The organism is Streptomyces sp. NPDC026522 (genome assembly GCF_055567555.1).
The window spans coordinates 354960-407681 of sequence record NZ_JBVHQF010000006.1; the positions used below are offsets into that span (position 1 = coordinate 354960).

At 73.3% G+C, this 52722-nt stretch carries 58 protein-coding genes and 2 pseudogenes (2 of these 60 running past the window's edge); 41 read left to right on the forward strand and 19 right to left on the reverse strand.

Annotation, left to right across the window (positions count from 1 at the left end):
- On the forward strand, positions 1 to 705 hold the final stretch of the coding sequence (locus tag ACZ4M3_RS18225) for an nSTAND1 domain-containing NTPase (RefSeq protein ID WP_467733733.1). It extends 3198 nt beyond the left edge of the window; the window shows 705 of its 3903 coding nt (coding positions 3199-3903); its start codon lies off the left edge, out of view; it ends in the stop codon at positions 703 to 705.
- 176 nt (positions 706 to 881) lie between these two features.
- Complete coding sequence (locus ACZ4M3_RS18230; protein WP_467733735.1) at positions 882 to 1232, forward strand: hypothetical protein; 351 nt, start codon at positions 882 to 884, stop codon at positions 1230 to 1232.
- 111 nt (positions 1233 to 1343) lie between these two features.
- Here the strand turns inward: ACZ4M3_RS18230 and ACZ4M3_RS18235 are convergent, their stop codons facing one another.
- Entirely contained in the window at positions 1344 to 1547 is a 204-nt protein-coding gene (locus ACZ4M3_RS18235) for a hypothetical protein (RefSeq protein ID WP_467733737.1), read from the reverse strand.
- 275 nt (positions 1548 to 1822) lie between these two features.
- On the opposite strand from ACZ4M3_RS18235, the gene ACZ4M3_RS18240 reads away from it, so the two are divergent.
- The 4 genes from ACZ4M3_RS18240 (at position 1823) to ACZ4M3_RS18255 (ending at position 6977) form a co-directional block, all read left to right on the forward strand.
- Positions 1823 to 2305, forward strand: a complete 483-nt coding sequence (locus tag ACZ4M3_RS18240) for a MarR family winged helix-turn-helix transcriptional regulator (RefSeq protein WP_467733739.1) — start codon at positions 1823 to 1825, stop codon at positions 2303 to 2305.
- 94 nt (positions 2306 to 2399) lie between these two features.
- Positions 2400 to 4844, forward strand: a complete 2445-nt coding sequence (locus tag ACZ4M3_RS18245; RefSeq protein WP_467734018.1) for an MFS transporter — start codon at positions 2400 to 2402, stop codon at positions 4842 to 4844.
- 96 nt (positions 4845 to 4940) lie between these two features.
- On the forward strand, positions 4941 to 5762 hold the full coding sequence (locus tag ACZ4M3_RS18250; protein ID WP_467733741.1) for a YceI family protein: 822 nt from the start codon (positions 4941 to 4943) through the stop codon (positions 5760 to 5762).
- A gap of 135 nt (positions 5763 to 5897) precedes the next feature.
- The gene (locus ACZ4M3_RS18255) at positions 5898 to 6977 is read left to right on the forward strand and encodes a DUF5954 family protein (RefSeq protein ID WP_467733743.1); all 1080 of its coding nucleotides are present in this window, start codon (positions 5898 to 5900) and stop codon (positions 6975 to 6977) included.
- A gap of 15 nt (positions 6978 to 6992) precedes the next feature.
- Here ACZ4M3_RS18255 and ACZ4M3_RS18260 read toward each other — a convergent pair whose 3' ends face one another.
- Positions 6993 to 7796: a helix-turn-helix transcriptional regulator gene (locus tag ACZ4M3_RS18260; protein ID WP_467733745.1), complete on the reverse strand. Its 804-nt coding sequence runs from the start codon at positions 7794 to 7796 to the stop codon at positions 6993 to 6995.
- Positions 7797 to 7845: 49 nt separating this feature from the next.
- On the opposite strand from ACZ4M3_RS18260, the gene ACZ4M3_RS18265 reads away from it, so the two are divergent.
- The 4 genes from ACZ4M3_RS18265 (at position 7846) to ACZ4M3_RS18280 (ending at position 9711) form a co-directional block, all read left to right on the forward strand.
- Positions 7846 to 8298 (forward strand): DUF2000 family protein, encoded by a 453-nt coding sequence (locus ACZ4M3_RS18265; protein WP_467733747.1) that lies wholly within the window; start codon positions 7846 to 7848, stop codon positions 8296 to 8298.
- Between the two features lie 64 nt (positions 8299 to 8362).
- Complete coding sequence (locus ACZ4M3_RS18270) at positions 8363 to 8566, forward strand: helix-turn-helix domain-containing protein (RefSeq protein ID WP_453353837.1); 204 nt, start codon at positions 8363 to 8365, stop codon at positions 8564 to 8566.
- A gap of 7 nt (positions 8567 to 8573) precedes the next feature.
- Complete coding sequence (locus tag ACZ4M3_RS18275) at positions 8574 to 9050, forward strand: Clp protease N-terminal domain-containing protein (protein ID WP_467733749.1); 477 nt, start codon at positions 8574 to 8576, stop codon at positions 9048 to 9050.
- Between the two features lie 286 nt (positions 9051 to 9336).
- Positions 9337 to 9711 (forward strand): VOC family protein, encoded by a 375-nt coding sequence (locus ACZ4M3_RS18280; RefSeq protein WP_467733751.1) that lies wholly within the window; start codon positions 9337 to 9339, stop codon positions 9709 to 9711.
- Between the two features lie 95 nt (positions 9712 to 9806).
- Here the strand turns inward: ACZ4M3_RS18280 and ACZ4M3_RS18285 are convergent, their stop codons facing one another.
- Positions 9807 to 10310 carry a VOC family protein gene (locus ACZ4M3_RS18285; protein WP_467733753.1) on the reverse strand — a complete coding sequence of 168 codons (504 nt, stop codon included), beginning with the start codon at positions 10308 to 10310 and terminating at the stop codon, positions 9807 to 9809.
- A gap of 173 nt (positions 10311 to 10483) precedes the next feature.
- Between ACZ4M3_RS18285 and ACZ4M3_RS18290 the strand changes: the two genes are divergently transcribed.
- From ACZ4M3_RS18290 to ACZ4M3_RS18300, 3 genes are all read left to right on the forward strand, one after another.
- On the forward strand, positions 10484 to 11206 hold the full coding sequence (locus tag ACZ4M3_RS18290) for a hypothetical protein (RefSeq protein WP_467733754.1): 723 nt from the start codon (positions 10484 to 10486) through the stop codon (positions 11204 to 11206).
- A 279-nt stretch (positions 11207 to 11485) separates the two neighbouring features.
- Positions 11486 to 11968, forward strand: a complete 483-nt coding sequence (locus ACZ4M3_RS18295; RefSeq protein ID WP_467733756.1) for a lamin tail domain-containing protein — start codon at positions 11486 to 11488, stop codon at positions 11966 to 11968.
- Between the two features lie 106 nt (positions 11969 to 12074).
- Positions 12075 to 13013: a D-alanyl-D-alanine carboxypeptidase family protein gene (locus ACZ4M3_RS18300; RefSeq protein ID WP_467733758.1), complete on the forward strand. Its 939-nt coding sequence runs from the start codon at positions 12075 to 12077 to the stop codon at positions 13011 to 13013.
- A 76-nt stretch (positions 13014 to 13089) separates the two neighbouring features.
- Here ACZ4M3_RS18300 and ACZ4M3_RS18305 read toward each other — a convergent pair whose 3' ends face one another.
- Positions 13090 to 13362 carry a hypothetical protein gene (locus ACZ4M3_RS18305; protein ID WP_467733760.1) on the reverse strand — a complete coding sequence of 91 codons (273 nt, stop codon included), beginning with the start codon at positions 13360 to 13362 and terminating at the stop codon, positions 13090 to 13092.
- A gap of 330 nt (positions 13363 to 13692) precedes the next feature.
- Here ACZ4M3_RS18305 and ACZ4M3_RS18310 point away from each other — a divergent pair, with 330 nt between their 5' ends.
- From ACZ4M3_RS18310 to ACZ4M3_RS18350, 9 genes are all read left to right on the forward strand, one after another.
- The gene (locus ACZ4M3_RS18310; protein ID WP_467733762.1) at positions 13693 to 14271 is read left to right on the forward strand and encodes an NADPH-dependent FMN reductase; all 579 of its coding nucleotides are present in this window, start codon (positions 13693 to 13695) and stop codon (positions 14269 to 14271) included.
- Positions 14271 to 14882 carry a serine O-acetyltransferase EpsC gene (gene epsC / locus ACZ4M3_RS18315; protein ID WP_467733764.1) on the forward strand — a complete coding sequence of 204 codons (612 nt, stop codon included), beginning with the start codon at positions 14271 to 14273 and terminating at the stop codon, positions 14880 to 14882. Before ACZ4M3_RS18310 ends, epsC begins: the two co-directional genes overlap by 1 nt.
- A 113-nt stretch (positions 14883 to 14995) precedes the next feature.
- Positions 14996 to 16015, forward strand: coding sequence for a PLP-dependent cysteine synthase family protein (locus ACZ4M3_RS18320; protein WP_467733766.1), 1020 nt, complete (start codon positions 14996 to 14998; stop codon positions 16013 to 16015).
- Positions 16016 to 16073: 58 nt separating this feature from the next.
- Complete coding sequence (locus ACZ4M3_RS18325; RefSeq protein WP_467733768.1) at positions 16074 to 16208, forward strand: hypothetical protein; 135 nt, start codon at positions 16074 to 16076, stop codon at positions 16206 to 16208.
- A complete protein-coding gene (locus tag ACZ4M3_RS18330) occupies positions 16205 to 17554 on the forward strand; it encodes an MFS transporter (RefSeq protein ID WP_467733770.1) in 1350 nt (449 codons plus the stop codon). The genes ACZ4M3_RS18325 and ACZ4M3_RS18330 overlap by 4 nt, the downstream gene beginning before the upstream one ends.
- Positions 17551 to 18846, forward strand: a complete 1296-nt coding sequence (locus ACZ4M3_RS18335; protein ID WP_467733771.1) for an ATP-grasp domain-containing protein — start codon at positions 17551 to 17553, stop codon at positions 18844 to 18846. Before ACZ4M3_RS18330 ends, ACZ4M3_RS18335 begins: the two co-directional genes overlap by 4 nt.
- Entirely contained in the window at positions 18843 to 20159 is a 1317-nt protein-coding gene (locus tag ACZ4M3_RS18340; protein WP_467733773.1) for an ATP-grasp domain-containing protein, read from the forward strand. The genes ACZ4M3_RS18335 and ACZ4M3_RS18340 overlap by 4 nt, the downstream gene beginning before the upstream one ends.
- Positions 20156 to 21424, forward strand: coding sequence for an ATP-binding protein (locus ACZ4M3_RS18345; RefSeq protein WP_467733775.1), 1269 nt, complete (start codon positions 20156 to 20158; stop codon positions 21422 to 21424). The genes ACZ4M3_RS18340 and ACZ4M3_RS18345 overlap by 4 nt, the downstream gene beginning before the upstream one ends.
- A 114-nt stretch (positions 21425 to 21538) precedes the next feature.
- Positions 21539 to 22756, forward strand: a complete 1218-nt coding sequence (locus ACZ4M3_RS18350) for a phospholipase D-like domain-containing protein (protein WP_467733776.1) — start codon at positions 21539 to 21541, stop codon at positions 22754 to 22756.
- A 55-nt stretch (positions 22757 to 22811) separates the two neighbouring features.
- On the opposite strand, the gene ACZ4M3_RS18355 is transcribed toward ACZ4M3_RS18350, so the two are convergent.
- Complete coding sequence (locus ACZ4M3_RS18355) at positions 22812 to 23039, reverse strand: hypothetical protein (protein WP_467733778.1); 228 nt, start codon at positions 23037 to 23039, stop codon at positions 22812 to 22814.
- 194 nt (positions 23040 to 23233) lie between these two features.
- Here ACZ4M3_RS18355 and ACZ4M3_RS18360 point away from each other — a divergent pair, with 194 nt between their 5' ends.
- Positions 23234 to 23761: a hypothetical protein gene (locus ACZ4M3_RS18360; protein WP_467733780.1), complete on the forward strand. Its 528-nt coding sequence runs from the start codon at positions 23234 to 23236 to the stop codon at positions 23759 to 23761.
- Positions 23762 to 23808: 47 nt separating this feature from the next.
- Here ACZ4M3_RS18360 and ACZ4M3_RS18365 read toward each other — a convergent pair whose 3' ends face one another.
- On the reverse strand, positions 23809 to 25302 hold the full coding sequence (locus ACZ4M3_RS18365; RefSeq protein ID WP_467733782.1) for a glycoside hydrolase family 18 protein: 1494 nt from the start codon (positions 25300 to 25302) through the stop codon (positions 23809 to 23811).
- 235 nt (positions 25303 to 25537) lie between these two features.
- Here ACZ4M3_RS18365 and ACZ4M3_RS18370 point away from each other — a divergent pair, with 235 nt between their 5' ends.
- Both ACZ4M3_RS18370 and ACZ4M3_RS18375 read left to right on the forward strand, forming a co-directional pair.
- Positions 25538 to 25942 (forward strand): VOC family protein, encoded by a 405-nt coding sequence (locus tag ACZ4M3_RS18370; protein WP_467733784.1) that lies wholly within the window; start codon positions 25538 to 25540, stop codon positions 25940 to 25942.
- 95 nt (positions 25943 to 26037) lie between these two features.
- The gene (locus tag ACZ4M3_RS18375; RefSeq protein WP_467733786.1) at positions 26038 to 26556 is read left to right on the forward strand and encodes a hypothetical protein; all 519 of its coding nucleotides are present in this window, start codon (positions 26038 to 26040) and stop codon (positions 26554 to 26556) included.
- Positions 26557 to 26801: 245 nt separating this feature from the next.
- Here ACZ4M3_RS18375 and ACZ4M3_RS18380 read toward each other — a convergent pair whose 3' ends face one another.
- From ACZ4M3_RS18380 to ACZ4M3_RS18390, 3 genes are all read right to left on the reverse strand, one after another.
- Complete coding sequence (locus ACZ4M3_RS18380; RefSeq protein ID WP_467733788.1) at positions 26802 to 27821, reverse strand: cation diffusion facilitator family transporter; 1020 nt, start codon at positions 27819 to 27821, stop codon at positions 26802 to 26804.
- Complete coding sequence (locus ACZ4M3_RS18385) at positions 27818 to 28309, reverse strand: hemerythrin domain-containing protein (RefSeq protein WP_467733790.1); 492 nt, start codon at positions 28307 to 28309, stop codon at positions 27818 to 27820. The genes ACZ4M3_RS18380 and ACZ4M3_RS18385 overlap by 4 nt, the downstream gene beginning before the upstream one ends.
- A 242-nt stretch (positions 28310 to 28551) precedes the next feature.
- Positions 28552 to 28959, reverse strand: coding sequence for a Fur family transcriptional regulator (locus tag ACZ4M3_RS18390; RefSeq protein WP_467733792.1), 408 nt, complete (start codon positions 28957 to 28959; stop codon positions 28552 to 28554).
- Between the two features lie 395 nt (positions 28960 to 29354).
- Between ACZ4M3_RS18390 and katG the strand changes: the two genes are divergently transcribed.
- Together katG and cutA are read left to right on the forward strand one after the other, a co-directional pair.
- Positions 29355 to 31586, forward strand: coding sequence for a catalase/peroxidase HPI (katG, locus tag ACZ4M3_RS18395; RefSeq protein ID WP_467733794.1), 2232 nt, complete (start codon positions 29355 to 29357; stop codon positions 31584 to 31586).
- A 98-nt stretch (positions 31587 to 31684) separates the two neighbouring features.
- The gene (gene cutA / locus ACZ4M3_RS18400) at positions 31685 to 32011 is read left to right on the forward strand and encodes a divalent-cation tolerance protein CutA (RefSeq protein WP_467733796.1); all 327 of its coding nucleotides are present in this window, start codon (positions 31685 to 31687) and stop codon (positions 32009 to 32011) included.
- Positions 32012 to 32043: 32 nt separating this feature from the next.
- Here cutA and ACZ4M3_RS18405 read toward each other — a convergent pair whose 3' ends face one another.
- Positions 32044 to 32652, reverse strand: coding sequence for a LysE family translocator (locus ACZ4M3_RS18405; RefSeq protein WP_467733798.1), 609 nt, complete (start codon positions 32650 to 32652; stop codon positions 32044 to 32046).
- A gap of 167 nt (positions 32653 to 32819) precedes the next feature.
- On the opposite strand from ACZ4M3_RS18405, the gene ACZ4M3_RS18410 reads away from it, so the two are divergent.
- Both ACZ4M3_RS18410 and ACZ4M3_RS18415 read left to right on the forward strand, forming a co-directional pair.
- Positions 32820 to 34235 carry a hypothetical protein gene (locus tag ACZ4M3_RS18410; RefSeq protein WP_467733800.1) on the forward strand — a complete coding sequence of 472 codons (1416 nt, stop codon included), beginning with the start codon at positions 32820 to 32822 and terminating at the stop codon, positions 34233 to 34235.
- 398 nt (positions 34236 to 34633) lie between these two features.
- Positions 34634 to 35545 carry a hypothetical protein gene (locus tag ACZ4M3_RS18415; RefSeq protein ID WP_467733802.1) on the forward strand — a complete coding sequence of 304 codons (912 nt, stop codon included), beginning with the start codon at positions 34634 to 34636 and terminating at the stop codon, positions 35543 to 35545.
- 490 nt (positions 35546 to 36035) lie between these two features.
- Here the strand turns inward: ACZ4M3_RS18415 and ACZ4M3_RS18420 are convergent, their stop codons facing one another.
- The 3 genes from ACZ4M3_RS18420 to ACZ4M3_RS18430 all read right to left on the reverse strand — a co-directional run bounded on the left by ACZ4M3_RS18420 (position 36036) and on the right by ACZ4M3_RS18430 (position 39069).
- Positions 36036 to 37310, reverse strand: a complete 1275-nt coding sequence (locus ACZ4M3_RS18420; RefSeq protein WP_467733804.1) for an MDR family MFS transporter — start codon at positions 37308 to 37310, stop codon at positions 36036 to 36038.
- Positions 37307 to 38488: a PLP-dependent cysteine synthase family protein gene (locus ACZ4M3_RS18425; RefSeq protein WP_467733806.1), complete on the reverse strand. Its 1182-nt coding sequence runs from the start codon at positions 38486 to 38488 to the stop codon at positions 37307 to 37309. The genes ACZ4M3_RS18420 and ACZ4M3_RS18425 overlap by 4 nt, the downstream gene beginning before the upstream one ends.
- 161 nt (positions 38489 to 38649) lie before the next feature.
- Positions 38650 to 39069 (reverse strand): hypothetical protein, encoded by a 420-nt coding sequence (locus ACZ4M3_RS18430; protein WP_467733808.1) that lies wholly within the window; start codon positions 39067 to 39069, stop codon positions 38650 to 38652.
- 139 nt (positions 39070 to 39208) lie between these two features.
- On the opposite strand from ACZ4M3_RS18430, the gene ACZ4M3_RS18435 reads away from it, so the two are divergent.
- The 8 genes from ACZ4M3_RS18435 to ACZ4M3_RS18470 all read left to right on the forward strand — a co-directional run bounded on the left by ACZ4M3_RS18435 (position 39209) and on the right by ACZ4M3_RS18470 (position 44748).
- Positions 39209 to 39535 (forward strand): hypothetical protein, encoded by a 327-nt coding sequence (locus ACZ4M3_RS18435; protein ID WP_467733810.1) that lies wholly within the window; start codon positions 39209 to 39211, stop codon positions 39533 to 39535.
- A 113-nt stretch (positions 39536 to 39648) separates the two neighbouring features.
- Complete coding sequence (locus ACZ4M3_RS18440) at positions 39649 to 39930, forward strand: hypothetical protein (protein WP_467733812.1); 282 nt, start codon at positions 39649 to 39651, stop codon at positions 39928 to 39930.
- 209 nt (positions 39931 to 40139) lie between these two features.
- Positions 40140 to 41027, forward strand: a complete 888-nt coding sequence (locus ACZ4M3_RS18445) for an STAS domain-containing protein (protein ID WP_467733813.1) — start codon at positions 40140 to 40142, stop codon at positions 41025 to 41027.
- On the forward strand, positions 41024 to 41431 hold the full coding sequence (locus ACZ4M3_RS18450; RefSeq protein WP_467733815.1) for an STAS domain-containing protein: 408 nt from the start codon (positions 41024 to 41026) through the stop codon (positions 41429 to 41431). Before ACZ4M3_RS18445 ends, ACZ4M3_RS18450 begins: the two co-directional genes overlap by 4 nt.
- Positions 41415 to 41888: an anti-sigma regulatory factor gene (locus tag ACZ4M3_RS18455; protein ID WP_467733816.1), complete on the forward strand. Its 474-nt coding sequence runs from the start codon at positions 41415 to 41417 to the stop codon at positions 41886 to 41888. The genes ACZ4M3_RS18450 and ACZ4M3_RS18455 overlap by 17 nt, the downstream gene beginning before the upstream one ends.
- A 14-nt stretch (positions 41889 to 41902) precedes the next feature.
- A complete protein-coding gene (locus tag ACZ4M3_RS18460; protein ID WP_467733817.1) occupies positions 41903 to 42913 on the forward strand; it encodes a SpoIIE family protein phosphatase in 1011 nt (336 codons plus the stop codon).
- Entirely contained in the window at positions 42910 to 44223 is a 1314-nt protein-coding gene (locus ACZ4M3_RS18465) for a PP2C family protein-serine/threonine phosphatase (protein WP_467733819.1), read from the forward strand. The genes ACZ4M3_RS18460 and ACZ4M3_RS18465 overlap by 4 nt, the downstream gene beginning before the upstream one ends.
- A gap of 12 nt (positions 44224 to 44235) precedes the next feature.
- Complete coding sequence (locus ACZ4M3_RS18470) at positions 44236 to 44748, forward strand: MarR family winged helix-turn-helix transcriptional regulator (RefSeq protein ID WP_467733821.1); 513 nt, start codon at positions 44236 to 44238, stop codon at positions 44746 to 44748.
- Positions 44749 to 44878: 130 nt separating this feature from the next.
- Here the strand turns inward: ACZ4M3_RS18470 and ACZ4M3_RS18475 are convergent, their stop codons facing one another.
- Positions 44879 to 45235: a PRC-barrel domain-containing protein gene (locus ACZ4M3_RS18475; RefSeq protein WP_467733823.1), complete on the reverse strand. Its 357-nt coding sequence runs from the start codon at positions 45233 to 45235 to the stop codon at positions 44879 to 44881.
- 118 nt (positions 45236 to 45353) lie between these two features.
- The gene (locus tag ACZ4M3_RS18480; protein ID WP_467733825.1) at positions 45354 to 45716 is read right to left on the reverse strand and encodes a MerR family transcriptional regulator; all 363 of its coding nucleotides are present in this window, start codon (positions 45714 to 45716) and stop codon (positions 45354 to 45356) included.
- A 397-nt stretch (positions 45717 to 46113) separates the two neighbouring features.
- On the opposite strand from ACZ4M3_RS18480, the gene ACZ4M3_RS18485 reads away from it, so the two are divergent.
- Entirely contained in the window at positions 46114 to 46536 is a 423-nt protein-coding gene (locus ACZ4M3_RS18485) for a secondary thiamine-phosphate synthase enzyme YjbQ (RefSeq protein WP_467733827.1), read from the forward strand.
- A 27-nt stretch (positions 46537 to 46563) separates the two neighbouring features.
- On the opposite strand, the pseudogene ACZ4M3_RS18490 reads toward ACZ4M3_RS18485, so the two are convergent.
- A pseudogene (locus ACZ4M3_RS18490) lies at positions 46564 to 47411 on the reverse strand (aldo/keto reductase).
- 139 nt (positions 47412 to 47550) lie between these two features.
- Positions 47551 to 49410 carry a M1 family metallopeptidase gene (locus tag ACZ4M3_RS18495; protein WP_467733829.1) on the reverse strand — a complete coding sequence of 620 codons (1860 nt, stop codon included), beginning with the start codon at positions 49408 to 49410 and terminating at the stop codon, positions 47551 to 47553.
- Between the two features lie 382 nt (positions 49411 to 49792).
- Between ACZ4M3_RS18495 and ACZ4M3_RS18500 the strand changes: the two genes are divergently transcribed.
- The gene (locus ACZ4M3_RS18500) at positions 49793 to 50302 is read left to right on the forward strand and encodes a hypothetical protein (protein WP_467733831.1); all 510 of its coding nucleotides are present in this window, start codon (positions 49793 to 49795) and stop codon (positions 50300 to 50302) included.
- A 77-nt stretch (positions 50303 to 50379) separates the two neighbouring features.
- Here the strand turns inward: ACZ4M3_RS18500 and ACZ4M3_RS18505 are convergent, their stop codons facing one another.
- A complete protein-coding gene (locus ACZ4M3_RS18505) occupies positions 50380 to 50541 on the reverse strand; it encodes a hypothetical protein (RefSeq protein WP_467733833.1) in 162 nt (53 codons plus the stop codon).
- Between the two features lie 197 nt (positions 50542 to 50738).
- Entirely contained in the window at positions 50739 to 51443 is a 705-nt protein-coding gene (locus ACZ4M3_RS18510; protein ID WP_467733835.1) for a ribonuclease H family protein, read from the reverse strand.
- A 359-nt stretch (positions 51444 to 51802) separates the two neighbouring features.
- Here ACZ4M3_RS18510 and ACZ4M3_RS18515 point away from each other — a divergent pair.
- Positions 51803 to 52450: pseudogene (locus ACZ4M3_RS18515) on the forward strand (VanW family protein); the annotation flags it as partial.
- A 264-nt stretch (positions 52451 to 52714) separates the two neighbouring features.
- Positions 52715 to 52722 carry the 5' portion of a serine/threonine-protein kinase gene (locus ACZ4M3_RS18520; protein WP_467733837.1) on the forward strand. The gene runs 1780 nt beyond the window's last position, so only the first 8 of its 1788 coding nucleotides appear in the window; the start codon lies at positions 52715 to 52717; the stop codon falls past the right edge of the window.

Genomic DNA, 52722 nt, shown 5'->3' on the forward strand with positions numbered 1-52722 from the left:
CGGATCCTGGCCGTGGGCAGCGAGGGGCGGACCGTACGTCTGTGGGACACGGCCGACCCGGCGCACCCGGCACTCTCGGCCGAACTGCCGGAGCCGACGAACTACGTGTACGCGGTGGCGTTCAGCCCGGACGGCCGGCGGCTCGCCGCCGGCACCGTCGACAAGCAGGTGCTGCTCTGGCGGCTGCCTCCGGCCGGCGGCCGGCCGGCGCTGGAGTCCACCCTGCGGGGGCCGGGGAGCTACGTGATGTCCGTCGCGTTCAGTCCGGACGGCCGCACCCTCGCCGCGGGCAGCGCGGACCGCGACGTGTGGCTCTGGGACGTCAGCGGGGACCGGCCGCGCACCGCCGGGCCGCCGCTGACGGGTCCGAGCAGCTACGTGTACGCCCTGTCGTTCAGCCCGCAGGGCGGGACGCTCGCCGCCGGCAGTACCGACGGCACGGTGTGGCTGTGGGACACGGCCGACATCCGGCGGCCGCGGCCGCGCGCCGTGCTGAGCGGGCTCGGCGGGAAGGCGTACGCCGTCGCCTACGGCCCGGACGGGCGCTCCCTCGCCGCGGGCGGCGCGGGCCCGGCCGCGCTGCTGTGGTCCCGCGACGAGGAGGAGATCGCCCGGCGCCTGTGCGAGCGGGCCGGGACGGTCATCACGGCCCAGGAGTGGGCGCAGCTCGTCCCGGGTCTGCCGTACGCGCCGCCGTGCCGGTGAACGGGCGCTGCCCGGCAGGCTGTACGGAGTTGTACGGACCGCCGTACGGGCCTGGTCGACCTGCGGCTCCGCCCTTCCGCCGGTCGCCGTCGGGATGGCTCTCTGGTGGGGCGCCGCCGGATCCGCCGGGGCGCCGCACACCCCAGTGGGTCTTCCGAGGGAGAACGACCATGCGCATGACGACCACCACTCTGCGGTCCCGGGCCGGACTGGCCGCCGCCGCGGCAGCCGTCGCCCTGACCGGTCTGCTCGCCGGCGCCGGCGGCGCCGACGCGGCCGGCAGCTACATCTCGTCGAACAGCGGCGGGGCGAACGAGCGCACCTGCGCCGACACCGGGTGCGGTTCGCTCGGCTACCTGTCCAACGGGACGGGCGTGACGATGCTGTGCTGGCTGGACAGCCAGTGGGTGTACCCGCCGAGCTCCAACTACGCCTCCAACCGGTGGTTCCGCGTCTCCAGCTACCTGGGGACCGGCTACGTCCACTCGTCCCTGGTGGGGGGCCAGACCAGCGTCGGCCACTGCTGACGGGCCCGCGCGGCTCCCGGCCCCCGGTTCCCAGCTCCTGGGAGCCGGGGGCCGGCGGCGTGGGCGCGGGGAGCGCGGTGCTCCGCCCCCCGTCGGCCGCCGCTTGTGCCGCTACCGGTCCGTCGAGGGGTTCTCCGCCGTCTCCAGGGCCTGGGCGGCGATGGTGATCGCCTCTTCGTCGCGGCCCGCCGACTTCGCCGCCCGGGCCTGGCTCAGGGACACGCGGAGCAGTTCCGTGGTGTGTTCCGGCAGCGAGCCGGACGCCACGATGTCCTCCAGTTTCCGGATGGTGTCTGCGGCCAGGTCGTCGGGCATCGCGCGGCCTCTCCCTCGTCGTGGATCAACGTCGTCGATGAAGCGCTTGCGACGGTGCCACGGCGTGGCGGGCGGGACAAGGCGACGCGGAGCCGAACCACTCTCCCGCGTGATCCGCAGATGGCCTCCCCGGCCCGGAGCCGGCCCTCCCAGCTGCGGGTTTAAGGTCGCCGGTGCTTGCCTTTGCGAAGACTTTAGCAGGAGGGGCCCCTTTCGGTTTGCGTGGAGCAACCAACTACTTCTACGGTTGCCTAGAGCAACGAAATGGAGGCGTGATGGCCGAGCAGGCGCAGTACGAGGAACTGGCCCGCGAGCTCAGCGCCATCGGTGCCGTCAAGCGGGACATGGGGCGGATCCTGCCGCACGACTGTCCCGCCGGGTCCGCCGCCGTCCTGACCCTGCTCGGCCGGCACGGCGGCATGCGGATGAGCCGGCTCGCCGAACTGCTCTCGGTCGACACCTCCGTCACCAGCCGGCACGTCGCGCACGTCGCCGAGCGCGGCTGGATAGCACGGCTGCCCGACCCGGACGACGGGCGCTCCCGCATTTTGCGCCTCACCGCAGCGGGGCAGGAGCAGCTCGACGAGCTCTCCCGGCGCACGTCGCGGCTCCTCGCCGACCGGTTGAGCGACTGGTCCGACGAGGAGGTCGGCGGGCTGATCCGGCTGATGACCCGGCTGCGCACGAGCTTCGGAGACTGCCGCGCGACCGGGCGGCTCCCGTACCCGGACGAACCGACCACCCGTACACCCGCATAAGAACGTAAGGAAGCGCATGGCAACGACCACACCAGCCGGTGTGCGGGCCTCTCACGCCAAGCACGGCGGCAGCGGCGGCCACGACGGCGCCCCGATGACCCACCGGCAGATCATGGAGGCGCTCTCCGGGCTGCTGCTCGGCATGTTCGTCGCGATCCTGTCGTCGACGATCGTCTCCAACGCCCTCCCCCACATCATCGGCGACCTCGGCGGCGGCCAGTCCGCCTACACCTGGGTCGTCACGGCCGCCCTGCTGTCCATGACGGCGGCGACCCCCCTGTGGGGCAAGCTCTCCGACCTGTACAGCAAGAAGGCGCTGGTCCAGATAGCGCTGGTCATCTACGTACTGGGCTCGGCCGTCGCCGGCATGTCGCAGAACGCCGGCATGCTCATCGCCTGCCGCGTGGTCCAGGGCATCGGCGTCGGCGGCCTGTCCGCCCTCGCCCAGATCGTGATGGCGGCGATGATCTCCCCGCGCGAGCGCGGCCGCTACAGCGGCTACCTCGGCGCGACCTTTGCAGTCGCCACCGTCGGCGGCCCGCTGCTCGGCGGTGTCATCACCGACACCGACTGGCTGGGCTGGCGCTGGTGCTTCTACGTCGGCGTGCCCTTCGCGATCATCGCGCTGATCGTGCTCCAGAAGACCCTCCACCTGCCCGTCGTCAAGCGCGAGGTCAAGGTCGACTGGGGCGGTGCGTTCTTCATCTCCGCCGCCGTGTCGCTGCTCCTGCTCTGGGTCACCTTCGCCGGTGACAAGTACGACTGGGTTTCGTGGCAGACGTACGCGATGGTCGGCGGCTCCATCGTCCTCGGCGCGCTCTTCGTCCTCGTCGAGTCCAAGGCGAGCGAGCCGATCATCCCGCTGCGGCTGTTCCGCAACCGCACCATCGCGCTGTCGTCGATCGCGTCGCTCTTCGTCGGCGTGGCGATGTTCACCGGTACCGTCTTCTTCAGCCAGTACTTCCAGCTCGCCCGCGACAAGTCCCCGACCATGTCCGGCGTGATGACGATCCCGATGATCGCCGGCCTGTTCGTCTCCTCCACCGTCTCGGGGCAGGTCATCACCAAGACCGGCCGGTGGAAGGCGTGGCTGCTGTGCGGTGGCGTCCTGGTGACGGCGGGCCTCGGTCTGCTCGGCACGATCCGCTACGACACGGTGTACTGGCACATCGCGGTCTTCATGGCGCTGCTGGGACTGGGCATCGGCATGATGATGCAGAACCTGGTCCTGTGCACGCAGAACCAGGTGGCGCCGTCCGACCTCGGATCGGCCAGCTCCACGGTGACGTTCTTCCGCTCCCTCGGCGGTGCGATCGGGGTCTCCGCGCTCGGCGCGATCATGGCCAACCGGATCACCCACTACGCCAAGGACGGGCTCGCCACCCTCGACCCGAAGTACGCGGCCGCCGCGGCGCAGTCGGGCTCCGGCGGCAGCATCCCGGACATGAACAGCCTGCCCGGCCCGCTGCGCACCGTGATGGAGAGCGCGTACGGCCACGGCATCGCGGACGTGTTCCTGATCGCCGCGCCGCTGGCGCTGATCGCCTTCCTCGTCACGCTCTTCATCAAGGAGGTGCCGCTGCGGACGTCGGGCGGCCTGGCGCAGGCCTCGCAGGCCGAAGCCGAAGCCGGCCCCCAGGCCGACGCGGACGCCGGAGTCCTGGTCCCGGCGGGCGCCCCCGAGCGGGCCGTCGCCGAGGCCGGGTCCGCCCCTCAGGTGCCGCGGCAGCTGGCCGCCGTGGCCACCGCGGGTGACGGCGGGTCCGGTTCCCGGCCCGAGGGCATTGCGGTACGCGGCCACGTGCGCGGCGCCGAGAGCACGCCCGTGCAGCGGGCGGCGGTGACGCTGATCTCGCTGGCGGGACGCCAGCTGGGCCGGTCGGTCGCGCAGGCCGACGGCTCGTACGCGCTCGACGCGCCCGGCAGCGGCTCGTACGTACTGATCGCGGCCGCCGACGGGTTCCAGCCGCAGGCCTCGACGATCGTGGTGAACGGTGAGCCGGTCGTCTACGACATCCTGCTGAGCGGGACGAGCGGCCTGAGCGGTGTCGTACGGGCCGCCGAAACCGGGGCCCCGGTCGAGGACGCCATGGTCATCGTCACCGACGTGCGCGGGGACGTACTGGCCACCGGAACCACCGACGGGCAGGGCGGGTTCACCTTCGCCGAGCTGGTGCCGGGCTCCGTGACCATAGCGGTGAACGCCGCCGGGCGCCGCCCGAAGGCCCTGCACGTGGAGGTCGGCGGCGCGGGCGTGACCCGGGTCGAGGTCGAGCTGAGCTCCGGTGCGCAGGTCCAGGGCGTCGTCCGGGCGCCGGGCGGACCGCTCGGCGACGCCCGCGTCACGCTGGTCGACGCGGCGGGCAACGTGGTCGCCACCGCTCGGACCGGCGCAGACGGGGCGTACGCCTTCACCGACCTGGACGGCGGCGAGTACACCGTCATCGCGACGGGATACCCGCCGGTGGCCACGGCGCTGACCGTGAGCGGCCGCGGCGTCGACGGCCACGACATCGAACTCGCCCACCCCGGCGAGTAGACGGGCGCCGGCCCGTGGCGCGCGCCCCGCAGCGGGGGCGCCCCGCGGGCCGGTCCGCTTTCAGCTGACTCGAAGCTTTCGCAGGGAGAAAACGGGATGGGACTCACCGCACGGATCCGCACGCGCGACGGATGGGCCGTGTCGCACGCGGTCGTCACGGTGACGGACATGACGGGCACCCAGGTCGTACGCGCCGAGGCCGACGGCGAGGGCGCCGTGCGCGACGCGACCGCGCTGGCCCCGGGGGCGTACACGGTCATAGTCACCGCGGTCGGATACGCGCCCACCGCGTCGAGCACCATCGTCACGGCCAGCGGGCGCGCCGAGGTCGGCAGTGTGGTCCTGGCCCGTCAGGGCGGCGCCGAGCTGCCGCCGCCCGGGCCGTGGACGATCGATCCGGCGCACTCGTCGGTGGCCGCCGTCGCCCAGCACCTGGGGATCTCCAGCGTGCACGGCCGGTTCACCGAGTTCGCGGGCCGGATCGAGATCGCCGCGCAGGAGGTGGCCGCGTCGCGGGTGGAGGCGGTGATCGACGCGGCGTCCATCGACACGGGCAACGGCATGCGCGACGGCCACCTCAGGTCGCCGGACTTCCTGGACGTGGCGGCGTACCCGCGGATCACCTACCGCTCCACGGGCCTGACCCCGGCCGGCCCCGACCGCTGGACGGTGCACGGCGACCTGACGCTGCGCGGCGTCGTCCGCCCCGTCGACCTGGACCTGGCCTACCTGGGTACCGGCGCCGACCCCTGGGGCGGCACGCGCGCCGCGTTCCGCGCCACCGCCGAACTCCACCGCGAGGACTTCGCGATGAACTACAACCAGGTCGTCCAGGCGGGGATCGCCGCCATCGGCGCGACGCTGAAGGTGGAGCTGGACATCCAGGCCGTGCAGGGCGACGCGCTGCCGCAGGCGTAGGCCCGGTCCCGCGGCGCGGCTGACCGGGGGCCGGGCCGGCTGCCCGCCCTGCGGGGCCCGGCGTCGCTTACACGTACGGGTGGGGAAATCGGCGAATCGGGAGTGGCGCCGAGCCGTGGTCGGCAGGATGGGGGCATGGATCTCGGTAGTGCGGGACCGGGCGGTTCGCGGCCGGTGGTGGTGCGGGTTCCGGTGGAGCCGGTGGAGGCGGCGACGGAAGCCGACGCCGTCGACGCCGTGGCGCGCGCGGGCGGGGTGGTGGTGCGCGGGCCCCTGTTCGGCGTGGCGACGCAGGACGCCGGGGACGGGCAGCGCTGGCGGGTGGTGGTCCCGGTGACGAACGGCTGCCCGCAGCTGGCCCGCGACTCCCTGAACTCGCAGCTGTGGTTCCGGGCGAAGGACCACGCGAAGGGCCGGGCGGAGCGGCGCGCACTGCTGGCCGCGGTCGCCCGGCTGGAGAGCGAGCGGGTGGACGATCTCGAAGTCGCCGGGGCCCGTTACCGGGTCGTGCGCGCGGAGGAGTACGGGGGATCGGGCCCGGACGGAATGGAAGGGCCGCGCCCGACCGACCCGGAGCCCCCCGTCCCCGACTGGGACCGCACCGTCAAGGGCCCGGCGGTCGACGACGGCCTGGTCCTGGATCCGGACGCGCCGGTCACTCCGGCCCGGGCGGTGGAGCGGCTGGCGCTGCGCGGGCTCCGCTACGCCGGTGGGCGGTTCCCCGAGGACGTACGGGCGGACTCAGTGCGGGCGCTGGACACCCACCCGGACGTGCTGCTGCTGCCGGCGACGTTCGAGGTGGTGGAGCGGACCGCGAACGGCTGGAAGGCGATCAGCGGCCCGCACGCGACGGCGCACGAGGCCCGCCAGTCCCTTGACTTCGCCCTGACGTGGGCGTGGCCCCGGATGCACGGACTCATCCCCCTCGATACCGACCCGACCGCCGACGCCCGCACCTTCGCGGCGGACGGCGGGGCCGCGACCTCCGCGGTGGAACTCGCCGAGTACGCCGAGGCCGCCGCCGCCCTGCGGGCCGGGCGCGTCAACCGGCTGGAGTTCCAGGACCGCGTCTACCAGATCGTCCGCACCCGCCGTCTCCTGCGCTGGGGCCCGGACGGACCGGAGGGCCCGCGCCCGTCCGACGTCAACAGCCAGGACCCGGCCCGCATCCACCTCGGGCTCGACGAGGACGGCAACGTCCTGGCCGCCGACTGAACCGCGCGTGGCCCACTACGGCGGCGGGCCGGTGGGCCGGGCGTACCGGCCGGGGGTGGTGCCCACGACGCGCTTGAAGTGCCGGGTCAGGTGCGACTGGTCGTAGAAACCGGCGGCGGCCGCCACTTCGCCCGGCGGTTGCCCGTCGAGCAGGAGCCGGCGGGCCAGGTCCACCCGGCGGGACGTCACGTACTGGTGCGGTGCGATGCCGAACGCGCTGCTGAAGGCCCGTACGAGGTGGGTCGGGTGGGCGTGCAGGAGGCGAGCGGCCTCGTCCAGGGTGAGGGGTTCGAGGAGCCGGGCGTCCAGGAGGTCGCGCAGGATCCGGGCAACTCCGTGGTCCGGCCGCGCGCCGCGCCGGCCCCCGGGGCGCAGGTGCGCGCGCAGCCGTTCCCCGATGAGGGCCAGCCGGCTTTCCGCCTCGAACCCGTCGCCGGGGTGCGCGAGCGCCGTGTGCAGCTGCCCGACGCGCCGGCGCAGGAGGGGGTCGGCGAGGTCCGGCCCGTCCACCGCGGGGCCGATGAAGCTCGCGTCGAGGTGGGTCATGTCGAGGTAGAGCACCCGCTTGCGGAAGCCGTCGGTGGTGGCGGGCGAGCCGTTGTGCGCGACCTGCGGCGGGAGCAGGCTGACGGTGTCGCCCGGGGTGGCGCGCTCGTGGCGGTCCAGGTCGTAGCGGACCGCGCCGTCGTCGACGATCAGCAGGGTCCAGGCGTCGTGGACGTGCATGGGGTAGGCGTGCCCGGTGAAGCGGGCGTGGAACACCTCCACGACACCTGCCACCGACGGCCGCCAGGCCGAGGTCTCCTGCCGGGGCGTCATGCAAGGAACGTACAAGACGCGGCCGGTGTGCACCGCGCAGTCTCGAAGCATGGGAATCACGAACGAGACCGACGGCGACGCGAAGGCGCCCGTCCGCTTCGACACCAAGATCGCCGTGGTATTGCGGGACGACCTGGAGACCTGGCAGCGCATCAACGTGACCGCGTTCCTGGTCAGCGGGCTGGGCACGGCCGCGCCCGAGGTGATCGGCGAGCCGTACGCGGACGCCGACGGCGCGGGCTACCTGCCGATGTTCCGTCAGCCCGTGCTGGTCTTCGAGGCGGCGAAGGAGCACCTGACGGCCGCGCACGGCCGGGCGCTGCGCCGCGCGCTGCCGACCGCCGTGTTCACCTCGGACCTCTTCGGGACGGGCAACGACCGCGACAACCGGGCGGCCGTACGGGCGGTGGGCACGGACCACCTCGACCTGGTGGGGATGGCGGTGTACGGGCCGCGGAACGCGGTGGACAAGGTCCTCAAGGGCGCACGCATGCACCCCTGAACGAGCACCCGGTGTACGTCAGTCTGGGTTGACGCGACGGCGCTGTCAGCCCAGACTGACATGCATGGAAACCGGAGATCTGGCAGAACGTCTCAGGTCGCACGACCCCGCCGTGGGACTACGGGCGGTCGGCGCCCTGCACCGGCTGGCCGAGCAGGTCGAAGCGGCGGCGGTGGCGCGCGCCCGGGACCAGGGGTGGTCCTGGGAACAGATCGGGGACGCCCTCGGCGTGTCCCGGCAGTCCGCACACGCCAAACACGGGAAGTGAGACGACAGTGTTCGAGAAGTTCACCGCGGGCGCCCGCGCGGCCGTCACCTGTGCACTGGAAGAAGCCCGGCTGCGCGGCGACCGCCGCATCGGGACCGAGCACCTCCTCCTGGGAGTCCTCCACGAGCCGGGGTCATCCGCGGCCAGGTGCCTGGGGGTCGGCCTCGACGAGGCGCGCACCGCCCTGGAGGAGCTGGACCGGTCGGCGCTGGCCGCCATCGGGATCGACGTACGGGGCGTCGAGCGGCCGCCCGTCCCCGCTTCGCGCAAGCGCACGCCCTTCACCTCCGGGGCCCGCTCGGTCCTGCCGCGCGCCCTCGTGGAGGTGAAGAAGGCCGGCGGCCGACGCCTCGGGCCGGAGCACCTGCTGCTCGCGATCCTCGGCTGCGAGCGGCCGGACCCCGCGGCGGAGCTCATGGAGCGGCTGGGGGTGGACCGTACGGCGGTCCGGGACCGGCTCCGGGAGCCGGGCGCCGCAGCCTGAGCCGGACGCCGCACCTGGGGCGGGGGCGGCCGGCCGGCCGGCCGCGAGGCCATCGGGGCCGGCCGGCGGGGATCGCAAAACCCCGCTTGCCGTGGCCCGTTGGCTCACCTAGGGTGATCGACGTGAACACCGGACCGGCGCTACGCCACACACGGATTGGTTACCCGGTGGAGGGCTGACCCCTCCGTGGGTGCGAAACGGGCACCCCCACAGTTCGGCACGCGGACCACCCGGCGCAGCTGCACCACGCGTCCGCATCTCCGCCGAACACACCGAGGTCCACCACATGACTGTCTCGTTCAACCACACCATCATCGCCGCCAAGGACCGCCACGAGTCGGCCCGCTTCTTCCGCGAGTTGCTGGAACTGCCGGAAGCGCCGTCCTGGGGCCCGTTCACCAACATCCAGCTCCCCGACGGCGTGCTGCTCCAGTTCGCGGAGCCGCCGGTGGACATCCAGATGCAGCACTACGCGTTCCTGATCGACGACGAGCTGTTCGACCGGGCGTACCGGTGGCTGCGCGACCACGGCGTCGAGCACTGGGCCGACCCCCAGATGCGCCGCGCGGGCGAGACCAACACCGAACACGGGGGCCGGGGCGTGTACTTCAAGGACCCCGCCGGCCACGCGATCGAGCTGATCACCCGCCCCTACCTGTAGGGATGACGGGCGTGCGGGGCCCGGTCGCCACTCCCCCGGGCGGCGGGCCCCGCACCCGGGTCGCACCCACGGCGGTCACCGTGCGGGCGGCCCCGTCATGCGGTGACGGCCAGGCGATGCCTCAGTTCCTCTTCGGAGACGTCTTCCAGGTGGGTCAGGAACACCCAGATGTGCCCCGAGGGGTCTTTGAGGATGACGGTGCGGTCACCGTGGAACATGTCCTGCGGCGGCTGGAGGATTTCGGCTCCGGCGGCCCGCGCTCGCTCCGCGAGACCGTCTACGTCCGCTACGAAGACGTGCAGGGTGACCGACGTCCCTCCGCCGAGGGCCGTCGGCGCCGCGAAGGAGGCCGCTTCCGCCTCCTCCACGCTGGCGTCGCCCAGCATGAGGGCGGACCCTCCGATCGTGATCTCGGCGTGCAGGATCCCGCCGCCCGGAGCGTCGATCCGGAAATCCTCACGTGCCCCGAAGGCCCGCTGGTAGAAGTCGATCGCCGCGGCGGCGTCGTCGACCATGATGTGCGGGATCACGGCGCGTCGGTAGCGGTCGGGGATGACGGCGTGGGCCGTACCGTCGGCGTGGTCCGTGTGCTCGGTCATGGTGAACCTCCTCCTCGGGCCGCCGGACGGTTCCAGCGGCCCGGAAACGAACCTAGAAGCTCAAGTTTGGTTGAGGTCAACCGGATGCCCGGGGCGCGGCCGGCGGCGGGGCGCGGCCGCCCCGGGGCGTGTGATCATGGCCCGTCGGCACACCTGCGCCTCTTGGGGGGACCATGCGCACCCGGACCATCAAAGTCACCGCCGCGAAGGGCCTCGGCGCGGCGCTCGCGGCCCTGCTCCTCCTGGCCGGCTGCACCGCACCGGGCGAGCGGGACCACGGCGGCGCCGGCCCCGCGACCCCGGCACCGGGGCAGAGCGGCGGGTCCGCGTCCGAGGGGTACCAGGGGCCCCGGCCGCAGGACCAGAACCTGCTGGCCTGGACCGGCGACCCCAATGACGCGGGGCACGTCACCGCGCAGTCGGCCGCCGGGGTCGGCGGCCGGGTCACCCTCGTACGCATCGTCCTGCGCGAGCAGATCACCTGGTCCGACATCTGGCTGGGCCTGGCCGGTCTCGACCCCAACGCGCAGCTCGCCGACTGCTACCTCGGCGTGTACGACGGCGCCGGAACCCTGCGCGCGGCCACCGCGGACATCTCGCCGCAGCTGATGAGCGAGGCGATCGCCAAGCCGCTGCACCTCGGCAAGCCGTTCACCGCCGCCCCCGGGACCTACTTCATCGCTCTCCTGCTCAACGGCAATTGGGCCACCAACGCCCTGACCCTGAAGTCCACGGGGGCCGGCATCTCGGTCAACGCCGGTCTGGCGCCGCCGAAGCTCCGGTACAGCACGGTCCTGACCGGGCAGACCTCGCTGCCCGCCACCGTGAACCTCACCGAACAGTCCACGAGCACCATCAACACCGGCTGGGGCAGCCAGTGGTACGGGGTCTCCTGACGCGCGAGGCGCCCCGCGCGCGGATACGCGCAACGGTTCGCGTCGTACATACGTGCGAAGAATCCGCCGAAACCCCCGGTCACCTGCCCCTGGGCGGCGCCCTTTTGGCAAAGGGACAGTTTCCGACATGTCTGCATTAAGCAACACGGGGCGATTTCGCCGTGTTCGGCAGCGGATGTGGGCCAAAGTATGGCTTCTCGGCCATATGCCGAGAACCGCTCGGTGCCCGCCCGCATGTCCGAACCCCGGGGCGGGCCAACGTTGGAAGGGGCCATTGCCATGTCTGCTTCTCTCACTCCCCGCCGTTTCGTCGCCGCGTTCCTGGCCGCCGGCGCCCTGGTCGGCGCCGCCGCCCTGCCGGCCACCGCCGCCGACCACGGCAACGACCGCCGCGCCCACTCCGCGGTCGTCATCGGCTCCGTACAGCACGAGAGCCCCGGTCGCACCGACCGCTCCAACCACGCGCTGAACCGCGAATGGGTCGAGGTGAAGAACACCGGCCGGCACGGGGTCGACCTGCGCGGATACACCCTCACCGACCAGCAGGGCAACCGCTACCGCTTCGCGGGCCTGCGCCTCGCGGGCGGCCACAGCGTCAAGGTCCACACCGGTCAGGGCCGCAACACGCACAGCGACGTCTACCAGAACCGCCGCCAGCAGATCTGGGACGCGCGCGACACCGCGACCCTGCGCGACGACCGTGGCCGCGTCATCGACACCGAGTCCTGGGGCGGCCGCCAGGGCCGCGGTCACCACAGCTGACCGATCGCCGTACCCGCGTTCCCGGCGCGGCGGCTAGGATCCCGGACGGGCGGAGACACCTCGGTGTTTCCGCCCGTCCGGATTTCCAGCCACAGGGGGGCTCGACTTGATATCGACTTTGCTGCGCCGTGGGCGGGGCGCACTCGCCGTCACCATCGCCACCGGCGCTCTGCTCACCGTCTCCGCGCCGGCCCAGGCGGCCGCCGCGCCGCCGGTGAGCGCCGCCGGCGCGTTCCTGATGGACGCCGGCACCGGGGCGACGCTCAGTTCCAAGGCCGCCGACACCAAGCGGCAGATGGCGAGCACCACCAAGATCATGACGGCTGTGGTGGTCACCGGCCTGCCGAACGTGGACCTCAACAAGAAGGTCACCATCCAGCAGGAGTACCTGGACTACGTGGTCCGGGAGGGCGCGAGCTCGGCCCACCTCAAGGCGGGCGCCACGCCGACGGTCCGCCAGCTCCTGTACGCGCTGATGCTGCCCTCCGGCTGTGACGCGGCGTACGCGCTCGCCGACGCCCTCGGCACAGGCACCACCACCCAGGCCCGTACGGCGGACTTCATCGCGAAGATGAACGCCAAGGCGAAGTCCCTGGGCATGACCAACACCGTGTACGACTCCTTCGACGGCATCTCGCCGACGGGCAACAACCTCACCACCCCGCGCGACCTCGCGAAGCTCACCAAGTACGCGATGGGCGGAAGCACTTTCCGGACGCTCGTGCAGACCGTCTCGATCAGCACCGGCGCCACCTCCACCGACGCGTCGTGGTCGAACAGCAACCTGCTGATCCAACCCCGGCCGACCGGGTACGCGTACCCCGGTGCGATCGGGGTCAAGACCGGCACCGGCACGGCGGCGGGCAAGTGCCTCGTCTTCTCCGTGACCCGGAACGGCAAGACGGTCATCGGCGTGCTGCTGAACGACGAGGAGCGGTACGCGGACTCGATGGCGCTCTCGGACTGGGCCCTCGGGCCGGCCGCCGGTTCGAAGACCGCGCTCCAGCGGAGCAACACCGAGCCGATCCCGGACGTCCTCGACTGACGGTCGGATGAGCTGATGGTGTGAGGACGTGAGGCGGATACCCCCGGTATCCGCCTCACGTGCGAGGAGGGTGGGTTCAGTGGTCGTCGGGGCGGGCGCTGATCAGGTCACGGGCCTCCTGCGACAGCCGCGTGCGCCGCGCCTGCCGGTCCCGTCCCGCCTCGCCGCCAAGCGCGAGCCGCAGTGCCAGTTCGGTGCGCAGCACCGTCGTCCGCGGTACGGGGACGCGCTGGCCGGGCTTCTCCGTGAACGGCTGTAGTTCCACCGCCGCCGCTTGCGCCTCGTCCGAGCCGCTGCGCCGCAGGGAGAGGAAGGCGCGGGCGAGCCAATCGGCGGGAATCGTCACCATGGATTCGGTCATGCCCCTGCAACGAGCGAAACCCCGCGCAGGTCAGGCCCCTTCGAGCGGTTGACGGCGCCGGCCCGGCCGGCCGGACCGGAAGTGCACGCGCACTCCTGGGGTCCTCCGCCGCGGCGCGAGTCCCGATCGAGGCTCCCAACAGTCCGGGCTGGGACCGTGTCGAAGACGACGCGGGCCGGAGCCGCCCGGGCCCGGCCACTTCGGTGTCCGGGCCGGGGCGCTCCCCGGGTCCGCGGGTTCGGCCTGACCGTCAGGGCCGCGACAAGAGGGGTCCGGGAAGCGCAGGCGGACGATCCGGACCGAGGAGAGGGGTTTGATGTGGCGAAGATCGTTCTGGTATCCGGCAGCACGCGCCGGGACTCGCTGAACACGGCTGTACTGGCGACCGTGCGCCACATCCTGGCGGAGCTGCCCGGGGACCACGAGACGGCGCTGCTTCCCGTTTCCGAGCTGCCGTTCTACGAGGGCGGGCTGGAGCGCGCCGACGGATCGTTCGCGGTGCGCGCGGCGAAGGAACTGGTCGCCGGCGCGGACGCGCTGTTCATCAGCACACCCTCCTACAACGGGGCCATGCCCGGCGCGCTCAAGAACGCCCTGGACTGGCTGTCCCGGCCGGACGGCCGGAGCCCGCTGACCGGCAAGGTGACGGGCGTGGCCAGCGCCTCGCCGGGAGTGCGCGGCGGGCGCGACGCCCAGCCCGGCCTGATCGCGGTGCTCGGCCGGTGCGGTGCGCGGGTGGTGGAGCACGAACCGGTCGCCATCGGCGGCGCGGCCGCGCTCGCCGCGGACGGCGGCCGCTACACGGACCCGGAGGTCGTGGCCCGGCTGGAGAGCTTGACCCGCGCCGTGCTCGCCGAGCTCAGCCACCTCGGTGAGCGCCTCGAGGTGCTCGTCTGATGGCGGCCGACCGGCCCGGCCTGCTGCGGATCATGAAGGAAGACCTGGACGTGGTGGTGGCCCGCGACCCCTCCGTACGGAGCCGCCGGGAAGCCCTGCTGCACGCCGCGCTGCCCGCCCTGTGGGCACACCGCGTCGCGCACCGGCTGCACCGGCGCGGACTGCGGTTCATCGCGCGGGCCATCGCCTGGTACGCCCGCCGCGGCACCGCCGTGGAGATCCACCCCGGCGCGGTGCTCGGCCGGCGGGTGTTCATCGACCACGGCGCGGCCGTCGTGATCGGCGAGACCGCGGTGGTCGGGGACGACGTGACCATCTACCACCAGGTGACGCTCGGCGCGGTGGGCTGGTGGAGCGACAACAACCGGGCCGAGGGCGAACGCCGCCATCCGGTGGTGGGCCACGACGTCGTACTCGGCACGAACGCGACCGTACTGGGCCCCGTCACCATCGGCGAGCACGCCGTCATCGGAGCCCAGGCCCTGGTCAACAAGGACGTGCCGGCGGGAGCGCGGGTACTCGCCGCCACCGCCGTGATCAAGGCGGTCGGCCGGGCTCCGCAGCCGATGGAGGACCTGTACGCCGTCACCGCCTCGGCCGGCTCCTGGTAGGCCCCGCTCCCCGTCCAGCGGCCCGGAATCCCCCGCGAAGACCGCAGCGGCGTACGGCGCCCCGTACGCCCGACCGAGACACCGCCCCACCGAACGACTTGTGAGGAACAGACGTGGAAAGCCGCCAGAAGCGCAACATAGCCGACAGCATCGAAGACTTGGTCGGCTCGACCCCCCTGATCCGCCTGCGCTTCGACGACACCGCCCCGGGCACCGAGGTCCTGGCGAAGCTGGAGTCGGCCAACCCGATGGGCAGCAGCAAGGACCGGGCCGCCCTGTACATGCTGCGCGCCGCGGAGCTGCGGGGTGACCTCAGGCCCGGCGACGGCACCGTCATCGAGGCGACGTCCGGCAACACGGGCATCTCGCTGGCCGCGCTCTGCGCCGCCCGCGGCTACCGCTGCGTGATCGTGCTGCCCGACAGCGCCACCGCCGAGCGGGTCTCCCTGCTCAAGGCGCTGGGCGCGGAGGTGGTGCAGACCCCGCGCGAGAGCGGCTACTCCGGGGCGATCGCCAAGGCCGCGGAACTGCACGCGGCGACGCCCGGCTCCTGGTTCCCCTGCCAGCACGAGAACCCCGACAACGTACGGGCCCACTACGAGACCACCGGCCCGGAGATCTGGGCCGACACGGCCGGGCGCATCGACGTCCTGGTCTGCGGCGTGGGTACCGGCGGCACCCTCAGCGGCATCGCGCGGTACCTGAAGGAGCAGAACCCCGAGGTACGCGTGGTCGCGGTCGAGCCGGAGAACTCGCCCGTGCTGTCCCAGGGCGTCGGCGGGCAGCACCGGATCCCCGGGCTGAACGGCGGCTTCGTCGCCCCCACCACCGACGTCGGCCTGATCGACAGCGTGGTGACGGTCTCCGACGAGGACGCCATGCTCGCGGCCCGCGCCCTCGCCCGCCGCCAGGGCGTCTTCGCCGGGGTCTCCTCCGGCGCCGTCGCCCATGCCTGCGCCCAGCTGGCCGGGCACCCGGACTACATCGGGGCGACGATCGTCACGGTCCTCCCCGACACGGGCGAGCGCTACCTCAGCCTGTGGAACGAGAACGACGCCCCGGCCGCGCGCACCGTCGAACAGCCCGTCGCCCGGGCCGCCGAGCAGTCCGGGGCCCTGACGGCCAAGCCCTGAGCCCACCGCTGCCACGCCGTCCGATGCCCGACTCCCCCACTCCGCAAAGGAATCCGACATGCCGGTGAACACCGTCGACCGGTGGCAGGGCACCGCACGTGCCCCGCGCGCCGAGCTCGTCCGCGCAACGACCGAGACCGCACCGGGCGCGACCCCGCTCGCCGGAGCCGCGCGTGAGGGAGGCGGAGCATGAACTTCCGCGAGCTGCACCCGAACATCAAACTGAGGCTGGGCGTCGGCTTCGTCCAGCGGCTGCTCGGCATCATGCTGATGCCGCTGATGGTGATCCATCTGGCCGCGCTGTACGGCGCGGCGGCGGCCGGCGTGCTCACCCTGCTGGTGGCGGCCGCGGGCATCGCCAGCAACTTCCTCGGCGGCCACCTCGCCGACGTGTACGGCCGCAAGCCGCTGATGGTGGCGGGCGAGGTCGGGGCGGCGCTCACCTTCGGGCTGCTGGCCCTGGCCAACTCGCCCTGGTGGCAGTCGGGAGTGGTGACCTTCGTCCTCTTCCTGCTCAACACCTGCCTGGCGAGCGCGGCCACCCCGGCCGCCGAGGCGATGATGATCGACGTCTCCACCCCGGAGAACCGGAACTTCGTCTACACGGTCAACTACTGGTCGATCAACCTGGCGTTCACCGCCGGCGCCCTGATCGGCGGCTTCTTCTACGGCGAGCACTTCACGCTGCTGCTGACCGCCGCGGCCGCGCTGTCGGCGGCGACCGCCCTGGTCACCTGGTGGTGGATCGCCGAAAGCGCCCCGGAGTCCGCCAAGGACCAGGCGGCCGGCGTACCGGCCATGCTCCGCGGCTACCTCGCGGTCTCCCGGGACCGGGTGTTCCTGCGGCTCCTGGCCGCGGCGACGTTCAGCCGGGCCATCGAGGTGCAGATCGGCTACTACATCGCCGTCCGGCTCGCGGACGACTTCCCCGAGCAGGCGCTGGCCGGCCTGGACCGCTGGTTCCCGGCGGTCGACGGCGTGGCGATGCTCGGCATCCTGCGGGCCGTCAACACCGCCCTGATCGTCGTGTTCGCCCTCTTCGCGGGCAGCATGTTCCGCCGGCTGCCCGACCGGGTCCGGCTCTACGCGGGCCTCACGGTCTTCACCGCCGGCTACATGGTCCTCGCGGTCAGCAACAGCGGCTGGGTCCTGATCGCCGCCGCGGTCCTGCTGACGGTGGGCGAGATCGCGAACGTCCCGGTCAAGCAGGCGCTGCTGGCCGACCTGGTGGACCCGGCCGCCCGCACCAAGTACCTGGCCGCCTACGGCCTCAACGCCCGCATCGGCCTGCTGATCGGCTCGCTCTGCGTGACCGTCGGAGCCTTCCTCTCCCCGGTCGGCATGAGCCTGCTGTACGCGGCCTTCGGCCTCGGCGCCATCCTCGTCTACCGCTCCCTGCTGCCGCTGCGCGAGGCGCGCCAGGCAGCGGCCGAGGCGGCGGCCGCGGAGCAGGACTCCGCCGACGTCGAGCAGGACACCGCCGACGCGGAGCCGGCCCGCCCGGTCGCCGCGTCGGCCCGGAACGGAGCCACGTCATGACCCACGCCCCCGCCCACGCCGCGGCCCCCGGCCGCCTCCTCATGGTGATGCCGTACGAGCAGCTCGTCCGCAAGGCCGTCGAGGCCGGCTTCCGGGTCTGGTCCATCTGGGATCCGGCGCTGCGCCCGGCCGCCTACCTCGACAAGGTCGCGGCCCACTCCGAGGAACTGGCCCTGGTCGACTTCGAGGACGAGGCCGCGCTGCGCGCACTGGTCGCCCGGATGGCCGTGGAGCACGGCATCCAGCACGTCCTGCACCTGGGCAGCGAGTCCAGCATGGCCCCGGTGGTCGCCGAAGCCGAGGCCCTGGGCCTGTCCCCGAACCGCGCCGAGTCGGTCCGGCTGCTCAACGACAAGAACGCGATGCGGCGCCTGCTCAATCGGAGCGGTGTCTCCGTGGTCCGCGCCCGGGAAGCCGCGACGCTCGGTGAAGTGGAGCCGCTGCTGGCGGAGTTCGGTCTGCCGGCCGTGGTCAAGCCCGCCAACTCGGCGGGCAGCCGCGGGATCGCGCTCGTCCGCACGGCCGCCGACCTCGTGGAGTGGACCGAGCGGGTCAAGTCGGCCGGCATCGAAGGCCCCTACGTCATCGAGGACTTCCTGGAGGGCCCGGAGTTCAGCGTCGAGACGCTGACCGTCGGCGGCCGGCACGAGATCGTCGGGATCACGGCCAAGCAGACCAGCGGCCCGCCCGGATTCGTGGAGACCGGGCACGTCCACCCGGCGCCGCTCCCCGCCGCCGACGCGGCCGCGATCCGGTCCACCGTCACCGCCCTGCTCGACCTGACGGGATATGCCTTCGGCCCGGCGCACACCGAGGTGATCCTCACCCCGGCCGGGCCGCGCATCGTGGAGTCGCAGGCCCGTCTCGGCGGCGACCGGATCCCGTTGCTCGTCCAGGTGGCCACCGGCCTCGACCTCGAAGCGGCGGTCTTCCGGGCCCTGGCCGGCGAGGACGTGCACACCCCGGCCCCCCGGCGGTACGCCTGCGTCGGCTTCTTCCGACTGCCCGCCGGACGGCTGGAGTCGGTGGAGGGCCTGACGGAGCTTGGCGCCGCGGAGCACGTGCACGCCGTGCACTTCCCGTACGGGCCCGGCGACGTCCTGCCGCGCACCACCGACTCCGGGACCCGGCACGGCTACGCCGTCGTCGACGCCCCGAGCCCCGCCGAAGCGGCCGAGCGGATCGAGGCGGCCTTCGCGGCGCTGCGCACCACGATCACGCCCGGCCCGCCGGACGCGCCCGGCGCACCCGCCACCTCCGACACGCCCAGCACGAAGGAAGCCCTGTCATGAGCGCGAGCACCGCGACGACCGAAGCCGCCCCACCCGCGACGCCTGCCGCCGAGCGGACGATGCTGCTGGTCGGCGGCACCGACCAGCACCTCGAACGCGCGAAGGCCCTGGGCGTCCGCGTGGTGCTGCTCCAGCACCCCGACAAGATCAACGCGTTCCAGACCGGGCTGGCCGACGTACTGCTGATGGTCGACTACACCGAATGGGACACCGTACGGCCGCTCGCCGAGGCGGCCCGCGAGGTCTGGGGCTTCGACGTGGTCGTCTCCCTCACCGAGGGCGGTCTCGACATGGCGGCCCGGCTGAACGACCACTTCGGCTTCCCGGGCACCCGGCCGGAGGTGAGCCGCCGGATGCGCAACAAGTACCTGATGCGCCGGCACCTGGCCGAACACGGCAAGCTGGCCATGCACTGGGGCCGGGTCACCGACCGCGAGTCGCTGGAGGCGTTCGGCCGCGAGGCCGGCTTCCCGTTCATCATCAAGCCGACGGACGCGACCGCGAGCTTCGGTCTGATCCGGGTCGACGGAGCCGCCGGCCTGGAGGCGGCCTGGGAGCGGATCGAGGAACTGCGCGGCCGGCGGACCGACCGCGGCTCGACGCTGTTCACGGTGCGCGAGTTCCTGATGGAGTCCTACCTCGACGGCCCCGAGTTCAGTGTGGAGGGCTTCAGCTTCGGCGGCCGCCACGTGGTGGTCGCGGTGACCGAGAAGCTCGTCGACGACACCCACTTCGCGGAGCTGGGCCACGCCCTGCCCGCCCGGCTCACACCCCAGGCGTACGCCCAGGTCACCGCCGCGGTCACGGACTTCCTGGACACCATGGGCGTGACCGACGGCCCGAGCCACACCGAACTGCGTCTGACCTCGCGGGGGCCCGTGGTCATCGAGTCCCACAACCGGGTCGGCGGCGGCCACATCAACGAACTGGTCGAGGCCGCCTACGGGATCGACCTCCTCCGGTACGGCGTCGCCTGGCCGCTGGGCCTGGTGGAGGAACTGCCCGAACCCCCCATCCCCCGCGCGGGCGCCTGCACCCGCTTCGTCCTCCGGGACCCCGGAACGGTCACCGCCGTGTCCGGTGTGGAAGAGGTGGCGGCACGTGCGGACGTACTGGCCGTGGAGGTCTCCGTGCGCCCCGGTGACGAGGTCCGCCCGCTGCGCGACAACTGGGACCGGCTCGGCTTCGCCGCGGTGACGGCGGCCGACACCGACACCGCCATCGCCCTCTGCGAACGGCTGACGGAGCAGATCCGCATCGACGTGAGACCGGCGCGGGCGTTCGCCCCGCACCGGGTGGAGGTGGCGGCGTGACCGCGCTCGTACTGCACCGGTTCCCGCTGGAGCCCTTCCCGTACGACCGGTGGCTGGCGGAGCTCGACGGCGGTGTGGTGATGATCGCCGCCCGGGACAGGATCACGGCCGGCCGTGAGCGGGTCCCCGACGGGCCCGGCGGCTACCGCCGCCTGGAGGTCATCGACACGTTCGACGACGAGGACCTCGTCGACCGGCTCGCCCGTGACCTGATCCAGGAGTACGGGGTCACGCACGTCATCGCGCACCACGAGGCGGACCTGATCCGGGCCGCGGCGCTGCGGGAGAAGTTCGGGCTGCCCGGCCAGCTCCCCGCTGAGGTGCTGCCCTTCCGGGACAAGGTCCTGATGAAGCGGAAGCTGGCGGCGGCGGGCATCGCCGTCGCCCCGCACACCCTGGCGGGGACGGCGGACGAGGCGCGGTCCTTCGCGGCGGAGCACGGCCTGCCGCTGGTCTTCAAGGCGCGCGACGGCTTCGGCTCCGTCGGGCTGCGGGTCGTACGGACGGGGGAAGAGCTGGAGCGGCAGCTGGCGGAGGCCTTCGCGGGGGACCCGGAGCCGCGCGAGGACCTGCTGCTGGAGGCGTACGTACCGGGCCGGATGTGCCACGTGGACGGGGTGGTGGCGGGCGGCCGTACGGTCATGGCCTGGCCGTCGCAGTACCAGTACGAGCTGTCGTCCTTCCAGGCGGACAACGGCGCCCGGGTGGACCTCACCCTGGACCCCTCGGACCCGCTGACGCCGCGGCTGCTGGAGCTGGCGGAGCAGGCGCTCGCGGCGCTGGGCGGACCGGCCGACTTCGCCTTCCACGCGGAGGTGTTCCACACCCCCGACGACCGGCTGGTGGTCTGCGAGGTCGCGGCGCGGCCGGCGGGCGCGCGCATCCGGGAGGTGCTGACCGCCGTCTTCGGCGTGCACCCGGTGGAACTGGCGTCGCGGGCGCACACGGGGCTGCGGCTGCCGGCCCTGGAGCGGCTCGCGCAGGGCGGCCCGGACGGCGGCCGGCGGTTGCCGACGGTCCGGATGGCGGGGCAGGTCCTGATGATGAAGCGGCCGGGGACGGTGCGCGCCATCCCGGTCACACCGGAGGAGCCGTGGGTGGAGTTCTACGGCGTCTTCGCGGAGCCGGGGGAGGTACTCGCCGAGGCCGCCCTGTCCTCGGACTTCCTGGCCGCGGCGGTGCTGTCGGCGCCGACGCGGGAGGAGTGCGAGAACCGCCTGCGGGCCCTGGGGGCCCGCTTCGAGTCGGAGATCGTGATCGACTGAACCGCCACCTCGGTGACGGACCACCGGCTGCCGCCGACCGGGGCCGGTGGTCCGTGCCCGCGGCACTGTTCGATAAGGTCCGGGGTCGCACGGGACCGATCGAGGAGTGCATGGATGACCAGCGTGGAGCCTTCGGCCCCGGGTGAAGCGGCACAGCCGCGTCCGGCCCACAGCACGGACGAGCGGATCCTCCGTATCCGCAGGCGCCTGGAGCGGCTCATCGGCATCGCCGCGACCGAGGGCAACAGTCTGCGTCCGCTGCGCAACGGCGACGAGATCTTCGCCGCGATGCTCTCCTCGATCGAGGGGGCGCGCCACACGGTCGACATGATGACGTTCGTCTACTGGCGCGGGGACATCGCCCGCCGCTTCGCGCGGGCCCTGGCCGGCCGCGCCCGGGCGGGCCTGCGGGTTCGGCTGCTGCTGGACGGTTTCGGCAGCCGTCTCATAGAGCCCGAGCTGCTGGCGGAGATGGGCGCGGCGGGCGTACAGGTCGCCTGGTTCCGAAAGCCCCTGTACCTGTCCCCGCTCAAGCAGAACCACCGCTGCCACCGCAAGGTGCTGGTGGTGGACGAGCGGACCGCCTTCACCGGCGGCGTCGGCATCGCGCAGGAGTGGTGCGGCGACGCCCGCAACGCACAGGAGTGGCGTGACACCCACGTCGAGGTGCGCGGCCCGGCGGTCGACGGCATCGCAGCCGCGTTCGCCCAGAACTGGGCGGAGTGCCATACGGAGCTCTTCGACGACCGGGACCGTTTCGTCGGCCACGAGCCGGCCGGCGACGCGATCGTGCAGGTGGTGCGCGGGTCGGCCAGCTTCGGCTGGCAGGACATGCAGACCTTGATCCGCGTCGTCCTGGAGTCCGCCGAGGAGCGGGTGCGCCTTGCCACGGCGTACTTCGCACCCGACGCGTACTTCGTCGATCTGCTGTGCGCGACGGCGCGCCGCGGCGTGGCGGTCCAGATCCTGCTGCCCGGCCCGCACACCGACAAGCGGGTGTGCCGGCTGGCGGGCCAGCGCCACTACGAGGCGCTGACCGCCAGCGGCGTGGAGATCTTCGAGTACCAGCCGACCATGATGCACGCGAAGGTCATCACCATGGACGGCGTCGTCTCACTGATCGGCTCCACCAACTTCAACCGGCGCTCCCTCGACCACGACGAGGAGGTGATGCTCGCCGTCATGGACCGGAGCTTCACCGCCGTGCTCGACGGGCATTACGACACCGACCTCAAGGTCAGTGATCCCATCCGGCCCGGCAGGTGGAAGAACCGCTCACTGGCGCAGCGCGCCCGTGAGGCCGGCGTCGTGCCCATCCGCCGTTTCCTCTGACGGCCGGGGCTCGACGGGTTCCGCCGACCGGCGGGGGCCGGCCGGCGCAGCGCGGTCAGCGTGAGTCGGAGTCGCCGGATTCGGCGTGGGCGCGGGAGCGGCGCTGGGCGCCGGGGCTCGGGGAGAGTGCGTCGGCCGCCTCTCCCGGCTCGCCGCCCGCGACCTCGTCCTGCGGACCGCGCTCGGCCCGTTCGGCTTCCCGTCGTGCCTCCTCGTCACCGGCCTCACCCGGAGCATGGGACGGGGTGGTGCGCGGCGGCTCGTTCCGTTCGCGGTCGGTCATCGTCGGGTTCCTTTCCTCTGCGCCGGCCGGCGAGGGCGCCGACAGGCGTAACCCCGCCTACCCGGTCGTGCGGATCCCAAGCAGGTCAAAGGGGTGGCAGGAGCGCGGCGGCCGCTGGCGGGCAGTGCCCTGATCGGGCGACCCGGCGGAACGGCTCGCCCGCGCCACCGGCGGGCCGCCCTACGGTGGGCGCCATGGACGACGCGGCCCCCGTACCTCCGCCGGCCGAGGGCGAGGCGGAGCGGGCCGTCCTGATCGCGTCCCAGCTCAAGGAGCGCCTGTACGCGACGATCACCATGATCGCGGTGGTGGTGGGGCTGGCGTACTCCGGCCATGCCACCCCGGCCGGCGTGGCCGTGTCGGTGGCCGGGACGGCGGTGGGGCTGTGGCTGTCCACCCTGGTGGCGGACTGGCAGGCGCACCGGGTGGTGCACGGGCGCGGCTCCGGGGAGCGGTGGCTGCGCGAGGCGCTGTTCGTCTCCGCTCCCCTGCTGCTGTCGGCCGTGGGCCCGCTGCTGCTGATCCTGCTGTCCGCCCTCGGGGTGATGGCGCTGCACACGGCGCTGCTCGTCGCGGCCGCGGTGGACGTGTGGGTGCTGTTCGGGTGGGGGTGGTACGGCGGGCTCCGGATGGGCGGCGCAGCGGCCGGCGCCCTGCTTGCGGGGGTCGCGTACGCGTCGATCGGTACCGCTGTCGCCCTGATCAAAGTGGCCGGCCACTGAACCCGGCGCGGCGGGCCCGCGGCGGGGCCGCCGCGGGCCGGCCGGGGTCAGCCGCGGGCGGCGAAGGCCTTGGTGAAGGCGAGCGGCGCCTGGAGGACGGACGAGCAGGTCGGGTCGGCGTAGTTCTTGGCGCCGCCGGCGCACTGCCGGTCCCGGGCCCCGGACCACATCGCGAGCCGGCCGAGGCCCTTGGTGCGGGCGAAGGCCGCCAGCTGCGCGGCGTCCTCGACGGTGAAGACCTCGACCGCGACGTCGTTGACGCCGATCATCGGCGTCACCGCCACCGTCTTCCACGCGGCGGCGTCGGAGAGGCCGAGGACGCCCTTGAGCTGCGCCTGGGTGGCCGTCGCCGCCTGGATGGCGTAGCCGCCCATGTCCCCGGCGTACGCGGGCCCGTAGTCCATCGCCATGATGTTGACGGCGCCGATCGCCACCCCGTTGCGCCGGGCGTCGGCGAGCAGGTCGAGCCCCGCCTGGGTGAGGCCCTCGGGCATCACCGGGAGGGTGAAGGAGACGTCGAGCCCGGGGTGGGTCTTCTGGAGCTGGGCGATGGCCTGCGCCCGGCGGGTGTTCGCGGCGGTGTCGGGCAGGGCCCCGCCCTCGATGTCGAAGTCGGCCTTCGTCAGCCCGTACGCGTCGATGACCTTGCCGTAGGCGGCCGCGAGGCTGCCGGCCGAGTCGCACGCCAGGGCCAGCTCGGACCCGGCGGCGCCGCCGAACGACACGCGTACGTCGCCGCCCTTGGCCCGCAGGGCGGGGAGCTGGGCGGCCACCCGGTCGGCGCCGAGCGCGGTGGTACCGCCCCAGAGCGGGGTACAGCCGCCGCCGGAGGTGACGAAGGCGAGGTTGAACTCCTTGACGCCGGTCTTCGTGGCGGTGTCCAGGAGGTCGTAGGCCGGGTAGAGCGAGGTGTCCACGTAGGGCGCGAATCCGGCCGGGGCGGCGCTCCCGCCGCCCGGGGCGCCGGTCGGGGCCGGCTTGGAGGGGGCCGGCACGGTGGGCTCGGCGGTGGGCCCGGCCGTGGGCCCGGTGGACGGGGCCGGCGTGGGCGCGGCGGTGGGGGGCGCCGTCGGCCGCCCGCTGGGCGCGGGAGTGGGGCCGGCGGCCGGGGAGCACTTCTCCTTGTTGATGAGGCAGCCGGTGGGGTTGCCGGCGGCGCCGGTCGCGGAGGTGACGAACCCGACGGTCACGGAGGCCCCGGGGGCGAGGCCCGCGGAGTCCCAGCGGGGCGGCTTGACCGTCACGTGCCGGCCGCTGACGCTCTGTTCGCCGTTCCAGAGGGAGGCGAGGGCCGTGCCGGCGGGCAGGTCGAATTCGAGGGTCCAGTCCCGCAGCGCCGCGCCGCTCCGGTTGGTGATGACGTACTGCCCGGTGTAACCGGTGCTCCAGCTGCTCGACTTGGTGAACGCCGCGCCCACGGAGGCCGCTTGGGCGGTACCGGTCAGGGCGACGGCGGTGCCGCCGACGGCCGCCGCGACGGCCAGGGCCGCCGCCGCCTTCGTCTTCGCGCTCGTGGTGCGGCGATGGGAGTTGCCAGCCATGGAGGACCTGCTTCTGCGTGTGGGATGGGGGATGACCAGCACGCTAGCGAGCACGAAACGGACAAATGTCCGGTTCGGTCCTTCCGTCGGAGACCTTGAGGCGGGCTTAAGGAAGAGATCGGAAGACGTTAATGACCCGGCTGTCGGTGGCGGCTGGGAGGATCACCGGCATGACGCCTCTGATCCGCACCGACAGGCTCCGCCGGCCGTTCGAGCGCCCCTGGGAGGTGACCGGATGAGCCGGCCCGCGCACGGCGCGCTGCACCACGTGGAGATCTGGGTGCCCGACCTCGGCCGCGCCGTGGGTGCGTTCGGCTGGCTGCTGGAAGCACTGGGCTACACGCCGTTCCAGAGCTGGAGCAACGGACGGAGCTGGCGGCTGGGCCCGGTCTACCTCGTCTTCGAGGAGTCGCCGGCCCGCACCGCCGTCCACCACGACCGCCGCCGCCCCGGGCTGAACCACCTGGCGTTCCACGTCGAAGACGCCGCCACGGTCGAGGCGTTGGCCGCCGGGGCGGTGCGGCACGGCTGGCGCCTGATGTTCGGCGACCGGCACCCCCACGCCGGTGGCGCGGGGCACTACGCGGCGTACTTGGAGAACGAGGACGGCTTCGAGGTCGAGCTCGTCGCGATCCCCTGACCGGGGGCCTGAGGTCACCCGGATGCGGGGTCCGCTCACCTGAGGGAAGCTGGCAGGGCGGACTCCGACGGGAGACGGACGGGCGAGGAGGCCTCGTGAACGGTTCAGGAGAAGGCCGGCGCACCCGTGCGCCCCGGGCCGGGCTGCGACGGGCCGGACTACGGGCGGCAGGGCCGCGGACGGCCGGGCTGTTCTGTGCGGTGACGGCCCTCGCGGCGACCGCCGTTCCGGCCTCGGCGCGGACCGCCCCGACGGTGTCGGCCGATCCCCCTTCCCATCCGGTGGTGGTGGTCGACTGCTTCTCCAAGGCCCAGGTCCGCCCCGAGGAGTACCTGCTGGCCTGCGGCGACGGCAACAACAACCTCGTCCGGCTGCGGTGGGAGTCCTGGGGCCCGCGGACCGCGACGGCCACCGGAACCGACATGGTGAACGACTGCCGCCCCTACTGCGCGGCGGGCCGTTTCCACGCCTATCCCGTGACCGTGACGCTGAGCAAGCCGCAGCCGTGGCCCGGCCGCCCCGGGGTCCAGCGCTTCACCACCATCCGGCTCCTGTACACCCACACCGCGCCGTCCCCGGTCCCCAAGGACGTGACCATCAAGCTCGTCTACTGACCCGGCCGCGCGGGTGGGTGCCCCGGCGCCGGTTCACGGTGTCCGCTCGCGTCGGCGGCCCTGCCCGCGTCCTGCACTTCGACCAGGTACCGCCGGGTGCCGGGCCGGCTGCCGTCGCGGTCGGTGAAGCCGTGGACCCGGGTCGCGGGCCGCGGCTGGGTGCACCCGGAGTACACCCCGGGCCGCCGCCCGGGCGCCAGGGGGCCGCGCGGGCCGCGGTGGCGCCGCCGCTACGGCGGACACGGTCAGCGCGGGGGGCGCGGGAGTACGTCCGTGCGGCGGGCCGACGCGGCGTCCGTGACGTCGAGGAACACCTGGTCCAGTTCGGGCCAGCGTTCCTTCAGGTCGGTGCGGATGCGGACCATCGCGTCCTCGACGGTCTCGCTGTCGTAGCCGGCGGTCAGGTCGATGCCGGCGGCCAGCAGCGCCGAGTCCGGCCCGAGGCGCATGGTCAGCAGGGAGGTGACCGAATCGATCTCCGGCTGACGTTCCAGGAGGGCGCGGATCTCGTCCTGCAGGCCGGGGTCGACCGCCTCGCCGATCAGCTGGGTCCGGGCCTGTTTGCCGAGCACGTAGGCGACGTACACGAGGAGGATGCCGATGAGGACGGAGGCGCACGCCTCGTACGCCACCTCACCCGTCGCCATGTGCAGCGCCATCCCCGCCATGGCGAGGACCACGCCCAGGCAGGCCGTGCTGTCCTCCGCCAGGACGGTGCGCAGCGCGGGATCCCGCCCGGCGCGCACCTCCGCCGCCAGGCCGCGGCCGGCCGCGCGGGCCGAGCGGCGGACCTGGAGGACGGCCCGCAGCAGCGAGACGCTCTCGGCGAGGAGGGCCACGAAGAGCACGATCAGGCCGATCACGTAGCCGCTGTGCGATTCGCCGCCACCGGACCGGAACGCCTCCACTCCCTGGAAGACCGAGAAGCAGCCGCCCGTGACGAAGATGCCGACGGCGGCGAGCAGCGACCAGAAGAACCGTTCCTTGCCGTAGCCGAAGGGGTGGCGCCTGTCGGCGGGACGCCTGCTGCGCTTGACCGACGCCAGCAGGAAGACCTCGTTGATGGAGTCGGCAACCGAGTGCGCCGCCTCCGACAGCAGGGCCGGGGAGCCGGCGATGACCCCGCCGATGGCCTTGGCCACGCAAATGGCGAGGTTCGCCGCGAGGGCCACCCATACGGTGAGCCGCGTTTCGCCGTCCTGGCCGGAGGCCTTGGCCGCCGGACGCCCGGCCCCGCTCGTGGGGGCGGTCCCGTCAGCGCTCATCCCCGTACCACGGCGCGTACGTTCTCGACGCTGCCGCAGTCCGCGGCGAGCTGCCGCTCGCGCTCGCGCAGGAACGCCGCCGCCAGCTCGGCGCGCCGGTCGTCGGGCACGTTCTCCCGGGCGCCGTTGAGGATCGTCCGCTCCTCCTCGTCGATGTGGTGCGACACCGCCTTCGCCAGGTCCTCCAGACGCGCGTCCCACTCGTCCGAGCCGACCTCGGACACTTCGAGCAGCGCCAGCAGGGCTTCGTTGCCCTCGGCGTGCTCCTCGGAGCCGTGCTCCACCTCTTCGTCGTCGACTCCCTTGAACCGCTTGAGAGCGACGTAGACCTCCGCCTCCTCGGCCTCGCCGTGCGCGATGAGCAGCGCGGCGAACTCGCGCAGGGCAGCCGCCCGGTCCGCCTCCACGCTCCGCATCCGACGGAAGAGGTCCTCCATGCGCCGGTGGTCCTCGAGGATCACCGCGACGACGTCCTGTTCCACAGCCATGTTGTCCACTCCTGCTCGTTGCGCGCCGCGCCGCCCGGGCGGTGGGCGGCCGCCGGGGCCCCTCCCACCTGCCCGGGCGCGGCCGCTCGCCTGCGCTCGGTCCCCTTCGGGGGTGCTCGCTGCGGCGGAGTTCAAACGTGCTGGACACGGACCGGATCGGCGGGCCGCCGACGCGGACCCCCAGGTCGAGCCACCGCCCCCGCTCCCGCCGGTCCGCCGGAGGCGGGAGGAGCCGGCGGTGTTCAGGAGCAGTCCGGGCAGAGGCCGCGGTAGGTGACCTCCGCGCCGGAGAGCGTGAAGCCGAAGCGCTCGTCGGCCGGGAGGTGGGACAGCGGGTCGCCCGGGTGGACGTCGCGGATGAGTCCGCAGCCGGAGCAGACCAAGTGCTGGTGCGGCCGACGGGCGTTGGGGTCGTAGCGCTTGGCGCGGCCGTCGGTGGACACCTCGACCACCTCGCCCAGGGAGACCAGTTCACCCAGGGCGTTGTAGACCGTCGCCCGGGAGATCTCCGGCAGCAGCCGTACCGCACGGGCGTGCACCTCGTCGGCCGTGAGGTGGACGTGCTCGCCGTCGAGGACCTCGGCAACGACCCGGCGCTGGGCGGTCATTCGCCAGCCGCGGGCGCGCAGGCGCTCCAGCAGGTCACTCATATCGGCTCACCTCTTCTGGTCCGGCTCTTCCGGTCCGGCGGGACCCTCGAACTCCACTCGTGAACGGGCGGAATCCGGTCGGATACGGGCTTGGTGTGCTTCTTGACTTGGATTGCGTCCATCGTAGGATCGGTTCCGTTGATAGCCAAGGGACACGAAGATTCCACAGCGGCAGGAGACGGAGCGTGAGCGGCCACCGCCGAGGCACCGCGCGGTGCCGGCGTGCGGGTTGCGGCGGCCCCGCGTCCCGCTGCCCGAAACCGTCCGGGACGGTGACCACCTCGATGCCGAGGCGACCGACGAGGCCGAGGCCGTCTACTGGGGGCCTGTGCCCCGCTTGACCCACCGCATGCAGCACCTGAGCACCACGATCCGCCTGGTCCGGAAGGATTCCCATGTCTGAGAACCATGATGCAATCGTCGTAGACGCCAAGACGGAAGGCGCAGGCGGCTGTCCCGTCGCCCACGAGCGCGCCCCGCACCCCACTCAGGGCGGCGGAAACCGCCAGTGGTGGCCGGAACGCCTCAACTTGAAGATCCTGGCCAAGAACCCCGCCGTGGCCAACCCGCTCGGCGAGGACTTCGACTACGCCGAGGCCTTCAAGTCCCTCGACCTCCCCGCCGTGAAGCAGGACATCGCCGAGGTGCTCACCACCTCGCAGGACTGGTGGCCCGCCGACTTCGGCCACTACGGCCCCTTCATGATCCGCATGGCCTGGCACAGCGCGGGCACCTACCGCATCAGCGACGGCCGCGGCGGCGCCGGAGCCGGGCAGCAGCGCTTCGCCCCGCTCAACAGCTGGCCGGACAACGGCAACCTCGACAAGGCCCGCCGCCTGCTGTGGCCGGTCAAGAAGAAGTACGGCCAGAGCCTCTCCTGGGCCGACCTCATGATCCTCGCCGGCAACGTCGCCCTGGAGTCCATGGGCTTCGAGACCTTCGGCTTCGGCGGCGGTCGCGCGGACGTCTGGGAGCCCGACGAGGACGTCTACTGGGGTCCGGAGACCACCTGGCTCGGCGACGAGCGCTACACCGGCGACCGGGACCTGGAAAGCCCGCTCGGCGCGGTCCAGATGGGCCTGATCTACGTCAACCCCGAGGGTCCCAACGGCAATCCGGACCCACTCGCCGCGGCCCGCGACATCCGTGAGACGTTCCGCCGGATGGCGATGAACGACGAGGAGACGGTCGCCCTGATCGCGGGTGGCCACACCTTCGGCAAGACCCACGGCGCCGGCCCGGCGGACCACGTCGGAGCCGACCCGGAGGCCGCCCCGCTGGAGGCGCAGGGCCTGGGCTGGAGCAACAGCTTCGGCACCGGCAAGGGCGGCGACGCCATCACCAGCGGCCTTGAAGGCATCTGGACCAACACCCCGATCACCTGGGACAACAGCTTCTTCGAGATCCTCTTCGGCTACGAGTGGGAGCTCTTCAAGAGCCCCGCGGGCGCCCACCAGTGGCGGCCGAAGGACGGCGCCGGGGCCGGTACCGTGCCCGACGCGCACGACTCCGCCAAGAGCCACGCGCCGACGATGCTGACGACCGACCTCTCGCTCCGCTTCGACCCGGCCTACGAGCAGATCTCCCGGCGCTTCCTGGCGAACCCGGCCGAGTTCGCGGACGCGTTCGCCCGCGCCTGGTTCAAGCTGACCCACCGCGACATGGGCCCGGTCGTGCGCTACCTCGGCCCGGAGGTCCCGTCCGAGACGCTGGTGTGGCAGGACCCGCTGCCCGCGCGGACGCACGAGCTCGTCGACGCGGCGGACATCGCCTCCCTCAAGGAGCAGGTCCTCGCCTCGGGCCTGTCGGTGTCCGAACTCGTCTCCACCGCCTGGGCCGCGGCCTCGTCCTTCCGCGGCAGCGACAAGCGCGGCGGCGCCAACGGCGCGCGCATCCGCCTCCAGCCGCAGAGCGGGTGGGAGGTCAACGAGCCCGACCGGCTGGCGGCGGTGCTGCGCACGCTGACCGGGATCCAGGAGTCCTTCGACGCGGCGCAGACCGGGGGCAAGCGGATCTCGCTCGCCGACCTGATCGTGCTCGCGGGCGCCGCCGGCGTCGAGAAGGGCGCCAAGGACGCCGGCTTCGACGTCCAGGTGCCTTTCACCCCCGGCCGGGTGGACGCCTCGCAGGAGCAGACCGACGTCGAGTCGTTCGCCGCGCTGGAGCCGGCCGCGGACGGGTTCCGCAACTACCTCGGGAAGGGCAACCGGCTCCCGGCCGAGTACCTGCTCATCGACCGGGCCAGCCTGCTGAACCTGAGCGCCCCCGAGATGACGGCCCTCGTCGGCGGTCTGCGCGTGCTGGGTGCGAACCACCAGCAGTCGCAGCTCGGGGTGCTCACCACGGCCCCCGGGAAGCTGACGAACGACTTCTTCGTGAACCTGCTCGACCTTGGCACGACGTGGACGGCGACGTCCGAGGACGCGAACGCCTTCGAGGGCCGCGACGCCGCCACCGGTGAGGTCAAGTGGACCGGCAGCCGGGCCGACCTCGTCTTCGGTTCCAACTCCGAGCTGCGGGCCCTCGCCGAGGTGTACGCGAGCGACGACGCGAAGGAGAAGTTCGTCAAGGACTTCGTCGCCGCGTGGGACAAGGTCATGAACCTGGACCGGTTCGACCTCGTCTGACCGCCCCCGTCAGGGCCGGCCCGTGGCGGGCCGGCCCTGACGTGTGTCCGGGGCGGCACGCCCTTACGGTGGGACCACACCGACAGCAAGGGGCCGACGTGGCAACGGACATCGTGCTCGCACAGACGACGATCGACGACGAGGACCGGGCCAGGGGCCTGGCCCGGGGCGCCGTGGCAGCCCGGCTCGCGGCGTGTGCGCACGTCGACGGGCCGCTGACGGCCGTGTACCGGTGGCAGGACGCCGTCGGGACGGCGACCGAGTGGCGCGTCTCGTACAAGACGTCGGCGGACCGGCTGCCGTCCCTGGCCGAGTGGGTCGGACAGCACCACGGGTACGAGGTGCCGGAGTGGATCGTCCTGCCGGTCCTGGACGGTTCGCGGGCCTACCTGGAGTGGGTGGCCGCGGAATCCGCCCCGGAGTAGGACCGGCGCGGCGCGCGGGCGCGCTCGCCCCGTCAGCGGGCGAAGCCGAGCCCGACGCCCAGGCCCACCAGCACGGAGCCGATCGCCCGGTTCAGTGCCTTCTGCGCCCGCAGCATGCGGTCGCGCAGCCGCTCGTTCGAGAAGAACAGTGCCACCGCCCCGAACCAGCCAAGGTGCGCCGCGGACATGAAGAGTCCGTATCCGGCCTGCTGCCACACCGGCGTGTCCGCGTGGACGACCTGGGTGAAGGTCGAGACCACGAACAGCGTGGTCTTCGGGTTGAGCACGTTGGTCAGGAACCCGCTGCGCAGCGCGCCGGTCCGCGTCAGCTGCGGCTTCGACTCCAGGTCCACCGTGAGCTCGGCCCGGGCCCGGAAGGTACGGATGCCGATCCACACGAGGTACGCGGCGCCCGCCAGCTTGATCGCCGTGAACAGGGCCGTGGAGGAGGCGATCAGCAGCCCGACCCCCAGCATCGTGTACGAGACGTGCACCAGCACCCCCGCCGCGACTCCGGCGGCGGCGAAGAGCCCCGTGGGGCGCCCGTAGAGATAGCTGTTGCGGACGACCATCGCGAAATCGGCGCCCGGGCTGATGACTGCGAGGAGGGTGATGACTGCGACTGCGATCACTTCTGTCATGCAGGGATGCTGACCTGCCCCGGGCCAACGATCAAGTCCCGCCCGGGATGCGGATGTCCGGGACCGGTGGCCGGTTGTCACTGGTGGGCTGCGGGAGCCTGGCATGATCGGGCCTCACGTTACTCATCAGTAGCGCAACTCTCCCTCACCAGAAGGTCTTCACGTACGTGCGCAAGCTCGCCAGACGCCTCCTGCTCCCCGGCCTCACCACCCTGGTGCTCACCGCCACCGGCTGCTCCTCGGCCGGACACACCGCTGCGGCGGACGCCGCAACTCCCACCGCCCTGGGCGCCGTTGCCGACGGAACCCGGCAGCTCGACGTAGCGGCGGCCCCGCAGAGCGCCGTCGAGACGGCCGCGGTGACCCGCGCCGACGGCGCCGGCAAGGGGACGCCGGTGAAGTCGTCGCTCAAGGTCGCCTCCTACGACCCGGCCACCCGACGGGCCGTCATAGCCACCGGTGCGAAAGGGGGTTCGCCGACACCGGGCCGCTCCCCCGGTCAGTCACCGGACCACTCCCCCGCCGCCGACAAGCCGGTGGCCGTCGGCGACGTCATCGCCAGCGCACCGGCGCCGGGCGCTCCCGACGGCCTCCTCGCGAAGGTCACCGAAGTCGGCAGGCAGACCGACCGGGGCACCGAGGTCACCACGGCCGCCACCACGCTGTCCTCCGCCCTCAACGACGACAAGGCCGACGGCAAGGTGCCCGTCGACCCGGCGTCGGTCACCGTGGAGCCCCTGATGAAGGGCGTCACCCTCTCCTGGGCGAAGAGCCAGGGGGTGCGGTTCGGCCCCGCGGGCACGAAGCTGCCCCTCGGCAGCCTGCGGCTGGACGTCGACGCCCCGGTCGACACCGCCCCGGACGCCCCCGTCTCGGCCGGCGCCTCGGTCTCGGGGTTCGTCCAGCTCGCCCCCACCGTCGAGTTCGCGTACGACGGATCGGGCGGCTCCGGCCCGCGCTCCGCGTTCCTCGGCATGAGCGGCGACTGGTCCTCGCAGTGGAGCCTCAAGGGCCACGCCGCCGCGAGCACCGGCGCCCCCAAGCGGATCCCGTTCGCCAAGCTGCACAGCAGCCCGGTCATCCAGGTGGGCCCGGTCCCGGTCGTCGTCAACCTCGACCTGACCTGCTACGTACAGGTCGAGGCCGACGGGCGCGTCACCCTCGACGTACGGCAGGAGGTCAAGGGTGACTTCCGGGTCGGCGGCAGCTACGCGACGGGCAAGGGCTGGACCCCGGTCAGTACGTCCAACGTCCACGGCTCCCCGGTGAAGGCCGAGGTCACGGCCGCCGGCCGGATCAAGAGCGCCCTCGGCGCCGAGGCCTCCGTGGGCCTGTACGGGGCTGTCGGCGTCTCCGCGGACTTCGCCCCCTACCTGCGCGGCGAGGCCGACGCCAAGGCGTCCGCGGCCACGGACGGCAAGACCGCCGTGAGCGGTGCGTGGGCGCTGTACGGCGGCTTCGACCTGAGCGGACAGCTGCACCTCCAGCTCTCCCTGTTCGGCACGCCCGTCCTCGAACGCCGTATCCCGCTCGGCTCCCTCAACCGCGAGTGGCCGCTCACCAGCGGCAAGTCCGGCCGCTAGGGCGTGTTCCGAACGTAGCGCCGGCCACCCGGAGGGCCCGCGGCGTCCGGTGCGTGCGATCGCAAGGCGGAGGGTCGCCCTCGTACCGGGCGTACGCGGGCGAGCCCGACAACGCTGGGGGCACCTGCCAGCGGTAGCTGGGGGACGCGCGCGGGTGCCGGGCGTCGCGGGGCATGCGGGATCTCGAAACACGCCCCGGGGGGGGTCGGGCCGGTCGCACGGAACCTCGCTCGGCGCAAGCCGGGCGGGAGGCTGCACTCGTTTGCTTGCTCCGCATGGTGGGGTCCGCCGATGTGCTGCATCGTGACGGCGAGTGGACATCTCCTCACGTTGTGGGGGCCGCGAGGCCCCAGCCGTGCGCGGTCGTCACGCGACGGTCAACCCGGACGGAGCGTTCTATGAGTGACTACCCCCCACCCCAGGCCGGGGAAGAGGAGCCGGCCCCGGCGGCGGAGGCCGCCACCGGCCCCGGTGACACTCCGGTCAACGCCGTCGGTGACGACGGCTTGCGCACGCTGTTGCAGACGGCGGTCGCCTGCCGGCCCCTGGACGAGGTCGCCGACCTGGTGACGCTGCTGAGGCGGTCCGGCCAGGTTCCCGACGCCGCGAACGAAGCACTGCGCGCCGCCGCGGTCAGCCGCCCCGTCGAGGACGTCGTCTCGCTCGCGCTGCTCCTGAGCGAGGACCACGAGGGTGACCCCGCGCCGCTGCCCGAGCGAATAGGACCCGACGGCGAAGCCGGGCGGCGCGGCTCCGGTAAGCGCGCCGCCCGCGCGAAGGCGGACGAACCCCGCTCTCCCCGCCCTGCCGGGGCGCCCGGCCGGGGACTGCGCTGGCCGGCCGTGGCAGCCCTGAGCGGGTCGGCGCTGCTGTACCTGCCCCGGCGCCCGTCCCGCCTGATGTCCGAGGGCGGCGCGGGGACGTGGCTGCTGCTGGGCGTCGCGGCGGTGTGCCTGGCGCTGGCCGTGCGCCTCGTGGTGCGGGACCGCACCCGGGTGTGGGCGGCCGCCACCCTCACCTGCCTCGGGATCCTGGCGGTGCACGCGCTGGCGGCCCTGACGGGGCTTTCTCCCCTCGGCAGCGCCGTCGGCGGCCTCCTGCCCTGGCCCACGGGCTTCGCGGTGCTCGTGGCAGGCCTCGGCGCGGCCCTCGCGGGCATGGCCCTGCTCTACCGGTCCGAGGAACCGGCGCCCGCGCCCGCGCTCCCGGAACCCGTCGTCGCGTACTCGGCGTTGGCCGCGCTGGATGCCGCCCCACCGGCCGAGGACGCGGATCCGGACCCCGCCGAAACGGAAACGACCGCCCCGTAGGACGCCCCTGTACGCCGACGCCGCGGGCGCGCACGGGCCGGGGCGCCCCCGTCCGGCCGCCGGCCGGCAACGCATCCCGGGCCCCGCCCGCCGCGCACCCGGCGCCGGACCAGCTGCTCGCGGTGGGCGGGCAGCCGGCCGGACGGGCCACGCCTGTGCCGCCCACGGACACGGCACGGGCCCGATGGCCCGCCCGTCGGCGTGAGGCCGAGGCGGCCCCGGCGCTGGGGCCGGGGCCGGGGCCGGGCCGAAGCAGTCGCCGCGGCGAGGCCGAGCCCAACCGCTGCCGCGAGTGCCACCGCGATCCACGTGCCGACCGGGCCCGCGCGTGGTCCGGGGTGACCCGGACGACCAGCGCACGGCAACGCGAACCGCGCGATCGGCCGGTGCTCGCGCGGGGCGGGCAACGAGCCGCAGGGCATCGCCGGCCGGACGGCCCCCGTGCCGCCCGCGAGCCCGCGCCAGGGATCCGGCGGCCCGCCCGCCGGTGTCAGACCGGGGCGGCCGTCGGCGCGGTGGCGGGGGCCGGGTCGAAGCAGGCGCTGCGGCGCAGGGCGGTCAGGGCCACCGCGCAGGCGGCGCCGACGGCGGCCAGCGCCGTCCACGGCAGCCACGGGGCGTCCAGCCGGGTCGCGAGGTCGAACAGGGCGCCCACGCCCAGGTTGCCCGCCGCGACGGCGATACCGGAGGCGGTGCTGTAGGCCCCGTAATGGCTGGCGACCAGGCGTTCGCCGGAGAGCCGGACCAGGGTGTCCATCTCGAACGGGTACAGCAGCGCCGACCCGGTGGCCAGCAGCGCCGCGCAGCCGACCAGGGTGGCCGCCCCGCCCCAGCGGCCCACCGGCAGCAGCAGCGGCAGGAAGGCCGCGCCCATGACGGTGAGGCCGATCGCGATGGCCTTCGGCGCGTCCAGGCGCTCGCGGGCCCAGTCGGTCAGCCGGAGCTGGCCCACGACCGCGACCAGCGCCGACACGGCGAAGGCGACGCCCATGGCGGCGCCCGCGCCGTCCCCGAACAGCGACCGCGCCCGCAGCGGCAGGGCCAGGTAGGTCTGGAAGGCCAGCAGGTAGGAGCCGGCCATCGCGGCGGAGAACAGGACGAAGGGCCGGTTACGGGCGATGGCCCCCCAGTCGGCGGCGATGCCCCGCCAGCCGGCTCCCCGCTGCGGGTCCGGTTCCGGCCGGCGCGCGGGCAGCGACCGGGCCTGCACGACGGCCAGCACGCCGAAGACCGCCGCTGCCGCCGCGCAGACCAGTCGGAAGTCGAGCAGCAGCAGGGCCAGTCCGACGAGCGGCCCGAGCAGGATGCCGGCCTGGTAGAAGACGTTGAAGCAGGCGAAGGCCTCCACCCGCCGGGGCCCGGCCCCGGCGGCGACGTAGGCCCGTACGGCCGGGTTGAACAGGGCGCCGGCGAATCCGGTGGCCGCCGAGGCGACGACGAGCGCGGGCAGGGTGTCGGCGACGGCCAGCAGCGCGAACGCTCCGGTGCGCAGCGCGCACCCGGCGAGGATCATCGGCTTGTAGCCGATCCGGTCCGCGAGGGTGCCGCCCAGCCAGAACATCCCCTGCTGGGAGAGGTTCCGTACGCCGAGGACCAGGCCGACGGCCCACGCGGCGAGGCCGAGGCCGTGCCCGAGGTGGTCGGCGAGGTAGGGCATGAGCATGTAGAAGCCGAGGTTGATGCCGAACTGGTTGACCATCAGCAGCCGCACGCCGGGGTCGAAGGAGCGCATCCGGGAGCCGAGGCCCTGTCCGGGCCGCCTCATCGCGCACCCGCCAGGACTGTGCCGGCGCGCGGCGCGGGGGCCGTGATGGCGGTGCAGCGCGTCCAGGAGGTGACCACCCGCTCCGCCGGGTGGCCGATCTCCTGCGGGGTGTCGGGGAGCGGGCCGCCGAGCAGCCCGTGGCCCCGGCACCAGGCGTCGTCGTAGACCGTGTCGAGGTAGCGGTGCGGGCCGTCGGGGAAGACCGCGGCGATCCGGGTCCCGGCGGGAAGGGTGCGCGCGGCCCAGCCGGCGACGAGCGCGACCGCCCCCACGCTCCAGCCGCCGGTGGCGTAGTGGTGGCGGGCCAGGGCACGGCAGGCGGTGACCGCTTCACCGGGGGCGACCCAGTGGACCTCCGTGAAGGCCTCGTGGGCGACGTTCGCGGGGTGGATGCTGGAGCCCAGGCCACGCATCAGGCGCGGTCCGGCGGGCTGCCCGAAGATGGCGGAGCCGGTGGAGTCCACGCCGATGAGCACGAGTGCGGGGAACGTCCGGCGCAGCGCGGCGGAGATCCCGGCGGAGTGGCCGCCGGTGCCGACCGAGGCGACCAGTACGTCGACGCGGCCGAGTTGGGCGACGAGTTCGGCGGCCAGCGGGGTGTAGGCGGCGGCGTTGTCGGGGTTGTCGTACTGGTCCGGGCACCACGCGCCGGGGTGCCGGCGCAGCAGCTCGGTGACCCGGTCGCGGCGGGCCTGCTGCCAGCCCCCGGTGGGGTGCGCGGCGGTGACCGTGTCGACGTGGACCCCGTACGCGGCGAGGGCGCGCCGGACCGGGGGCTCCAGACCGGGGTCGGTGACGACGGTCACCGGGTGCCCGTACGTGATCCCGGCCAGGGCCAGGCCGAGGGCCAGGGTCCCGCTGGAGGACTCGATGACCGGCGCCCCGTCGGCGAGGTCGCCGCGGGCCCGGGCGCGGGCGACCATGTGCAGGGCCGGGCGGTCCTTGATGCCGCCCGGGTTGGCGCCCTCAAGCTTGGCCCAGAATCCGCGGCCGGGGTCCGCGAAGGGCTCGCCGACCCACAGCACGGGGGTGCGGCCGACGAGGTCCGCGGGCCGGTGCGCGGGCTGCGGGGCGGGGGCGTACGAAGGGTCTGCGTCCAGGGCGGGTGCGTACGAAGGGTCTGCGTCCAGGGCGGGTGCGTTCAAGGCGGCGGGGTCGTACAGGGAGGTGTGCGGCATCGGGGTCACGGCTCCTCGGCCCGGGGCGCGCGGCGGCGCGGGGCATCGGCGGGATCAGGACGGCGCGAACGCACGGCCGGGTGTTCCGCCGGGCGGCGCGGGCACCGTGCGGGCAGCTGTGCGCGGGCCGGTACGCAGCGGCGACGGCCGTGCGGGAGCGGTCAGGTCCGCGCCACACACGTCGCCGCGAGGACCCCCCGGCCACCCGGGCCCCGGTCGGCGGCGACCCCGGCTGCGGCGGTACCCGCCGAGGAGCCGGGCTCCGCGGGCCCGAGCGGTGTACGGGCCGTCGGCGGTGCGGCGTGGGCGTCCCCCCGTACCCGGTCGGACGCGTGGCCGAGCCCGTCGGGACACTGCTCGCCCGGCTCGGCGCGGTCCATCGGCACGGCGTGGCCGGCCGGGGGGCCGTGGACCAGGGCGGCGGAAACCGGCGCGGCGGGATCCGGCCGCAGGTGCGGGCCGTCGCCGCCGGGGCCGTGCAGACATCCGAGGAGGTGGAGGGCGACCGCCAGCAGCAGCGCGAAGACGCCGAGGGTCCTCGTACGGTGATCCACCGCCGGAGCCGGCGCCGCACTGATCATGTGCACAAAGTAGCGCGGCGGACACGAGAAGTCACACCGGACCCGCGGCGGCCGCCTTCCCGGGACGGGGCCGCAGCACGGGGCCGGTCGGCCGGAATCCGTCGGATTAACCCGCGCGGATGCGGTCACACGCGCTGGTGTGAGCGCACCCGAGAACCCCACCAACTCCAAGGTCGCCCCGTCCGGTTCCCGCCCGGACGGGGCGACGGCGACCCGGCGGCGGGGTTCGCGGGACGGGGCCGCGGACGCGCCGACCGTGCCGCCCCGCGCCGCTCGCGGAGCAGACGCGCGCGGCGCCGCCGGGCGCACCGGATGGCTCCGGCAGGCCGTGCTCGCCCGCAAGGGCGTCAGCGCCGGCGCCGCGACCGGCCCGGCGGCCGTCATCGCCGTGTCGTACGCGGTCGGCCGCCGGGCCGGACAGCGGCGCCGCGGCCCCCTCTCGCCGCTGACCGGCGGCCGTCCCTGACCACCCGGGGGCCCGGCCGCCGGGCCCCCGCACCACCGCACACCCACACCGCACACCCACACCACACCGCACGCCCGCCCACGCAGGGCGGCACCCGCCATCTGGAGGCGCCCATGCCGGCACGGGGGAGACTGTCCACGCGCGAGATCGCCGCGTGGCGCGACCAGCCGGGACCGCGGCGGCGCACCGACCGGTCCGCCGCCGCGCCCGGCCGGCCGCCCGCGAAACGGATGCTCGCCGCAGCACTCCTGGGCACCTGCCTGGTGCTGCTCGTCGCGAGCGCCGTCAGCGGCTCGGCGGCCATGGCGTGGGCGGCGGTGACCGCGTGGATAGGGGTGGTGAGCACCGTCTCGGCGGTGTGCGGCCACACCGCCGGCCCGTCCCAGCGCCGTTGAACGGGTCGTCGTGCGGTGCGGAAGTGACGCCCTCCACAAGACCTGGGCGAATGGGCCGCGGAATCGGGGACATCCTTTTGGATCTGTGAGGCGATCCGCCGGAAACGCCCGGGACTTCCCTCCTGGGCGGCTCCGCGCGTATATTTGCCGTCAGACAACCATTGCCATGCGTTAAATCTCGGCGCCGGGCACAGCGAAAGGAGACCCGCGTGGTCAGCAGCTCGGCCGGTGCGACCGATGTCCGCCAGCTCGTGGTGGAGTCGTTGAAGGGACGCGCGGACGACATAGCTGATCGCTGGGTTCTGCTTCAGCTGGAGCGCAGCCCCATGGACCCCGCCAACAGCGAGCGTGAGCTGCGCTACGAGGCCGACACCCTCGCCGCCGCGGTCCTCACCGGCCTCGACACCACCCTGCCGGTCGACCAAGTGGTGAACCTGCACCGCGAACTGCGCGATGCCGTCCGGGAGTTGTCCCTGCGCAGGGCCAGGGCCGGGGCGACGCCCACCGCCACCTCGATGTCCGTACTGGCCCTCAAGGACGTCGTGCTGGAGATCGTCCGGGAGACCATCGACGACACCGGCCGGCTGTTCTCGGCGGCGTTGCTGATCAACCAGCTACTCGACGCGGCCGGCGCCCTGTCCTTCGCCACGTACGTCGAGGGCCGCGAGGACATCATCCGGCGGCAGAGCCGGCAGCTGCTGGAGGTCTCTACCCCCGTCGTACGCCTGTGGCGGCAGGTGGTCGCCGTGCCGCTGATCGGCACCCTGGACACCGCGCGCACCCAGGTGGTGATGGAGAACCTGCTCCAGGCCATCCAGGACGAGGACGCACAGGTCGCGATCATCGACATCACCGGTGTGCCGACCGTCGACACCGCCGTGGCCCAGCACCTCATGCAGACCGTGCGGGCGGTACGCCTGATGGGCGCGGACTGCGTCATCAGCGGTATCCGGCCCACCATCGCGCAGACCATCGCTCAGCTCGGCATCGACCTCTTCGACATCCTGACCCGGGCCACGCTGGCCGAGGCCCTGTCCGAAGCCATGAAGATCACCGGCGGCTCCGCGCCGGCTCCGCGCGCCCCGGTTGCCCGATGACCGCACACACATCCGCGGTTCCGATCCTGCGTCTGGGCGACGTGCTGGTCACCGGCCTGCTCAACGAGCTGGACGACAAGTCGGCCGTGGCCTTCGCCCGGGAACTCACCGAGCGGATCTCCGCCGACCGGGCCCGGGGTGTCCTCATCGACATCTCCCGCCTGGAGATCATCGACTCGTTCGTGGCCCGCAACCTGATGGAGCTCACGGGGATGGCCCGGCTGCTGGGGGCCCGGGTCATCGTGGCCGGGATGCGGCCCCCGGTGGCCATCACCCTGGTGGAGCTGGGACTGGAACTGACCGGCGTCGAAACCGCGCTGCACGCCGAGCAGGGCATGGCCGCGCTGGGCTGGGCCCAGCTCCCGCGGCCCCTGGAAGGGGCGCCGCATGACACCACTGGCTGACGGCAAGCGGACCATGAGCGGCCCCGACACCGCGCGGGCCGCTGCCTCCGACGCCGGCTCCGAAGCCGTCCGGCTCTCCCTGACCACCGAGGACGATCTGCTGGCGGTCCGGCACGCCGTCCGGTTCGCCGCCGTGACGGCCGGATTCTCCATCATCGACCAGACCCGGGTGATCACCGCGGCCAGCGAACTGGCGCGCAACGCCTACATCCACGGGGGTGGCGGAGACCTCGTCGTCGACTCCGCCCGGGCGGACGGCCGTACCGGGCTCCGGCTGACGGTCAGCGACCGCGGCCCGGGCATCCCCGACGTGGAAGCCGCGCTGGCCGACGGCTACAGCACCGGGGTGGGCCTGGGCCACGGCCTGGGCGGGGCCCGCCGGCTGATGGACGAGTTCGAGGTGCGCAGCGCCCCGGGCGAGGGCACCACGGTCATCACCACGCGCTGGCGGCGCTGATGGTGCCGGCCCCGGTGGCGCCGACGCGTCAGGTCCGGATCGACCACTACAGCGCCGTGCACGTCGCCGCCGAGACCGCGCGCGCGGTGGCGCAGGAGTGCCGGCTGCCCGGCGCGCTGCCCGACCAGGCGGCCGTGGTCGCGTCGGAACTGGCCAGCAACATCGACAAACACGCGCGCGACGGCGTCCTCTACATCCAGCCGCTGCCGCTGGGCGGCGGCGTGGAGGTGCTGGCCGCGGACCGGGGCCCGGGCATAGCGGAGGTCGCGCGGTGCTTGGCCGACGGCTACACCACCACGGGGACCCTCGGCGCCGGACTGGGCGCGGTCGGACGCATCGCCACCGAGGTCGCCATCAGCTCGCGGACCGACACGGACACCGGGAGCGGCACCGTGGTCTGTGCCCGGCTCGCCCTTCCCCACCAGCGCGAAGCGGCGCGCCAGCCGGTGGGGCTGGTCTGCCTGCCCGCCGCCGGCCAGGAGGAGTGCGGGGACGCCGCGGTCGTGGTCGACCTCGGCGACGTGCGCACCGCGCTCGTCGTCGACGGTCTCGGGCACGGCCAGGAGGCGGCGGAGGCCGCCGAGGCGGCGGTGCGTTCCTTCCGCGGCGCCGCCGAGGGGACCCTGCCGGGGATCATGACGGCCTTGCACCGGGCGCTGCGGCACACCCGGGGCGCCGCCGTGGCGCTCCTGCGGCTGCGCGCCGGGGAGGCCGAGTACTGCGGGATCGGCAATGTCCGGATGGTGGCGCTCTCCCCCGACGAGGTGCACCACCGGCTGACGGGTCAGCCGGGCGTCGTGGGCTGGCGGATGCCCGACCCGCGCACGCACCGGGTCCCGCTGACCGCGGCGACCAGCACCGCGCTGCACACCGACGGCATCGACCTGCGGTGGGCGCACACCCCGCCCCGCCACTTCCTGCGGCTGCCCGCCCCGCTGCTCGCGGCGACCGTCGCGCACGGCTACCACCGCACCCGCGACGACGCCACCGTGCTGGTGGCCAGAGCCCCCGGCCGGCCGTCATGAGCAGGCTCTTCCGCGACATCGGCGTGCTCCGGGAGGAGGTGCGCGGCCTCGCCCGCAGCTACCGGCTGCCCGCGGACGTACGCGGCCGGCTGGTGCTGTCCGTGACGGACCTGGCCGCCCCGGAGTTCGAGGCGGGGCACCCCGTCACGCTGCACACCGTCTTCGACGGCACGGAAGAGGCGTCCCAGCTGAACGTCACCCTCACCGCCCCGCGGGTGGCCGGGCCGCTGCACGGCGCCGACCTGCCGCTGACCGCGCACGTCACGTCGGCGAACTCGGTCACCTGGCACATCGCCCTGCCCGACCGGACGGCGGGGCCGTTCGAGGAGGCCCGGCCGCCGTCACCGGCCTCCCTGCCGACGCGGGAGCGCGAGGCCGACGAGGAGCTCCGGGCCGCCTTCGCACGGGCGGACTCGCTCGGCGCCGAGCACCGGCTGCTCAAGCACGAGCTGGCGGAGACGAACGCCGGTGTCCTCGCCCTCTACGTGCAACTGGACGAGCGCGAGGAGCAGGTGCGCAAGGCCCACGGCCGGGTCCTGCGGGAGCTGGAGGACGCGCTGCGGCCGCTCCCGCCCGAGGTCGACGGCCTGGAACTGGCCGTGCACTACGCGCCCGCCGACCCGGCCGCCCCGACCGGCGGGGACCTCTACGACTGGTTCACCCTGCCCGACGGGACGGTGCACGTCACCGTGGTCGACGCCCTGGGCCACGGCGTGCGCAGCACCCGAGGCGCGGTCACGGTCACCCACGCGGTACGCACCCTGGCCCTGGAGGGGCACCCCCTGCACTCCATCCTCGCCCGCACCCACCACCTCCTCATGCCCTTCAACCCGGATCTGATGGCGACGGTCCTCCTGGTCCGGCTGGACCCTGCCACCGGGGAGCTCCAAGTGGCCAACGGCAGCCACCCGCCCCCGCTCCTGGTACGGGGCGGCAGCGCACCGCAGTTCCTCGAAGCGAGCGGCCGGGGCATCGGGTTCCCCGCCCCCGGCAGCGACGGGGCGCTCCGGGACCGGATGGAACCGGGTGACCTGCTCCTGCTGTACACCGATGGTCTCACCGAGAGCCGCCGGGACCTGATCGAGGGCGAGTTGCGGCTGGTGAAGGCCGTCGAGCAGCACGCCCACCGGGCGATAGCGGAGATCCCCGATGCCGTGGCCGCCGAGATGCACACCGTCGTCCTCCATGCCGACGACACCCTCGCCCTCGCCATGCGGCTCACCGCGCCGGGCCCGGTGACCGCCCGGACGAAGGGCCTTCGCCACCTGCCCCCGCAAGGCCGGCGGGCTGACAAACGTTCTATCGGATGAGAGAGTGGTGCGATGCCGCACAGCTTCCCCTTGCCACCCCTGCATCCCGGGCAGGTGGCTACCGAGGCATCCGCGCTCCTGGAGATGCTGGATGTTCTGTGGGGCCGCGGCCAGGAAGCCGTACCCGCCCCCGTGCCCCCCTCGCAGCTGCGCGCCCTGACCGTGATCGACGAGCGGGAGGGCGTCAACCTCCGCGACCTCGGCGAAGCGCTCGGTTCGACCCCGCCCTCGGTGAGCCGGCTCTGCGACCGGCTCGAAGCCGCCGGTCTGGTGCAGCGCTCCCGGGCCACGGCGAACCGCCGGGAGGTGGAGGTGCGGCTGAGCCGCAGCGGCCGCGGCGTCCTCGCGTCCGTACGCGCCGCCCGGGCGAAGGAGCTCGAAACGGTGCTGGAGCGGCTCAGCCGGGAGCAGCGGCGGGCGCTGTTCGACGGCCTGACCGCGTTCCGCGAGGCGGCGGCCGCCGACACCGGCCCCGGCCGGCTGGGGATGGGCCGCGACGGCGCCGACGTCAGCGACATCGCCTGACCGGGCTCCTCCTCAGCCGGCGCTGCCGGACCGGCCCCCGGCCGGTCCGTGCGCAGCGGAAAACGCGGCCGCCCGCAGCCGCGCGGTCGCGGCTGCGGGCGGGGGCGTGGGCCGGTCCCGGCGACGGGGGTCAGGCGGGTCGGCCGCCGAACGGGGCGCCGGTGCCGTAGTAGGTGCCGAGCTGCGCGTGGTACCCGGCGTCGTCCAGGTGCTCGTCCCGGTGGAACTCGGGCGCGTTCTCGATCTGCTCCTTGGTCAGGTCCACCAGGACGCGCTTGGCGTCCGGGTCGATGTGCGTGACGGCGCCCGCCGGGATCAGCACTTCCTTGCCGAAGATCCACACACCGGTGTCGACGACCAGGTAGGCGGAGCCGGCCTCGTCCGAATGCTTGTCGACCTTGCCGACGACGCCCTCGGTGGCCTCCACCTTGTAGCCCGTCAGGTCCGTTCCCGCCAGGTGACCGGCCGTCTCACGGTAAGCCCACATGTGACCACTACTCCTTGCTCGTCGAACGGTCCGTCGGCTGCTCGCCTGCCCCGGCCGCCGCACCTCATGCGGCCCGTTCGGACGGACCCGGCTGGCGCGGGGCGGGCGGCGGGCGGCGTCACGCCGGCCGGTCGGCCACCGGGTCCGGTCCCGCGGCCGTCCCGCCCGCGGCATCCGCACGACGGAATTCGGCGTTGATGCGCTGGGCTTCGGCGAGCTGGTCCTCGAGGATGACGATCCGGCAGGCGGCCTCGATCGGAGTACCGGCGTCCACGAGCTCACGGGCCCGGGCGGCGATCCGCAGCTGGTAGCGGGAGTAGCGGCGGTGGCCGCCCTGCGATCGCAGCGGGGTGATCAGGCGGGCTTCGCCGATCGCCCGGAGGAAGCCGGGGGTGGTACCGAGCATCTCGGCGGCCCTGCCCATGGTGTAGGCGGGGTAGTCGTCGTCGTCGAGACGCCCGAGTGAATTCTCTGCTGTCACTTTCACCTCTGCATACGGAAATGCGTCGAGGGGCCCTGGTGCCGTACGGCACCAGGGCCCCGAAGGAAATTCAACACCATCAGCCGGGCTTTACCGCTGCCGGCTCTTCATGTCCGCAGACTCCCGGGAGGTCCGGGCTGCGGATATCGCGTATGCCTGACCGGGGACCACCTTCCCATCGGGGGTCTTGCGGTGCCCGGGCGACTGCCGGCCGCCCGGGCGGGTACTGCTTGACCTTGTTGACGAGAGAAACGCTATCCGGCTCGGCAGCTGATGTCTACTCCCGCTGGCATAGATTTTGCCGTTCACCTGTATGAGCTAATCACTCTCCGACGCTGCCGGGGCGGGCAGGGGCCGTGGACGGGCGGTCCGGTGATCGCGGGCGAAAATGGATCGCATGGCTAATACCTTCACCACACGCACCCTGGAACTCACGACGGGTTCCAGCGAGACGGTCCACGACCTGACCGACGCCTGCGCGCAGTTCCTGCGGGAGGCCGCCAGGGGCCGGGACGGGCTGCTCAACGTGTTCACCCCGCACGCGACGGCCGGGCTGGCGGTGATCGAGACGGGCGCCGGCAGCGACGACGACCTCCTGGAGGCGCTGCGTACGCTGCTGCCGGCCGACGACCGGTGGCGGCACCGGCACGGCTCGCCCGGGCACGGCCGCGACCACGTACTGCCCGCCCTGGTACCGCCGCACGCCACGCTGCCCGTGCTGGGCGGCGAGCTGGCGCTCGGCACCTGGCAGTCGGTGGTCCTGGTGGACACCAACCGCGACAACCCGCACCGGACCGTGCGGCTGTCGTTCCTGGGCTGACGCCGCGGCCGGCGGCCGCGCGGCGGGTCAGTCGTGCACGCGGGCGGTGCCGAGCCGGCTCACCATGGCGGGGTCGCGGTGGTCGAAGAAGAGCGTCCGTCCGGTGTCCATGGCGGCGATGCGCGCCATCTCCCCTTCGGTCAGCGAGAAGTCGAAGACGTCGAGGTTCTCGGCCATCCGGTCGGCGCGGACGGACTTGGGATCACGATGACCTCGCGCTGGACGAGCCAGCGGAGCACGACCTGTGGCACCGACTTCCCGTGTTCCTTGGCGATGTCGCCGAGGACGGGGTGGGTGAAGAGGTCGCCCCGGCCCTCGGCGAAGGGGCCCCACGACTCGATCCGTACGCCGCGCTCGCGCATGAGTTCCTGATCGGCGGTGCGCTGGAAGAAGGGGTGGGTCTCCACCTGGTTCACCGCGGGGGTGACCTCGTTGTGGTCGATGAGGTCGACGAGCCGGTCGGGGTAGAAGTTGGAGACCCCGATCGCCCGGACCCGGCCCTCGTGGTAGAGCCGCTGCATGGCGCGCCAGGAGCCGTAGACGTCGCCGAAGGGCTGGTGGATGAGGTACAGGTCGAGCTGGTCGAGGCCGAGCTTGTGCAGTGAGGTGTCGAAGGCGCGGCGGGCGTTCTCCTCGCCGGCGTCCTGGATCCAGAGTTTGGTCGTGACGAACAGTTCTCCGCGCGGGATGCCGCTGTTCCTGATCGCCCGGCCGACGGCCTCTTCGTTCCGGTAGGCGGCCGCGGTGTCGAGCAGCCGGTATCCGGCGGCCAGCGCCTCGGTGACGGCCCGTTCGGTCTGCTCCGGTGGGATCTGGTACACGCCGAAGCCGAGGATCGGCATCTCGACGCCGTTGTTCAGGGTGACGGTCTGCATGGGACTTCCTTCCTGGGGGCCCGGCCGTTCGAAACGCCCTCATGGCGAAGTGGGCGCCGTCCGGCGCCCACTGTGCCACCGCGCCCGGGCCCGCGCCGTTCAGCGCGCGACCGGGCGCGGCGGAAGGTGTGTCCCGGCGTCAGCCGTCGATGCGGTGCTGGGTCCAGAAGGAGGTCAGGTCCGTGGTCGTGGCGGCCTGGGCGGCCGCCTTGAACTCCGCGGTGGTCGAGACGCCGTACCAGTGCGAGGTGGCGTAGTCCTTGAGCAGCTTGGCCATGACGCTGTCACCGAGGACGCGGCGCAGGTCGTGCAGTGCGCACTTGCCGTAACCGTAGACGACGGTGGAGTATCGGGAGGAGTGGGTGTCCCAGTAGGCCATCGGGTTGGTGATCTTCTCCGCGGCCGACGCCCACGAGACGCTGCTCCAGCAGTTCGTGCCCGTCTTGTTCAGTGCCAGGTCGGTGGCGTAATCGGTGAACGCCTCGTCGAGCCACGGGCTGGTGTACTCGTCGTCGCCGACGATGCCGTACCACCACTGGTGGCCGATCTCGTGGGTGAGCGCGGTGGTGCTGACCAGGTCGAGGACGAACCCGGGGTATTCCATGCCGCCGAACCAGTAGTTGTTGTCGATCACCGCGTCGAGTTCGCCGTACGGGTAGGCGCCGAACCTGGCGGCATGGGCGTCCACGGCGGACTTGGCGGTGCTGAGCATCGACTGCGAGTCGGCGGAGCTGATGCCGGAGACGGAGTAGATGTTGACCGGCGTGCCGGCGGCCGAGGTGCCGGAGATCTTGGTGAAGGGGCCGGCCGCCCAGGCGAAGTCGCGGACCTTGGCGGCGGTGGCGGTGGTGACCGTACGGCCGCTGCTGCCGGGGGCGTCCACCGAGGTGCCGGTGGCCGGGACCAGGAGGGTGTTCGGGTGGTCGAGCGTCACCCGGAAGTCGGCGGCGAGGGAGTAGAACGACTCGCCGTTGTTGGTGTAGGGGTCCAGGTGCCAGCCGGCCGCGTCCTTGACGGCGAGCACGGGAAGGGCGTTCCCGATGTTGTTGAACGCACCGTCATGGCCGAAGCGGTCGGCGCCGCTGGGGACGGTGATGCCCAGGTCGAAGCCGATGGTGGCGCTCTGGCCCTGGGTCAGCGGCGCGGGGAGAGCGATCTGCAGGGCCGTGCAGCCGACCGAGAGCGCGCCCGCGGTGCCGCCGGTGACGTTGGTGACCGTGATGGGCAGGGCGGAGCAGGTGCCGTGGTAGTTGTCCCAGAGCCGCAGGTACACCTCGGTCAGTGCGGTGGCCGAGGCGTTGGTGAAGGTCGCACTCTCGTGGCCGCTCCAGACGCTGCCGCTGGTGTCGCTGCTGAGGCTGACGGTGTACGAGGGGGCGGCCGGCGTACGCGTGGGGTCGCCGGGCGGCGTCGTACCGCCGGAGGTGTCGAGGGCGACGTCGTCGACGACGAAGCTGGTCTGGAGGCTGGAGTCCTCCGTGCCGGTGAAGGCGAGGCTCACGGTCTGTCCGGCGAACGCCGAGACGTCGAAGGACTTCTGGACGTACCCGGTGTTCTTGTCGAGGTTCGAGTAGGTCGCGAGCGTGGTGCTGCCGATCTTCGCCGTCAGCTTGTCGTACTTGGTGGACGTGGTCGTCTCGGCGGTGTCGATGTGCAGCCAGAAGGTCAAAGTGGCGGCGCTGCAACCGGACGGGACGGTGACGCTCTGGGAGAGCGTGTCGGTGTGCGTGCTGCCCACGCCGTTCAGCCAGGCGAAGGCCGTGCCCGTGTGGGCGCTCTGGCCCGCGCGGCTGGTGATCACGCTGGTGGACGACTGGCTCCAGGGCGAAGTACCGCTCTCGAAGCCGCCGTTGCCCACGACCTGGGCGGGGGTACAGGCGGCGGCGCGGGGGGCCGCGGACGGGTTCGCCGCTGCCGGGGTGGTGCCGAGCGAGGCTGCGGCCAGCGCGGCGACCGTGAGCACGGTCGTGGCGAAGGCCTTGTGGGGGGTCGATCTCACACGGAACTCCTTTGCGGCGGCCGGGATTCCGGCCTGCTCGGTGACCGCTCGACCGGCTGGGTGGGCCGGAGGGCAGCCGCGGGCTACGCGGATCGCTCGCGCGATCGCTGGGGTGAGATTCCTCGCCGTCTCCCGGGATCGGGGCGGCGACTGGCGGAAGCCTGGCAGATTTGTCCAGAGCATGCCATCAGGCGCGAGTAAAAGTGTCCTCGCCTTCGACCCCACACGCTTCCGCCCCCTCCCCCGCCCCTGCCCCCGCACGCTTCCGCCGAGGCCGTCTGGCGGACCGGCGCGGGCGTCGGGCACCATCTCCTTGCCGCTCCCTGGTTGCACCTGCACCGCCAACCCACCGTGCACGGCCACCCGCAGGAGACACACGCCGATGAAGCTCCGCCCGATCCTCACCGCCCTCGCCCTCACCCTCGCCACCGTGGCCGCACCCGGCGTAGGGGTACTGACCGGGGCCACCGAGGCCTACGCGGCCACCAAGATCAGCCACGCCACCGCCACCTCGATGTTCCGCAGCTCCGGGATCACCTGGTCCTCGTCGGGCGGCTGCTCCGACCGCTACAACCCCACGTGCACGTCGTTCGAGCAGCTCAACCTCTCCAGCGCCCAGGGCGCCCAGACGCTCAAGAGCGCGACCGGCTGCGCGCTCAACATCACCGGGGGCACCGAGACCGGGCACGCCGACGGGACGTACTCGCACTGGAACGGCTACAAGCTCGACTTCGCCAAGTCCACGTGCCTCGGCAGCTACATCAAGAACACGTTCGCCTACATCGGCCCGCGCGGCGACGGGGCCCTCCAGTGGAAGTCCGGCTCCGGGAACGTGTACGCCGACGAGGGCAGCCACTGGGACGTCACCTACTACAACTGCGGCGGCTGCTGACCCGCACCCGGGCGCCGGCACGACGAAGTCCCCGGGAGCGGCTCACGCTCCCGGGGACCCCGGTCCGCAGCGGCGGTTCAGTCCTCGCCGAGGATGATGTGGTCCTCCGTGGTGCCCGTCTCCCGGACCGGCTCGGTACTCCCGCGGACCCGCTCCGCCGCCTGGCGGCGGGGTCCCGCGCGCTCCTCGGGCTGATCGGCCGCCCTGGTGGAGTCGTTCCGGATCGTGTTGCGCACCATGTCCAGCTCCTTCCTCTGGCCGTGGCGGGCGACGACGTGGCCCACCGGACCCTCCGCGCATCTCGAACGTGGCGTCCGCCGCGCGGTGCAGCGGCACGCACCCACACTGTGACGGTCCGCACCGCGCCGCGCGCCCGCTGCGCGCCGATCGGGTGAAGCGCTCGCGCCGCCGCACGCCGCCCCGGACGCGCCCGGCCCTACGCCGAAGCGGCGCAGTCGGGGTGGCCCCAGCCCGCACCGTGCTTGGCGATCTTGTCTCCGGCCGCATAGGCCGTTCCGCACGGACAGGTGCCCTTGAACTTCGCCTTGATGGTCCGGGCGCTGCCGCCCGCCGAGGCCGTACGGGCGGAGGTCGTACGGGCCGAGGTCGTACGGGCGGAGGTCGCGCGGGCCGGGGACGTACGGGCCGGGGCGGGCACCGGCATGGCGTGGTCCCCCAGCGCGGTGCCGGCGGCCCGCTGACTGACGGCGGCGTCGCTGGCGGCCTGGTCGGCGATCGCGTTCAGGTGGTCGCCGTCCTCGCGGTGGGCGGGGACGTAGCGGAACTCGACGTCCCGCTCGGTCAGCAGCGCGTCGATGCGCTCGACGAGTTCCCGGTTGGCGACCGGCTTCCCGGCGGCCGTCTTCCACCCGTTGCGCTTCCACGCCGGCAGCCACTGCGTCACCGCCTTCATGGCGTACTGGGAGTCCATCCGCACCTCGACCGCCGTCCCCGGCGCGACGGCCTCCAGCAGCTTCTCCAGTGCCGTGAGCTCGCCCACGTTGTTCGTGGCCCGGCCCAGCGCGCCGGCTTCCCAGCGCTCGGGCCGACCCTGCGCGTCGCCGATGACCCAGGCCCACGCGGCAGGCCCCGGATTCCCCTTCGCCGCCCCGTCGCAGGCGGCAATGATGCGTTCAGACATCCCCCGATCATGCCCCACCGGACTCCCCCCGTCGGACCACCGCCGCCGCGGGCCACATCGGTCCTCCGACGCGTGAGACCGGGCACACTTTTACCCCTTTTGGTGCGTTTGAGCCCAGGATGGTCGATGGCCTGCGCCTCGAATCCGAGTGGGCGCCGGGCCCCACCGCGACATCCGCTACCGGGAGTGACATGCGACGTACACACCGTCGGACCGACACCAAGCGACTGGCCCTGACCTCGGCCGTAACGGCCGCGGCCCTCGGCCTCGGCGGTCTCGCAGCAGGCTCGGCGGCCGCCGCGGGGAACGGACCCGGCAGTGCGCCGGCGCCCGGACACGCGGCCGCGGCCCCCGCCGCGCAGCAGATGTCCTCGTTCACGGTCCGATTCCCCTCCGCTCCCTACCGCACCCACAACATCGCCCGGGCGGTGGAGCTGATCAACGGCTCCGTGGTCGCGCCGGGCGCGACCTGGAGCTTCAACGGGACGGTCGGTGAGCGCACGCCGGAGAACGGCTTCGTTGACGGCATCATGATCAACGACGGCCGGTACGTGAAGGCCCCCGGCGGCGGCATCTCGGCGGTCGCGACGACGATGTTCAACGCCATGTTCTTCGCCGGCCTGAAGCCCGTGGAGCACGGCGCCCACTCCTTCTACATCGAGCGCTATCCCGAAGGCCGTGAGGCCACCGTCGCCTGGGGCACCCTCGACCTGCGCTGGCAGAACGACTCGGGCCACCCCGTCCGGATCCGGGCCGCGTCCTCCGACACCTCGGTGACCATCACCCTGCTCGGTACGAAGAAGTACGACGCGATACGCGCCACCAAGGGCCCCCGGACCCACCTCGTCCCGCCGGCCAAGCGCACGGCCACCGGCGCCTCCTGCGAGGAGCAGACCCCGCTGGAGGGCTTCGACGTCTCCGTCGACCGCGTCTTCGTCAAGGGCGGCCAGGAGCTCAAGCGCGAGACGTTCAGCACCCACTACACCCCGCGCGACGAGGTCACCTGCCTCCCGGAGCCCTCCCCGACCCCGTCGGCCCCGTCGGCCTCGGCAGCCCCGGCCCCGGCAGCCCCGTCGGCCTCGGCAACCCCGGCCCCGGCAGCCCCGTCGGCCTCGGCAGCCCCGGCCCCGCAGGACGTCCCGGCCAATACGACGGCCACTCCCGCGTCGAGCAACGGCTGACCGCCCGGGCGGCCGCCACCGGCCGCCCGGCCCGCCGACCCCCGGTAAGGTGACCACGCGAATCGCGTACCGACGGGGGATCACAAGACAATGAGCGA

What these genes read in the sequence shown, in the direction of transcription:
- ACZ4M3_RS18500 (WP_467733831.1), top strand. Translation starts at nt 49,793, where the DNA reads ATGAAGCTCCGCCCGATCCTCACCGCCCTCGCCCTCACCCTCGCCACC.
- ACZ4M3_RS18245 (WP_467734018.1), top strand. Translation starts at nt 2,400, where the DNA reads ATGACCCACCGGCAGATCATGGAGGCGCTCTCCGGGCTGCTGCTCGGC.
- ACZ4M3_RS18335 (WP_467733771.1), top strand. Translation starts at nt 17,551, where the DNA reads ATGACCCACGCCCCCGCCCACGCCGCGGCCCCCGGCCGCCTCCTCATG.
- ACZ4M3_RS18250 (WP_467733741.1), top strand. Translation starts at nt 4,941, where the DNA reads ATGGGACTCACCGCACGGATCCGCACGCGCGACGGATGGGCCGTGTCG.
- ACZ4M3_RS18325 (WP_467733768.1), top strand. Translation starts at nt 16,074, where the DNA reads ATGCCGGTGAACACCGTCGACCGGTGGCAGGGCACCGCACGTGCCCCG.
- epsC (WP_467733764.1), top strand. Translation starts at nt 14,271, where the DNA reads ATGGCGGCCGACCGGCCCGGCCTGCTGCGGATCATGAAGGAAGACCTG.
- ACZ4M3_RS18450 (WP_467733815.1), top strand. Translation starts at nt 41,024, where the DNA reads ATGACCGCACACACATCCGCGGTTCCGATCCTGCGTCTGGGCGACGTG.
- ACZ4M3_RS18425 (WP_467733806.1), bottom strand. Translation starts at nt 38,488, where the DNA reads ATGCCGCACACCTCCCTGTACGACCCCGCCGCCTTGAACGCACCCGCC.
- ACZ4M3_RS18370 (WP_467733784.1), top strand. Translation starts at nt 25,538, where the DNA reads ATGAGCCGGCCCGCGCACGGCGCGCTGCACCACGTGGAGATCTGGGTG.
- ACZ4M3_RS18420 (WP_467733804.1), bottom strand. Translation starts at nt 37,310, where the DNA reads ATGAGGCGGCCCGGACAGGGCCTCGGCTCCCGGATGCGCTCCTTCGAC.
- ACZ4M3_RS18455 (WP_467733816.1), top strand. Translation starts at nt 41,415, where the DNA reads ATGACACCACTGGCTGACGGCAAGCGGACCATGAGCGGCCCCGACACC.
- ACZ4M3_RS18365 (WP_467733782.1), bottom strand. Translation starts at nt 25,302, where the DNA reads ATGGCTGGCAACTCCCATCGCCGCACCACGAGCGCGAAGACGAAGGCG.
- ACZ4M3_RS18505 (WP_467733833.1), bottom strand. Translation starts at nt 50,541, where the DNA reads ATGGTGCGCAACACGATCCGGAACGACTCCACCAGGGCGGCCGATCAG.
- ACZ4M3_RS18430 (WP_467733808.1), bottom strand. Translation starts at nt 39,069, where the DNA reads ATGATCAGTGCGGCGCCGGCTCCGGCGGTGGATCACCGTACGAGGACC.
- ACZ4M3_RS18405 (WP_467733798.1), bottom strand. Translation starts at nt 32,652, where the DNA reads ATGACAGAAGTGATCGCAGTCGCAGTCATCACCCTCCTCGCAGTCATC.
- ACZ4M3_RS18390 (WP_467733792.1), bottom strand. Translation starts at nt 28,959, where the DNA reads ATGAGTGACCTGCTGGAGCGCCTGCGCGCCCGCGGCTGGCGAATGACC.
- ACZ4M3_RS18330 (WP_467733770.1), top strand. Translation starts at nt 16,205, where the DNA reads ATGAACTTCCGCGAGCTGCACCCGAACATCAAACTGAGGCTGGGCGTC.
- katG (WP_467733794.1), top strand. Translation starts at nt 29,355, where the DNA reads ATGTCTGAGAACCATGATGCAATCGTCGTAGACGCCAAGACGGAAGGC.
- ACZ4M3_RS18290 (WP_467733754.1), top strand. Translation starts at nt 10,484, where the DNA reads ATGCGCACCCGGACCATCAAAGTCACCGCCGCGAAGGGCCTCGGCGCG.
- ACZ4M3_RS18470 (WP_467733821.1), top strand. Translation starts at nt 44,236, where the DNA reads ATGCCGCACAGCTTCCCCTTGCCACCCCTGCATCCCGGGCAGGTGGCT.
- ACZ4M3_RS18465 (WP_467733819.1), top strand. Translation starts at nt 42,910, where the DNA reads ATGAGCAGGCTCTTCCGCGACATCGGCGTGCTCCGGGAGGAGGTGCGC.
- ACZ4M3_RS18285 (WP_467733753.1), bottom strand. Translation starts at nt 10,310, where the DNA reads ATGACCGAGCACACGGACCACGCCGACGGTACGGCCCACGCCGTCATC.
- ACZ4M3_RS18255 (WP_467733743.1), top strand. Translation starts at nt 5,898, where the DNA reads ATGGATCTCGGTAGTGCGGGACCGGGCGGTTCGCGGCCGGTGGTGGTG.
- ACZ4M3_RS18305 (WP_467733760.1), bottom strand. Translation starts at nt 13,362, where the DNA reads ATGGTGACGATTCCCGCCGATTGGCTCGCCCGCGCCTTCCTCTCCCTG.
- ACZ4M3_RS18360 (WP_467733780.1), top strand. Translation starts at nt 23,234, where the DNA reads ATGGACGACGCGGCCCCCGTACCTCCGCCGGCCGAGGGCGAGGCGGAG.
- ACZ4M3_RS18385 (WP_467733790.1), bottom strand. Translation starts at nt 28,309, where the DNA reads ATGGCTGTGGAACAGGACGTCGTCGCGGTGATCCTCGAGGACCACCGG.
- ACZ4M3_RS18355 (WP_467733778.1), bottom strand. Translation starts at nt 23,039, where the DNA reads ATGACCGACCGCGAACGGAACGAGCCGCCGCGCACCACCCCGTCCCAT.
- ACZ4M3_RS18440 (WP_467733812.1), top strand. Translation starts at nt 39,649, where the DNA reads ATGCCGGCACGGGGGAGACTGTCCACGCGCGAGATCGCCGCGTGGCGC.
- ACZ4M3_RS18280 (WP_467733751.1), top strand. Translation starts at nt 9,337, where the DNA reads ATGACTGTCTCGTTCAACCACACCATCATCGCCGCCAAGGACCGCCAC.
- ACZ4M3_RS18260 (WP_467733745.1), bottom strand. Translation starts at nt 7,796, where the DNA reads ATGACGCCCCGGCAGGAGACCTCGGCCTGGCGGCCGTCGGTGGCAGGT.
- ACZ4M3_RS18510 (WP_467733835.1), bottom strand. Translation starts at nt 51,443, where the DNA reads ATGTCTGAACGCATCATTGCCGCCTGCGACGGGGCGGCGAAGGGGAAT.
- ACZ4M3_RS18475 (WP_467733823.1), bottom strand. Translation starts at nt 45,235, where the DNA reads ATGTGGGCTTACCGTGAGACGGCCGGTCACCTGGCGGGAACGGACCTG.
- ACZ4M3_RS18380 (WP_467733788.1), bottom strand. Translation starts at nt 27,821, where the DNA reads ATGAGCGCTGACGGGACCGCCCCCACGAGCGGGGCCGGGCGTCCGGCG.
- ACZ4M3_RS18240 (WP_467733739.1), top strand. Translation starts at nt 1,823, where the DNA reads ATGGCCGAGCAGGCGCAGTACGAGGAACTGGCCCGCGAGCTCAGCGCC.
- ACZ4M3_RS18235 (WP_467733737.1), bottom strand. Translation starts at nt 1,547, where the DNA reads ATGCCCGACGACCTGGCCGCAGACACCATCCGGAAACTGGAGGACATC.
- ACZ4M3_RS18230 (WP_467733735.1), top strand. Translation starts at nt 882, where the DNA reads ATGACGACCACCACTCTGCGGTCCCGGGCCGGACTGGCCGCCGCCGCG.
- ACZ4M3_RS18485 (WP_467733827.1), top strand. Translation starts at nt 46,114, where the DNA reads ATGGCTAATACCTTCACCACACGCACCCTGGAACTCACGACGGGTTCC.
- ACZ4M3_RS18270 (WP_453353837.1), top strand. Translation starts at nt 8,363, where the DNA reads ATGGAAACCGGAGATCTGGCAGAACGTCTCAGGTCGCACGACCCCGCC.
- ACZ4M3_RS18415 (WP_467733802.1), top strand. Translation starts at nt 34,634, where the DNA reads ATGAGTGACTACCCCCCACCCCAGGCCGGGGAAGAGGAGCCGGCCCCG.
- ACZ4M3_RS18265 (WP_467733747.1), top strand. Translation starts at nt 7,846, where the DNA reads ATGGGAATCACGAACGAGACCGACGGCGACGCGAAGGCGCCCGTCCGC.
- ACZ4M3_RS18350 (WP_467733776.1), top strand. Translation starts at nt 21,539, where the DNA reads ATGACCAGCGTGGAGCCTTCGGCCCCGGGTGAAGCGGCACAGCCGCGT.
- ACZ4M3_RS18295 (WP_467733756.1), top strand. Translation starts at nt 11,486, where the DNA reads ATGTCTGCTTCTCTCACTCCCCGCCGTTTCGTCGCCGCGTTCCTGGCC.
- ACZ4M3_RS18340 (WP_467733773.1), top strand. Translation starts at nt 18,843, where the DNA reads ATGAGCGCGAGCACCGCGACGACCGAAGCCGCCCCACCCGCGACGCCT.